Origin of the sequence: Streptomyces sp. NPDC060035 (assembly GCF_042736635.1) — a bacterium.
Taxonomy (GTDB): domain Bacteria; phylum Actinomycetota; class Actinomycetes; order Streptomycetales; family Streptomycetaceae; genus Streptomyces.
Map to the genome: position 1 here is coordinate 57292 of NZ_JBHWVO010000023.1, position 57671 is coordinate 114962.

39 protein-coding genes and 5 pseudogenes (2 of these 44 only partly in view) are annotated in these 57671 nt (G+C 69.3%); 23 read left to right on the top strand and 21 right to left on the bottom strand.

What is annotated here, in order from left to right:
• The 3 genes from ACFWBQ_RS29505 to ACFWBQ_RS29515 all read right to left on the bottom strand — a co-directional run.
• A protein-coding gene (locus ACFWBQ_RS29505; RefSeq protein WP_385502220.1) for a carbohydrate ABC transporter permease crosses the window boundary here: on the bottom strand, positions 1 to 384 show its 5' end (the start). Its footprint begins 597 nt before the window's first position; 384 of the gene's 981 nt are visible here — the first part of the coding sequence; its start codon is at positions 382 to 384; the stop codon falls past the left edge of the window.
• Positions 385 to 437: 53 nt separating this feature from the next.
• Positions 438 to 1694, bottom strand: a complete 1257-nt coding sequence (locus tag ACFWBQ_RS29510; RefSeq protein ID WP_385502221.1) for an extracellular solute-binding protein — start codon at positions 1692 to 1694, stop codon at positions 438 to 440.
• An 85-nt stretch (positions 1695 to 1779) separates the two neighbouring features.
• Positions 1780 to 3789: a glycoside hydrolase family 127 protein gene (locus tag ACFWBQ_RS29515; RefSeq protein WP_385502222.1), complete on the bottom strand. Its 2010-nt coding sequence runs from the start codon at positions 3787 to 3789 to the stop codon at positions 1780 to 1782.
• 309 nt (positions 3790 to 4098) lie between these two features.
• Between ACFWBQ_RS29515 and ACFWBQ_RS29520 the strand changes: the two genes are divergently transcribed.
• Both ACFWBQ_RS29520 and ACFWBQ_RS29525 read left to right on the top strand, forming a co-directional pair.
• On the top strand, positions 4099 to 5115 hold the full coding sequence (locus ACFWBQ_RS29520) for a LacI family DNA-binding transcriptional regulator (RefSeq protein ID WP_385502223.1): 1017 nt from the start codon (positions 4099 to 4101) through the stop codon (positions 5113 to 5115).
• 389 nt (positions 5116 to 5504) lie between these two features.
• Positions 5505 to 6293 (top strand): hypothetical protein, encoded by a 789-nt coding sequence (locus ACFWBQ_RS29525; protein ID WP_385502224.1) that lies wholly within the window; start codon positions 5505 to 5507, stop codon positions 6291 to 6293.
• A 244-nt stretch (positions 6294 to 6537) separates the two neighbouring features.
• On the opposite strand, the gene ACFWBQ_RS29530 is transcribed toward ACFWBQ_RS29525, so the two are convergent.
• Positions 6538 to 8352, bottom strand: coding sequence for an ABC transporter ATP-binding protein (locus ACFWBQ_RS29530; RefSeq protein WP_385502225.1), 1815 nt, complete (start codon positions 8350 to 8352; stop codon positions 6538 to 6540).
• 547 nt (positions 8353 to 8899) lie between these two features.
• Between ACFWBQ_RS29530 and ACFWBQ_RS29535 the strand changes: the two genes are divergently transcribed.
• The 3 genes from ACFWBQ_RS29535 to ACFWBQ_RS29545 all read left to right on the top strand — a co-directional run bounded on the left by ACFWBQ_RS29535 (position 8900) and on the right by ACFWBQ_RS29545 (position 12544).
• Positions 8900 to 9694 (top strand): VOC family protein, encoded by a 795-nt coding sequence (locus ACFWBQ_RS29535; protein WP_385502226.1) that lies wholly within the window; start codon positions 8900 to 8902, stop codon positions 9692 to 9694.
• 166 nt (positions 9695 to 9860) lie between these two features.
• The gene (locus tag ACFWBQ_RS29540; protein WP_385502227.1) at positions 9861 to 10043 is read left to right on the top strand and encodes a hypothetical protein; all 183 of its coding nucleotides are present in this window, start codon (positions 9861 to 9863) and stop codon (positions 10041 to 10043) included.
• Positions 10044 to 10141: 98 nt separating this feature from the next.
• Positions 10142 to 12544 carry a SpoIIE family protein phosphatase gene (locus ACFWBQ_RS29545; protein WP_385502228.1) on the top strand — a complete coding sequence of 801 codons (2403 nt, stop codon included), beginning with the start codon at positions 10142 to 10144 and terminating at the stop codon, positions 12542 to 12544.
• A gap of 1098 nt (positions 12545 to 13642) precedes the next feature.
• Here ACFWBQ_RS29545 and ACFWBQ_RS29550 read toward each other — a convergent pair.
• Positions 13643 to 14260 (bottom strand): TOPRIM nucleotidyl transferase/hydrolase domain-containing protein, encoded by a 618-nt coding sequence (locus ACFWBQ_RS29550; RefSeq protein ID WP_385502229.1) that lies wholly within the window; start codon positions 14258 to 14260, stop codon positions 13643 to 13645.
• A 289-nt stretch (positions 14261 to 14549) separates the two neighbouring features.
• Here ACFWBQ_RS29550 and ACFWBQ_RS29555 point away from each other — a divergent pair, with 289 nt between their 5' ends.
• Together ACFWBQ_RS29555 and ACFWBQ_RS29560 are read left to right on the top strand one after the other, a co-directional pair.
• Positions 14550 to 15098, top strand: coding sequence for a hypothetical protein (locus ACFWBQ_RS29555; RefSeq protein WP_385502230.1), 549 nt, complete (start codon positions 14550 to 14552; stop codon positions 15096 to 15098).
• A 423-nt stretch (positions 15099 to 15521) separates the two neighbouring features.
• Positions 15522 to 18506, top strand: a complete 2985-nt coding sequence (locus tag ACFWBQ_RS29560; protein WP_385502231.1) for an ABC transporter substrate-binding protein — start codon at positions 15522 to 15524, stop codon at positions 18504 to 18506.
• Positions 18507 to 18756: 250 nt separating this feature from the next.
• Here the strand turns inward: ACFWBQ_RS29560 and ACFWBQ_RS29565 are convergent, their stop codons facing one another.
• On the bottom strand, positions 18757 to 20763 hold the full coding sequence (locus ACFWBQ_RS29565) for a GxGYxYP domain-containing protein (protein ID WP_385502233.1): 2007 nt from the start codon (positions 20761 to 20763) through the stop codon (positions 18757 to 18759).
• Between the two features lie 258 nt (positions 20764 to 21021).
• Complete coding sequence (locus tag ACFWBQ_RS29570) at positions 21022 to 22194, bottom strand: ROK family transcriptional regulator (RefSeq protein ID WP_385502234.1); 1173 nt, start codon at positions 22192 to 22194, stop codon at positions 21022 to 21024.
• 104 nt (positions 22195 to 22298) lie between these two features.
• On the opposite strand from ACFWBQ_RS29570, the gene ACFWBQ_RS29575 reads away from it, so the two are divergent.
• From ACFWBQ_RS29575 to ACFWBQ_RS29595, 5 genes are read left to right on the top strand one after another with little or no spacing between them, the layout of a single operon-like run.
• Entirely contained in the window at positions 22299 to 23660 is a 1362-nt protein-coding gene (locus ACFWBQ_RS29575; RefSeq protein ID WP_385502237.1) for an extracellular solute-binding protein, read from the top strand.
• A complete protein-coding gene (locus tag ACFWBQ_RS29580; RefSeq protein WP_385502239.1) occupies positions 23657 to 24577 on the top strand; it encodes a carbohydrate ABC transporter permease in 921 nt (306 codons plus the stop codon). The genes ACFWBQ_RS29575 and ACFWBQ_RS29580 overlap by 4 nt, the downstream gene beginning before the upstream one ends.
• Positions 24577 to 25398 carry a carbohydrate ABC transporter permease gene (locus ACFWBQ_RS29585; protein ID WP_385502241.1) on the top strand — a complete coding sequence of 274 codons (822 nt, stop codon included), beginning with the start codon at positions 24577 to 24579 and terminating at the stop codon, positions 25396 to 25398. Before ACFWBQ_RS29580 ends, ACFWBQ_RS29585 begins: the two co-directional genes overlap by 1 nt.
• A 4-nt stretch (positions 25399 to 25402) precedes the next feature.
• On the top strand, positions 25403 to 29470 hold the full coding sequence (locus ACFWBQ_RS29590; RefSeq protein ID WP_385502243.1) for an NEW3 domain-containing protein: 4068 nt from the start codon (positions 25403 to 25405) through the stop codon (positions 29468 to 29470).
• Positions 29467 to 30036, top strand: coding sequence for a hypothetical protein (locus ACFWBQ_RS29595; protein WP_385502244.1), 570 nt, complete (start codon positions 29467 to 29469; stop codon positions 30034 to 30036). The genes ACFWBQ_RS29590 and ACFWBQ_RS29595 overlap by 4 nt, the downstream gene beginning before the upstream one ends.
• 154 nt (positions 30037 to 30190) lie before the next feature.
• Here ACFWBQ_RS29595 and ACFWBQ_RS29600 read toward each other — a convergent pair whose 3' ends face one another.
• Positions 30191 to 30859 carry an alpha/beta hydrolase gene (locus ACFWBQ_RS29600; RefSeq protein ID WP_385502246.1) on the bottom strand — a complete coding sequence of 223 codons (669 nt, stop codon included), beginning with the start codon at positions 30857 to 30859 and terminating at the stop codon, positions 30191 to 30193.
• Between the two features lie 13 nt (positions 30860 to 30872).
• Positions 30873 to 31535: an NADPH-dependent F420 reductase gene (locus tag ACFWBQ_RS29605; RefSeq protein ID WP_385502298.1), complete on the bottom strand. Its 663-nt coding sequence runs from the start codon at positions 31533 to 31535 to the stop codon at positions 30873 to 30875.
• Positions 31536 to 31591: 56 nt separating this feature from the next.
• Here ACFWBQ_RS29605 and ACFWBQ_RS29610 point away from each other — a divergent pair, with 56 nt between their 5' ends.
• Positions 31592 to 32050: a MarR family winged helix-turn-helix transcriptional regulator gene (locus tag ACFWBQ_RS29610; protein ID WP_385502249.1), complete on the top strand. Its 459-nt coding sequence runs from the start codon at positions 31592 to 31594 to the stop codon at positions 32048 to 32050.
• A 311-nt stretch (positions 32051 to 32361) separates the two neighbouring features.
• Here the strand turns inward: ACFWBQ_RS29610 and ACFWBQ_RS29615 are convergent, their stop codons facing one another.
• A complete protein-coding gene (locus tag ACFWBQ_RS29615) occupies positions 32362 to 33342 on the bottom strand; it encodes an NADPH:quinone reductase (RefSeq protein WP_385502250.1) in 981 nt (326 codons plus the stop codon).
• Between the two features lie 515 nt (positions 33343 to 33857).
• Positions 33858 to 34118, bottom strand: a complete 261-nt coding sequence (locus ACFWBQ_RS29620) for a hypothetical protein (protein ID WP_385502251.1) — start codon at positions 34116 to 34118, stop codon at positions 33858 to 33860.
• 427 nt (positions 34119 to 34545) lie between these two features.
• Between ACFWBQ_RS29620 and ACFWBQ_RS29625 the strand changes: the two genes are divergently transcribed.
• Positions 34546 to 35379, top strand: coding sequence for a phosphotransferase family protein (locus ACFWBQ_RS29625; protein WP_385502253.1), 834 nt, complete (start codon positions 34546 to 34548; stop codon positions 35377 to 35379).
• A 172-nt stretch (positions 35380 to 35551) separates the two neighbouring features.
• On the opposite strand, the pseudogene ACFWBQ_RS29630 reads toward ACFWBQ_RS29625, so the two are convergent.
• A pseudogene (locus ACFWBQ_RS29630) lies at positions 35552 to 35701 on the bottom strand (IS5/IS1182 family transposase); the annotation flags it as partial.
• Positions 35702 to 36160: 459 nt separating this feature from the next.
• The gene (locus tag ACFWBQ_RS29635; protein ID WP_385502254.1) at positions 36161 to 36460 is read right to left on the bottom strand and encodes a hypothetical protein; all 300 of its coding nucleotides are present in this window, start codon (positions 36458 to 36460) and stop codon (positions 36161 to 36163) included.
• 30 nt (positions 36461 to 36490) lie between these two features.
• Between ACFWBQ_RS29635 and ACFWBQ_RS29640 the strand changes: the two genes are divergently transcribed.
• A complete protein-coding gene (locus ACFWBQ_RS29640) occupies positions 36491 to 37147 on the top strand; it encodes a TetR/AcrR family transcriptional regulator (RefSeq protein ID WP_385502256.1) in 657 nt (218 codons plus the stop codon).
• 266 nt (positions 37148 to 37413) lie between these two features.
• On the opposite strand, the gene ACFWBQ_RS29645 is transcribed toward ACFWBQ_RS29640, so the two are convergent.
• From ACFWBQ_RS29645 to ACFWBQ_RS29670, 6 genes are all read right to left on the bottom strand, one after another.
• A complete protein-coding gene (locus ACFWBQ_RS29645) occupies positions 37414 to 37554 on the bottom strand; it encodes a hypothetical protein (protein WP_385502257.1) in 141 nt (46 codons plus the stop codon).
• A gap of 312 nt (positions 37555 to 37866) precedes the next feature.
• Complete coding sequence (locus tag ACFWBQ_RS29650; RefSeq protein WP_385502258.1) at positions 37867 to 39063, bottom strand: RNA polymerase sigma factor; 1197 nt, start codon at positions 39061 to 39063, stop codon at positions 37867 to 37869.
• Positions 39060 to 39467 carry a YciI family protein gene (locus ACFWBQ_RS29655; RefSeq protein WP_385502260.1) on the bottom strand — a complete coding sequence of 136 codons (408 nt, stop codon included), beginning with the start codon at positions 39465 to 39467 and terminating at the stop codon, positions 39060 to 39062. Before ACFWBQ_RS29655 ends, ACFWBQ_RS29650 begins: the two co-directional genes overlap by 4 nt.
• Before the next feature lie 550 nt (positions 39468 to 40017).
• Positions 40018 to 42063: a CocE/NonD family hydrolase gene (locus ACFWBQ_RS29660; protein ID WP_385502261.1), complete on the bottom strand. Its 2046-nt coding sequence runs from the start codon at positions 42061 to 42063 to the stop codon at positions 40018 to 40020.
• 36 nt (positions 42064 to 42099) lie between these two features.
• Entirely contained in the window at positions 42100 to 43416 is a 1317-nt protein-coding gene (locus ACFWBQ_RS29665) for an acetyl-CoA carboxylase biotin carboxylase subunit family protein (protein ID WP_385502262.1), read from the bottom strand.
• 181 nt (positions 43417 to 43597) lie between these two features.
• On the bottom strand, positions 43598 to 44965 hold the full coding sequence (locus tag ACFWBQ_RS29670; protein WP_385502301.1) for a helix-turn-helix domain-containing protein: 1368 nt from the start codon (positions 44963 to 44965) through the stop codon (positions 43598 to 43600).
• Between the two features lie 459 nt (positions 44966 to 45424).
• Between ACFWBQ_RS29670 and ACFWBQ_RS29675 the strand changes: the two genes are divergently transcribed.
• The 3 genes from ACFWBQ_RS29675 (at position 45425) to ACFWBQ_RS29685 (ending at position 48542) form a co-directional block, all read left to right on the top strand.
• Positions 45425 to 45625, top strand: coding sequence for a hypothetical protein (locus tag ACFWBQ_RS29675; RefSeq protein ID WP_385502263.1), 201 nt, complete (start codon positions 45425 to 45427; stop codon positions 45623 to 45625).
• A gap of 58 nt (positions 45626 to 45683) precedes the next feature.
• Positions 45684 to 46985 (top strand): alpha/beta fold hydrolase, encoded by a 1302-nt coding sequence (locus tag ACFWBQ_RS29680; protein WP_385502264.1) that lies wholly within the window; start codon positions 45684 to 45686, stop codon positions 46983 to 46985.
• Between the two features lie 189 nt (positions 46986 to 47174).
• The gene (locus ACFWBQ_RS29685; RefSeq protein WP_385502266.1) at positions 47175 to 48542 is read left to right on the top strand and encodes a M64 family metallopeptidase; all 1368 of its coding nucleotides are present in this window, start codon (positions 47175 to 47177) and stop codon (positions 48540 to 48542) included.
• A 287-nt stretch (positions 48543 to 48829) separates the two neighbouring features.
• Here the strand turns inward: ACFWBQ_RS29685 and ACFWBQ_RS29690 are convergent, their stop codons facing one another.
• On the bottom strand, positions 48830 to 49099 hold the full coding sequence (locus tag ACFWBQ_RS29690; RefSeq protein WP_385502268.1) for a hypothetical protein: 270 nt from the start codon (positions 49097 to 49099) through the stop codon (positions 48830 to 48832).
• A gap of 225 nt (positions 49100 to 49324) precedes the next feature.
• Between ACFWBQ_RS29690 and ACFWBQ_RS29695 the strand changes: the two genes are divergently transcribed.
• The 3 genes and pseudogenes from ACFWBQ_RS29695 to ACFWBQ_RS29705 form a co-directional block, all read left to right on the top strand.
• Positions 49325 to 52411, top strand: a complete 3087-nt coding sequence (locus ACFWBQ_RS29695) for a patatin-like protein (protein ID WP_385502271.1) — start codon at positions 49325 to 49327, stop codon at positions 52409 to 52411.
• A gap of 4 nt (positions 52412 to 52415) precedes the next feature.
• Positions 52416 to 53123, top strand: a pseudogene (locus ACFWBQ_RS29700) (transposase); the annotation flags it as partial.
• 1181 nt (positions 53124 to 54304) lie between these two features.
• Positions 54305 to 54826 (top strand): annotated as a pseudogene (locus tag ACFWBQ_RS29705) (SUKH-4 family immunity protein); the annotation flags it as partial.
• 117 nt (positions 54827 to 54943) lie between these two features.
• Here the strand turns inward: ACFWBQ_RS29705 and ACFWBQ_RS29710 are convergent.
• Positions 54944 to 56151, bottom strand: a pseudogene (locus ACFWBQ_RS29710) (IS701 family transposase).
• A gap of 379 nt (positions 56152 to 56530) precedes the next feature.
• Here ACFWBQ_RS29710 and ACFWBQ_RS29715 point away from each other — a divergent pair.
• Positions 56531 to 56902: a hypothetical protein gene (locus ACFWBQ_RS29715; protein WP_385502272.1), complete on the top strand. Its 372-nt coding sequence runs from the start codon at positions 56531 to 56533 to the stop codon at positions 56900 to 56902.
• 172 nt (positions 56903 to 57074) lie between these two features.
• Positions 57075 to 57671 (top strand): annotated as a pseudogene (locus ACFWBQ_RS29720) (IS5 family transposase); it runs 403 nt beyond the window's last position.

Below are 57671 nucleotides of genomic sequence, written 5' to 3' on the forward strand. Positions count from 1 at the left end.
GAAGAAGACGGCCAGGGCCAGGCCGATGACGTACTGGGCGGTGATCGAGCACAGCGTGAAGACGAGTGTGTTGCGCAGCGCCGGTGCGAAGGTGGCGTCCTGGAAGACCTCCACATAGTTCTTCAGTCCGACGAACGGCGCGTTGTTCTGCACGAAGGACCGGACGGTGTAGTCCTTCAGGCTCAGTTCGAGATTGCGGTACAGCGGATAGACGTAGAACAGGGCCAGGTAGATCACCAGTGGCGCCAGGAAGGCCCACGCCGTGAGCGAAGGGCGGATGTGCGGCCGGAATGCCCGGCCTCTTCCGGGTGACTGTGGGCGGTCGTGCACGCGGGGCGCCGGACCTGCGGACGCCCGGCGGCTCTGCGTGTTGAGGCTTGCCATCGGGTCTCCTTGCCGCTGCCCCGCAGTCGGCGGGGAAGCGGCGGGTGGCACGGTCAGTGGCCCGTTTTGGACTGGGCGGCGTTCTGGGCGGATGCGAGTGCGGCCTTCGGCGACTGCGCACCCGACAGGCCCGCCTGCACAGCGGTCCACAACTGCTCGGAGACAACCGGGTAGTCGGTGTTCATTCCGCCGCTCGTACGTCCGCGGGCGACGGCGACGGCGTCCACCCAAGGCCCCAGTTCGCTGTTGTCCTCGACCTGTCGGGCCTGCACCTGAGCACTGGGCGCGATGTAGGACAGAGTGGTGTCGGTGGCCAGCAGGTTCGTTTCGCTGATCAGGCAGCTCACGATCTTGGTGGTCACCTCCTCGCGAGCACTGTCGTCCTGTACGGGGAGGGTGACGAACTCACCTCCGGTGGGCACCGGGGCGGCGCCGCCCCGGGCGGAGGGAATGCTGATGACCCCGTAGTCGAAGCCGGCCTTCTCCGCGTTGGCGAGCTGCCAGGTGCCGTTCTCGCCGAAGGCGTAGTCACCGGTGGCGAATTCCTGCCAGCTGGTGGTCTGGGTGTTGTTGATGACCGAGTTGGGTGCGTAGCCGTCCTCGAGCCAGTCCTTCCACAGGGTCAGGGCGGATACGGCGGCGGGCGAGTCGATGTCGGTGAGTTCGGCTCCCGCGCCCCAGAACCAGGGAAGGAACTGGAAGGATCCTTCTTCCGTCTTCGTCGCGGAGAAGGTGATGCCCTTGCTCCCGGCGGCCTTGACCTTGGCCAGGGCAGCCGTCAGGGACTTCCAGTCGGTGACGGAGGCCGGGTCGACCTTCGCCTTCTTCAGGACGTCGGCGTTGTAGTAGAGGGCAAGGGTGTTGGCACCGATGGGCACGCCGTAGAGCTCGCCGTCGATGGTGCCTGCGTCGAGGATGTTCTTCTGCATGCCGTCGGACTTCAGCCCCGTGTCGGAGACCTTGGCCAGGATGCCGGCTTCGGCCAGCGTGGAGACGGCGGGATTGTCGACGAGCATGACGTCGGGCAGGTTGCTCTGCTGCCCGGCAAGCAGGGCCTTGGTGGCGAGGTCGGTGGTGTCCATGGGGGTTCGTTCGATCTTCACTCCGGCGTGCCTGCCGCACTCGGCGACCCGCTTGCCCCAGGGAGAGGCGGCGTCGAACTGCGGGTAGGGGTCCCAGAACGTGTAGGTCCCGGAGTCGGCGGAGGAAGCGCTGCCGGACGCTCCGCCCGAGCAGCCCGCCAATGACGCCAGGAGGGCGGTTGCCAGGGCGGTACCGGCGGCCGCACGGGCCCTGCGCGGTGTGTTCATGATGTCCTCTGTCTTGTTGCGGTGCGGGAGTCGGGGCGGACGTGGTGGTGGCAGGGGTGCGGAAAAGCAGCAGTGGCACGGAGGGTCAGTCGACAGGGATCCAGACACGCATCGACCCGTCCTCGCGATTGGCCCAGGCGTAGTACGGAATGGCTGTGAGCGTCAGGTCTCCGGGCGTCGTGGCCGCCCCTGAAGGGGCAGGCCGGGCGGAGGCGGGGGTGTAGGGCCACCAGCTGTCCCGGGACGGGAAGCCGCGGCGGCCGGCCGCCTGGACGCTGACCACGCCGCCCAGCAGATCGGGGCGGAAAATGCTCCGCAGCTGCCTGCCCGGATCGAGGATCACGTCGTCGAGGCCGCCTCCGGGATGGTCGGCCTGTTCGATGCAGTACACGAGCGGCCCGCGTTCGATGGCGACACTTCCGCGTACGGCGTCGACCCGAGGATCGGCCCGGGTCAGCCTGGCCTCGACGTCCAGTTCGAGAACGACGTGCTGCCCCGGTGACCAGCTGCGGTGCAGGCGCACCCACCCGTCCTCGACGACCGACTCGGCCGGCTCACCGTCCACCAGGACCGCGCACGTGGCGCTCCAGTGCGGTATCCGCAGGGACAGCGTCCACGGGGGCGTGTGCGGTGTGCCGGTCAGGGTCAGCTGGATCCTGCCGTCGACGGGGTAGCCGGTAGCGATGTCCACGGTGACCGGTCCGGCGTCGAGCCTGGCGGAGACGTTGCCGGTGGCGTACTGGTGGATCTGCAGACCGGTGGCGTCGGTGCTGGCACAGTAGGCGGGCAACGAGGCCAGCAGCCGCATCACGTTGGGCGGGCAGCAGGCGCAGCGGAACCACCGGGTACGGCGCGAGGTCTGGTCGGTGCCCTCGTCGGTGTAACCGTCGCGGACCTGGAGCGGGTTGACGTAGAGCCAGCGTTCCCCGTCCAGGGAGACGCCGGCGAGCAGCCCGTTGTACAGGGTGCGTTCGACGAGGTCGGAGTAGCGGGCCTGACCGGTCATCAGGGCCATGCGCCAGCTCCACTGGATGGAGGCGACGGCCGCGCACGTCTCGCAGTACGTACGGTCGCTGGGCAGTTCGAACGGGTCCCCGAAGTCCTCCCATTCGTGCCGGGCGCCGAGTCCTCCGGTCAGGTGGGTCTTGGATGCCGTCATCGCCTCCCAGAGCCGGACGACTGCATCGCGCAGCTCCGGCTCACCGGTCTCGGTGGCCACGTCGGTGGCGCCGGCCAGGAGGTAGAGCTGGCGGACTGCGTGCCCTTCGACGTGTGTGGCCTCTCGCAGCGGGACGCGGTCCTGGCAGTAGGCGGGGCCCGGTGCGATGCCGTGCCGCTCCCCCACGTTGAGCAACCCGTGGCCGTGGCGGTCGATGAAGTATCCGGCCAGGTCGAGATAGCGGCGCTCGCCGGTCTCGCGGTACAGCTCGACCAGCGCGGTCTCGATCTCGGCGTGTCCGCAGATGCCGTCGACGGCCTTGCCGGGACCGAAGGTGGCGTCGATGTGGTCGGCGAACCGTATGGCGATCTTCAGCAGGCCCTTGGTGCCGGTGGTGCGGTGCAGGGCCACCGCGGACTGGATGAGGTGGCCGGCGCAGTAAAGCTCGTGACCCCAGCGCAGGTCGGAGAACCGCTGGTCCGGCTTGACCACCTGGAACCAGGAATTGAGATAGCCGTTGTCCTCCTGAGCAGCGGCGAGAAGAGCCGTGAGGTCCTCGACATGGGAGCGAACCGTCTCGGGATCAGCCCCCGCGGGGCTGCTCGTTCCGGCCCCGGCACCGCTGTCGCAGGCGGCGTCGCCCAGATGCCAGGCCGCGGCCTCCAGCCATTTCGTCACGTCGGAGTCCAGAAAGGGCAGGTCCCCCCGGTACTCACCGGTCGCGGTCCCCGCCGCGAGACCGAGATTGTGGAGGTTTCCCGCCGACTCCAGCAGAACCGGACCCTGAGGTATCGATGCCTGTGCATTGACACGGCGCCGCTCGGCCCAGAACCCCCCGGTGATTCTCGTTGTCGCCTCCGGCCGAAGTTCCGCCGACGCTCCCGGTGTCGGACGCACGGGGCCGCTGTCATATGGCTGGGAAAGGGGGGAAGACATCGGAGATCTCCTCTTGGACCGGGGCGGACCGATCACGCGGCAGAAGGGGCCAGGCAAGGAAAGGGCTGGTCATCTCCGGACCGGACTTCGACCCTCCGCATTCCGCCGATCCGCCGGCCCGGACGGCAGCCGACAGAGCGGGTAAGCGAGGAACGTTTGGGAAACCCTTTTCCTTGCGCTGAACGTAGGGGCACCCCCCTGCCTCGTCAAGGCATCGGACAGGAAACCTGGCACGTTCGGAGGGTCGTGACGAATGCCGCTGGGCGATGGCAGGATGCTCACGACAGACACTTGAGAAAAGGGTTTCCGATGAACGATGCCGACCACCGGACCGCAACGCACCCCACTCTCACGGACGTCGCGGCACTGGCGGGGGTAGCCCCGGGGACCGCCTCGAAGGCCCTCAACGGCCGGGGCCGGCTCCGCCCCGAGACCCGGCAACGCGTCCTGGACGCGGCGGCCCAGCTCGATTTCCGGCCCAACCAGGTCGCGCAGAACCTGCTCAGCGGCCGGACGTGGACGGTGGGCCTCATCACCACCGACGGCATCGGACGCTTCGCCACACCCGTCCTGCTGGGAGCCGAGGACGCGCTGGGCACCGGCGAGATCTCCGTGCTTCTGTGCGACACCCGCGGCGACGCGATCCGTGAACAGCACTACCTGCGCACCCTGACCGCCCGACGGATCGACGGCATCATCGTCACCGGCCGTCGCACCGATCCACGCCCGCCACTGGTCGGCTCGACCGGTGTACCGACCGTCTACGCCTTCGCCCCCTCCACCGATCCGGCCGCCATCAGCGTGGTCTCCGACGACCGCCAGGGCACACAGCTCGCCGTGGAGCACCTGGCAGGTCTGGGCCGTCGGCGCATCGCGCATGTGACCGGCCCCGCACACCACGCCGCCGCCACCGACCGCGCCGCTCACACCGGTCACTGGCTCCAGGAGGCGGGCCTGCCGCTGGCCACCGGCCGTGTCCACCACGGCGAGTGGAGCGAAGCCTGGGGCAGGCAGGCCGCCCGCGCCATCGTGGGAACCGCACCCGACACGGACGCGATCTTCTGCGGCAACGACCAGATCGCCCGGGGGGTCACCGACGGCCTGCGCGAGAGCGGCCGCCGGGTACCCGACGACCTTGCGGTGGTGGGCTACGACAACTGGGACACCATGGCACTCGCCGCCCGCCCGCCCCTCACCAGCGTCGATATGAACCTCACCGAAATCGGCCGGCTGGCCGCGCTCAAGCTTCTCGAGGCGATCGACGGCCGGCCCGACTTCGGCATCCACCGCACTCCCTGCCGCCTTGTCGTCCGCGACTCGACCTGAGATCACCGCGCCGACGTCCGCCTGTGGCACCGGCGAACCCGTGCGCGGGTTCGCCGGCACGGAAGACACCACCCCGACCGGATGGTGGACCGAGCGTCGGCGGTCCTGCCTGTCGCCTGCCTACTTCGTGCCGAGGTGGTAGCTGACCTGCGGCGGCCGGTTGTCCGGCCGGCGCCGGTTGACCCCGAGAGGGCCTGCTCGCGCACATGGACGCCCTCTTCGCCCCCGGCTCGTACGGACACGGGGCGATCCGGAACAGCCCTGGGCGCGGCGACAACCGGTCGTGTCGTGGAGACTTGAGAAGCTGGACTGCGGCCGCTCCCAGCTGAAAGCCTCACAGCCGAGGCACGGAGAGAGCGCGACGAAAGAGCCACGTCCTGCTGAAGCACTTGCGGAAGCACCAGACCACGGCCGACGAGGAGGACACGATCAACACCCCCGAGATGCTCCGGCACCAGCTGGACTCCGCCAGCGTCATGAACGCGAAGAAGACCCTCCTTGAACTCCTGGGCCGCTCGGGAGTCTTCCGGGGCGAAGCCGAAAGGCTGATCGCGCTCGTCGAGGCCGGCGCGCTCGCAGACGCGCACAGCGAGGTCGGGAAGGCGGAGGGCGTCCCGGACGAGAAGGGGGAGCCGTACGGCATCGGCTGGCACGACGGCGCCCGGGCCGTCAGTGACGCACTCGTCCGCATCACCGAGCGAGCCCTTGAGCGTGCCATCGGCCCGGCGACGTCCGACTCGGTGGCGGACGCCGCGCAAGGCCATCACCCTGTCGGGAGGGTGGACGTAGAACGTGCGAAGGTCGCCGTGACGCCCCTCAGCCTCTCATTCGGTGACGCCTCGGACCTCGACCCCGAGGTGTCGGACGAGGTCCTCACCGCGGTACTCGGCACGATGGGCGTCGTGGGACGGGTCGGCTACGCGGGCCAACTGGAGCGGTTCACCGAGTCCCATCGAGAGCGGCTGGCTGAGTTGTACGCGCAGTACGGACCCCGTAGCCGCATCGCCGTCCATGGCCGCTACTCCCTCCTCCACTCCCCCACGAGCATCGCCGTACTCGAACGCCTCACCGCCGCACCATCAGCGCTCCGGGCGGAATGGGAGTACGCGGAACTGCCCCCGGCATGGCTGGAAGGACTCGCGACCGCCTGGCGCGCGTCGCAGGCTCCGCCGGGGTGACGCCCGTCCCGGCCTGGGCCCGAGGACCGTGGTTGCCGCTTCAGGGGGTGGTCACGTTGCGCCACACCGTGAGGTCCACACTGACGAATTGGCTCGGGGACTCCTTCGACGCGAAACCCTGCACAGCGACCAGGCCGTAGTGGCCCGAGCCGGTCCTCGCTCAGATCCCCCGGGACGTCGCTCGTATGCCGGTGTCCGCGAACATGTGCCTGCGCCACGGCTCATTGCCCTCGGCCCACACGGCTCAGGTCAGGTCGACCTGCGCGGGGGCGTCGTCCAGGAAGCCTCCTGACTGGTGCTGCCACAGCTTCGCGTAGGTGCCGTCCGATGCGAGCAACTGCTGGTGCGTCCCCTGCTCGACGATCCGCCCGCGGTCCAGGACGACGAGCCGGTCCATCGTGGCGACCGTGCTGAGCCGGTGCGCCACCACCAGTGCTGTCCGCCCCTCCATGAGGTGCCACAACGCCTTCTGGACGAGGACTTCGCTCTCGGAGTCCAGGGCGCTGGTCGCCTCGTCGAGCAGCAGGATCGGCGCGTCGCGCAGAATCGCCCTGGCGAGGGCGACCCGCTGACGCTGTCCGCCGGACAGCTTGACGCCCCGCTCGCCCACCATGGTGTCGAAGCCTTCCGCCAGCGCGTCGGCGAATTCCGTGACGTGCGCCGCCTCGGCCGCGCGGCGGATCTCGGCCTCGGTGGCGTCCGGCCGGGCGAACGCGATGTTGTCCCGCAGCGTGCGGTGGAACATGGCCGGGTCCTGCGGCACGTAAGCGATCAGGCTGCGCAGATCGGCCTGGCGCAGCTTGCTGATGTCCTGCCCGCCGATCAGGATCCGGCCGGCGTCGATGTCCGTCATACGCAGCAGCAGTCGGCTGAGGGTGGTCTTGCCACCGCCGGACCGGCCGACGAGCCCGATCTTCGCGCCACTGCTCACATCAAGGTCGAGGCGCTCGAAGAGCGGCTTCGCACCCGCGTGGGCGAAGGTCACGCGTTCGAAGCGGACGTCGGCGGCCTTGGACAGCAGCGGCTCCGGCGACGTCGGATCGAGCACGATCGGCTGTGTCAGCAGGAGTTCGGTGAACTGCCCGGCCTCCGTCATCGAACTTTCCAGGCGGCGGTAGATCTGGTTGAACTCGAACATGATCCGCGTCGCATTGGTGTAGTACGTGAAGGCGACGACGACCGCCTCCACGCCGTGCCCGCCCCCGCCGAGCGTGACCGCGAGCAGCAGGCCCATGGCGTTGGTCAGCACGGACATCGGAGCGACCAGCGTGTCGATACGCAGGTTGCCGTAGTCCCAGGACCGCAACGTGAGCCGGCGCGACTCCGCGACGCGGGACCGGTGCTCGGCAGCCTCGCGTTCCTCGGCGCCGAAAGCCCGGACCGTGTCCATGTTCATCAGGCTGTCGGCCACGTGACCCGACACCTGGGCAATCGCCTCCTCACGCTGGTCGACGAGCGCCTGGCGGCGGCGAATGAGGGGCATCACACACAGCGCGGTCAGCACGATCATCGTCAGGAGACCTACGACGAGCAGCGGTTCGTAACTCCACAGCACCACCGACCCGAACAGCAGCGGCACGAAGCTGCCCACGACCGAGAAGGTCAGGGTGTCGACACACTCCTCGAAGCGGGAAGCGAAACTCAGGACCCGCTTGGTCAACGACCCGGCGAAGTTGTCGTGGAAGAACGTGGCGTCCTTGGCGAACAGCTCGTCCATGCCGATCACGTACAGGTGCTCGATACCCCGGGCGTCCAGGCGGTTCAGGAAGTGCAGGCCGATGCGCCAGAACACCTCCGCGAGCAACAGAACGCCTGCGAAGCCGAGGACGTAGGGGACCATCGATCCGAGGGTGGTACCGCCGCCGTCGGCGATGTGGCCGACGAGCTTCGCGACGATCAGCGGCGCGATGTAGTTGATGCCGATGTTGCCCAGTGCCGGCGACAGCATCGCGGGTGCCGTCAGCCACCGGAGCCGGGCCAACTCCCTTCCGTAGTAACGCAGTGCCAGGAGCACCGACCCCTTGCCCGGCGATTCCTCACGTACTTCAGACAATCCCATTCCCACCCTGTGCGGTCGTGCGGCGAGCCCGCTCCATGCGTCTTCGGGGAGGCGCCTTTGCGGTACTGGCCGCGGGCGATTCGGTCCGGCTGCATGCCCTCTGCCGGGTCGTCTTCCGACAGGCTGGACACGACGGCGGAGCCCCCGCGCGGCTCGCGGCGAGGTGTCTGCGCGAGTACGGGAGGCCGGAAATCACAGTGTCCCGCGACGGCGTCCGGGCGGTCCACGCGTTTTTCTCGGCCAACGGCAACGCCGCAAACGCGTCAGCCCTGCTCCTGCCGACGTGCTCATTCACGCCCGGGCGATGGTGCGAGGTGTTCCAGGTCCCTTCTGATCGAACGACACCGAGGTGGGTCGGCACCGGGCAACGGCGCGGGGGTCAGCACCGGGATGCGTAGCCGTCGGACTCGGGAGACGGGGCGCACCGGGGTACACCGGTTCGCCATGTCCGGGGAGCGCGCACCCGTGCCCGGTGGCACGCTGCTTGTGTACGAGGTGCGTGACCTCCCCTGACCGTCCGTGCTGACCCGCGACCCAAGGAACCACCGTGATCACTACTGACTTCGTTCCCGGCTCCCCGTGCTGGCTCGATCTCGGCGCGCCCGATGTAGCGGCGGCGGCAGCCTTCTACGGCGCCGTGTTCGACTGGGAGTTCCAGAAGTTCGGTCCCGACACGGAGGAGTACGGCTCCTTCAAGCTGGACGGCAAGGCCGTCGGTGGCCTGGGCAAGCTCACCGAGGAGGGAGCCCGTTCGGCGTGGATGATCTACTTCCACACGCCCGACGCCACGGCGACGACCGAGACCGTACGGCGCCTCGGCGGCACCGTGCGGATCGAGCCGATGGACGCCGACGGCGCGGGCCGGATGGCCCAGTACACCGACCCGCACGGCGCCCAGTTCGCTGTCTGGCAGCCGGGGAAGATGAACGGGATGGAGGTCGCGGACCAGCCGGGATCCCTGTGCTGGACCGAGCTGTACACGACGGACGCGGCCGGCGCCAAGGACTTCTACGGCAACCTGTTCGGCTGGACGACCGAGGACATGCCCCTTCCGGGCGGCGGCGGAACGTACTCGATGATCACCCCGTCCGGCCGGCCACCGGAGCGTATGCACGGTGGCCTGATGGAGATGCCCGCAGACCAACTCGTCACGACCGGCGGGCTGGCCTACTGGCACCCGGTGTTCGCCTCCGCGGACTGCGACGCCACGGTCGACCGGGTCAGGACCAACGGCGGCTCAGTGCTGATGGGCCCCGAGGATGCAGAGGGAGTCGGGCGGTTGTCGCTCTGCGCCGACCCGGCGGGCGCGGACTTCGTGGTGCTCACCCCGGCCCCGATGTAGGTCCTGTCCCTCCTCGCGCCCTGCCCGCACCCGTCCCGGCGCCCAGGGCTTCTCGAGAGGGCGTGCGGATGCCAGTCGTTGCAGGGTGCAGGCATATGCGACGGGGACGGGGGATCTCCTCCGGCGTCCCGACCACGACAGCCTCCACCTGATCGACACTGATGGTGTGCGGCCGTCCCTGCCGCGGCTCGTCCACCAGCCCGTCCAGCCGGCCGGCCACCGCCTGCGTGCGTCGGCCTCGCCGTCCTGGCGCACGGCCGCGCCACCCTCGCGCAGGACGGAGTTCCGGGCGGACGGCGCTCGCACAGAGCTGCCCGCGCGGCGGCTGCCGGTGGGCCGCACCGGCTGAGAATGCCCCGTGGCTTCCCGCCGGCCGGACGTACCGCGGTTGTGCCTGCCCCGAGGACGGCGGATTCTGTAGGGGATGAACGGGGCTGGTGTGGCGCCATGACTGCATGGAACGCAGAGCAGAGTGCCGACTTTCGTGGTCCCCTCGACGTCACCAGGGCGGCCACAGTGGTGGTCGACGCCCAGGACACGGTCATCGGATGGAGCCCCGCTTCTGAGCGGCTCCTCGGTTACCACCCGCACGAAATCGTCGGCCGGCCTCTGGCCACGTTCCTGTCACCCGGCCCGACGCCCCCTGTTCTCCCCATACCTCCCCAGTTCCGGGGCAACGAGATCCGCGTCGCCCGGCACCGGGACGGTCGTGAGCTGATCGTCGCCACCGCGGTGTGTCCCCTGCCGGGCGCCGGCACGGCGGGGCGCGTCCTCGTCGCGACGGAGCTGAAGGATCTCCGGCTGTGGGAAACCCGGCTGGCCCTGTTGCATGGACTGGCCACCCAGTCACCCCTCGGCCTGGCCATCTACGACACCGAACTGCGCCTGACCTGGTGCAACGCAGCGTACGAACAGGAGATCGGACGACCGTTCGCCGAGTTCCGCGGCTTGCGGGCCGATGAGTTGTACTCCGAGGGAAAGTTCGTGACCAAGGGGCATCCGCCCACGCTCGAAGCGGTCATGCGTCATGTACTGGACACCGGAGAACCATTTCTGGACCTGCACTTCCAGGGCCGGCCGCCCAGCGACCCGGAAACGGACCACCTCTGGTCCTGCGCCTACTACCGGCTCCAGGACGCCGACGGACACGTATTCGGAGTGTGTGAGGACGCCTTCGACATCTCCGATCGCTACAGGGCACAGCGGCGGTTGGCCCTGCTCGTCGAGGCAGGCCGCGGAATCGGCACCGCCCTCGATGTCATGGTCACTGCCGAGAAGATCACCGAGGTGGCGGTGCCGGAGTTCGCCGCCACGGTCTCGGTCGACCTTTCGAAGGCGGTACTGGAAGGCGAGGTGCCGGCCACCGGCCGCTCGGCGGCGATGGCTCTGGTACGGGTCGCCCGCCGCTCCGCCGAGCAAGCCGGCCAGGAGAAGCCGGGACAGCAGCCTCCTCCCCCTCCCCTCGTCAACCACTCCCCTGTGGAGTACCCGCCCGGTTCGACGCAGGACCGCAGCCTGTCCTCGGGCGGGCTCGTGCTCGACGACACGACCCTGGTCGTGCCGCTGCGGGCCGGGAACAGCACGCTGGGACTCGTCACCTTCATCCGCAGCACCGGTTCGGCCACCTTCGACAGCGGCGAAGTGGCGCTGGCCGACGAACTCGTCGCCCGTACGGCGGTGTCCATCGACAACGCCCGACGCTTCACCCGTGAACGCACCGCCTCCCTGGCCCTCCAGCGCCAGCTCCTGCCGCAATACGTACCGCAGCAGTCAGCTGTCGACCTGGCCTACCGCTACCTGCCCACGGACGACGTGACAGGGGTCGGCGGTGACTGGTTCGACGTCATCCCGCTGTCCGGAACCCGGGTCGGACTCGTGGTCGGGGACGTGGTCGGCCACGGCCTGGAGGCAGCGGCAACCATGGGGCGGCTGCGTACGACCGTACGCGCGTTCGCTCAGATGGACATCGATCCCGACGAGCTGCTGTCGCGGCTCGACGATCTGGTGGGTCAGTCGGCGGAGGGGCAGTGGGCCGAGCTGGGCACGCCCGACGGCACCTACACCGATGTGACCATGGGGGTGACCTGTCTCTACGCGGTCTACGACCCGGTCTCGCGGCGCTGCGTCATGGCCAGGGCCGGGCACCTGCCGCCGGCGGTCGTCGGCCCGGACGGCCGCCCGTCCTTCCCTGACCTGCCCGCCGGTCCGCCCCTGGGCCTCGGCGGCCTGCCGTTCGAGTCCATGGAGATCGAGCTGCCGGTGGGCAGCCTGCTGGCTCTCTTCACCGACGGCCTGGTCGAGTCCCGCGATCGCGACATCGATCAAGGACTCGACACCCTGGGACGTGTGCTCAGCGACCGGCACGCGTCGCTCGAAGAACTGTGCGACCGGGCGGTGGCCGAACTCCTGCCGGGCGGCACAACGGCCGACGACACCGCCCTGCTGCTCGTCCGCACCCGCGAACTCGACACTTCACAGGTCGCGGAATGGGAGTTGCCCGCAGAACCGGTCGCCGTGGGCCATGCCCGGGATCTGGCCAACGAACAGCTGAGCGGCTGGGGTCTGGAAGAGCTGTCGTTCGCGACCGAGCTCGTCGTCAGCGAGCTGGTGACCAACGCGGTCAGGCACGCAGAAGGACCGCTCCACGTACGCCTCATCCGTGACCGCACCCTCCTGTGCGAGGTCGCGGACACGGGCCACACCTCACCGCACCTGCGCCACAGCGGCGAGGACGACGAGGGCGGGCGCGGCCTGTTCATCGTCGCGCAACTCGTCCAGAGGTGGGGAACGCGCTACACCCGCTCCGGTAAAACCATTTGGACCGAACAGGCCTTCCCTTCAACAGGATGAGCTTTCGGCGTCGACCGCCACCACGCAGTCGAAGGGCAGTTGCACGTGCTCCGGGGGCAGCGGCTCATGGAACAGCACCACGGCGACTCAGGGCAGGTTCCAGCGCCGGGCCTGGGACAGAGCCTGCCGCCCGGGATGAGCAAAAATCAAACAAGTGCTCTAATTGGAGAATCGATTCCGATTCGATCCCAGGCCGTCCGGATCAGCACGAGGGACGTATCTTGATGCCGTGAAGAGACGGCGCCGGTGGTCGGCGATCAGCTTGTGGGTTATGTGGTGGGCGGCTGTCACCACGACCTTTTGGTTCCTGGCCGAAATTCTCGATCAGCCGACGGAACTCGCGGGGTGTGCGGCGAGTGCTGCGCTGGTGATTGCCGTAGGCGAAGTCGGTGACCGACTGCGGCGGCGTTTCTTCCCTCGCCGGGAGACGAGCTGACAGTTCGGCTGGTCAGAGCCCGTACTTCCTCGTCCATCCGCTTCGGGTGAGACGCACGGACATGAGGGTGATGGCTGAACTGCGCCCTTGGCGGCGAACCGAAGCTCACCGCAGACGCTCGAACATCTCGCTGCGCAGTCGGGAATGCAGACGAGCAACAACCCACCGGGAGCCGGCGCCAAGGACTGGATCACCGAACACGGGAGGCGCCGTCCGTCACGGCATCGGGTCACGCACGTCCGGCCGGTTCCTGGGCAGCGCAATGCCCGCCATCTCCCTTTCCTCGTAGGACAAGAAGCCCGGACTCCGGTAAAATACGCGGTTTCGCTTGCCCTTGGATGACAATGCGTGGTCCGTGGGCAGGAGGAAGAAGCGGCAGTGCGAGCAGCGCGCATGAAGGGCTCGAGCACGGCCCGGGCGACGCCCTGCCTGTGGCACTCGAGGTTGACCACGACGTCCTGGGCGTAACAGATGCGCTCGTCGTCAGAGAGGGTCCGGGCCAGTCCGAGGAGCGTTCCTGAACCGTCTCGTGCTGTGATGCCGAGGTGCCGGTTCAGTAGGCCACGGCAGAGCCTGTCGACCTCACTGGTGCAGCCCTCCCAGCCGACTGAATCGTAGAGGTTCAGTATTTCCTGGGGATCGAAGCATTGCTGGACGGACCCTCACAAGCTGGCGAAGAGGTCGTCCAGCGGGGCGGGCACCTGGTCGGGGGCGAGGGCCTCGACCAGGAGGCGGCCATAGCGGATCTTGCGGCCCTTCTTCGTACCGATGAAGCGCCGCAGTTGGTGGTGCCGGGGCCGGCCCTGCTGGGCGGGCTGCTGTACGAAGGTCTGCCAGGGGCGCAGCTCGTCCTCGGCCTGGACGATCTGCTCGACCCGCGCCGGGCCCAGCGCACGGATGAGCTCGTCCTCCAGGTCCGCCGTGCAGACGAAGACGCCCGGGCGCGGCGCCCAGGCCGGGTTGAGGCCCCGGTCGAAGAAGGGTTTCTCGCGCTCGTCGCACAGACCGATCAGGCGCAGGCCGAGACCGGACGGCCCGAGGAGCCCTGCGTAGCGGCCGACGCTCATCGCCCCGCCCATCGGCACCACACACACCCCCTCGGCCGCCAGGTCACGGCTCCGCCCCGCGGCCAGCGCCTCGACGGCAGCGAGGTCGCTCAGACCTTCCAGCAGGACCGCCGTGTGCACCCCCAGGAACTCCGCCAGCTCCTTCGCCGGCCCGCCGGAGCCACCGCCCGCCCAGCCTGTGACCTCGTCCCGGAACATGCGCATGTCGACCATGCCGGTGAGTCTGCTACGTCCACCGACGGCAGTGCACGCGATATTCGGCTGCGCGACCGCGCAGGCTCCGCCGGGCGCACCCGCCTGGAGAACCTCGAGGACCGGCTCGCCGAGGCCATCCGGCAGCGCGCCGTGCGGGCCATGACACCGGCCGACCACGGGATCACCTGACGAAGCCCCTGGGAGCGGGCGAGGCCTCGCCACCGCCCACCTCGTCGGTACCGCAGATCGGCACGGACTGCGAGCCGGGCAGTCTATGATCTTCGACCTGATCGAGGAGGGGGGCCATATGGCGTTTCGGGAACACATGGAACGGGTCGCCGGCGAGGTCGTCGGAGGGTTTCCGGCGGACGGCGGGATCTACGCGGTGACGTTCCGGATCGACAGCGTCGATCAGGATCCGCGGTTTCCATACGTGGCGATCGGCTACACGACCGAGGCCGACGCGGCGGAAGCAACGGAGAAGGCGTCGGACTCCTGGGAGGCGCGCTGGAGTTACGCGTTCTTCCCGGAGACGGGGCTCGAAGGGGTGAGGGTCGTCGGGCGTGATCCGGACGGTGCGGAGTCTCACCGGCGGGAGGCGGAGTCCCGGGGGATCTGGTACGAGGACGACGATGAGCCGCACGATCGCGACGAGCGGCTGGTCGAATGGTTCTACGAGGTGTGCGTCGAGACGGCTCGGCACCTCCACGAGAGCGGCCGGATCGTGCAAGTGCTGGGACGGCCGGTCCCGGTGATCCTGTACGACATGTTCGACCCGGACGCGATGTTCAGGCTGACCTCGGACGCCAACCCGGCTGCGCTGGTTACGGAGTTCATGACCGAGGACCCGGGCTAAGGGCTGTCCCGTAATCCCTGGTGGATCAGCGCACGGCGTCAGATGCGGTGCATCGCAAGGCGGAGGGACATCCGCATACTGGATGTATTCGGGCGTTCCGACAACGCGGCGAGGTGCCGTAGCTGTCGTCGTGCGCCCGCCAGGGATTACGGGACAGCCCTTAGAGCACGTCCCGATGGCGCTCAACAGGTGGATGTCCCTCTACGGGCCCGCCGGATCGCTCTCCCCTCGTGAAGGAGCAGGCGGACAACGGGCGCCTGTGGTGGCTCACCATGCAGTCCTGCAACGGTTGCGTGTACGGCTGGGTCCGGGGCCACAAGGGAGTCACCCAGATCTGATGTAATCGTCTCCGACGATCCCCCGGGGTGGGGTCAGAGGCTGGGGGCGGCGTTGCAAGAGCTGGATGGGGCAGATCCGCGGCAGGTGGGGCGGTATCGGATCCACGCGCGCCTGGGAGCGGGCGGGATGGGCCGCGTGTACCTGGGGAGCTCCACCAGTGGCCGGATGGTCGCGGTGAAGGTGGTGCGCGCGGAACTGGCGGAGGACCCGGACTTCCAGCGCCGTTTCGCCCGCGAGGTGGAGGCCGCCCGGCGCGTCACGGGATTCTTCACCGCAGCCGTGGTCGATGCCGATCCCGCGGGATCGCCCGCCTGGCTCGCCACCGCCTACGTTCCGGGACTGCCGCTCGACGCAGCGGTGCGCACCCACGGGGCGTGGCCCCGGCGCTCGTTGCTCGTCCTGGGGGCCGGGTTGGTCGAGGCCCTGGAGGCCATTCACGGCACGGGACTGATCCATCGGGATCTGAAGCCGTCGAACGTGCTGATCGCCGGCGACGGACCCCGGGTCATCGATTTCGGTATCTCGATCGCCTCCGAGGCGAGTGTGCTGACCCAGACGGGATTGGTGATCGGAAGCCCCGGCTTCATGTCGCCCGAGCAGGTGACGGGGAAGTCGGTCGGCCCCGCCAGCGACGTGTTCTCCCTGGGGGCGGTACTGGCCTTCGCGGCCACCGGGGACGGCCCGTTCGGGACAGGTTCCCCGCATTCGGTGAACTTCCGCGCCGTCTACGAGGAACCCGACCTGCGCGGGCTGCCCCCGGGGACGGAGTTCGTCGGCCGGTGTCTCGACAAGGACCCCGCCCGGCGGCCCACCGTGCCGGAACTGCTGGCGCAGTTCGCGCAGATGCTCGGCGAGTCGGGCGGGCAGACATACGCGGGCAGGCTGCCGAACGAGACCGACTGGCTCCCGGAAGCGATCGCGTCGGCCCTCGCCGGCCGGAGTGCCGCCCCCACCCCCGCGCCGCCCGCGGAGGACCCAGGACCGTTGCAGAACGGGGCCACCCCTGCCGGCCCGGACGGCCGTGACGAGTCGGGCTCCGGGGACACGCAGGGCGCCGTGCCCCGTGCCGACACCCTGCCCACGCCCGATCCACGGGTTCAGCTCGGCAAGTGGCCCGAGGCGCCGCCCGCACCGCCCCTGCCCGCGAGCGGGCCACCGGCAGTACGCGACGAGCAACCCGTGCCACCCACCGGCGAGCCGCCCCTCGTCGCCGACCGGACGCCGGCCTCGCCCCCCACATCGCCCGGACGCCTCCCTGCACACGGGCCCGGCCGCGCCCGGCGCCGCCGTCTCGCGGCGATCGCTCTCACGGTCGCCCTCGTCACCGGCGGCGGCATCACCGCCCTGCTTGCCGACCAGGGCAAGGACAAGGACACGTCCGAGGGGACCGGGGGCAGCCCGAGCTCCTCCACCCGTGCCACGGGCTTCAACGCCGCAGTCGGCGGAGTGGTCAACGCGTCCGGCAGGAAGGGCGGCACCCTCCGTCTGGTGAGCTCCGATGACGCCGACTCGTGGGACCCGGCCCGCTCCTACTACGGGTGGGTCTGGAACATGCAGCGCCTCTACGCCCGCACACTGCTGACGTACGACACCGAGCCGGGCAAGCAGGGCCTGGGCCTCGTTCCGGACCTGGCCGCGGCCCAGCCGGTGGTCTCGCCCGACGGCAGGGCCTACACCGTCAAGCTGAAGCCCGGTCTGAAGTTCGAGGACGGCACACCGATCACCGCCCAGGACGTCAAGTACGGCATCGAGCGGGTCTTCGCCCAGGACGTCATCAAGGGCGGCCCCACCTACTTGATCGAGTCACTGGACCGGAGCCAGAGCTACAAGGGCCCGTACAGGGATGAGGACCCCGGGAAGCTCGGCCTGAAATCGATCGAGTCGCCGGACGAACTGACCCTCATTTTCCGGCTGGCCAAGGCCGACTCCCGCTTCCCGTACCTGCTGGCCATGGGTGCCACTTCCCCCGTGCCGCAGCAGAAGGACACCGGCGCCGGATACGGTGCGCGCCCCGTCTCCTCCGGCCCGTACCGGTTCGCGTCGTACAAGCCCGGGAATTCGTTGGTCCTCGTCCGCAACGAGCAATGGGACCGGGCCACCGACCCGTTGCGCAAGGCGCTGCCGGAGAGGATCGAGCTGACCGTCTCCACCGGCCCCGAGAACGTGGCCTCACGGCTCCTCGCGGGCACCGCCGACCTCGATGTCCAGCAGGCCGGCCTGCCGCAGCCTGCCGCGCTCACGGTGTTGAACGACCCGAAACGGTCGGCCAACGCGGACGACCCGCACAGCGGCTCCATCCGTTTCGTCTCGCTCGTCTCGAAGATCGCGCCGTTCGACAATGTGCACTGCCGCAAAGCCGTGCTGTACGCGGCCGACACCACAGCCCTGCAGAGCACCCGCGGCGGTCCGACGGCCGGTTCGAGGCACGGCAACATGCTGCCCCCGACGGTCTTCGGCTCCGACGACTACGACCCGTTCGGTCTGACCGCCGGCAAGCCCCGGATCGAGAAGGCCAAGGACGAGCTGAGGGCGTGCGACAAGCCCGCCGGCTTCGCCACCAAGATCGCCGTACGCAGCGACAACACCAAGGACCTCCAGTCCGCCGAAGCTCTGCAGAACTCCCTCAAGGCCGTCGGCATCACCGCCGAGATCGACCGCCGCGACGGCCCCCAGTTCTTCACGGACATCGGATCTCCCAGCACGGTCAAGGACAGGGGTTACGGCTTGGTCCTGCTGGGGTGGGCCGGCGACTACCCGACCGGTTCCGGCTTCCTCCAGCCCCTGGCCGACGGGCGCCTCATCCCGGCGAGCGGCAACACCAACTACGCCCAGATCGACGACCCCGCGATCAACAGCCTCTTCGACCAGGCCTCCGCCGAGAAGGACACCGCCCAGGCCGCCAAGGTCCACCGCCGGATCAACCATGCGGTCACCGACGGCGCGTACTACCTGCCGATCGTCGCCACCAAGGTCCTGAACTACCGCAACCCGCGACTGACCAACGTCTACGTCCACGAGGCTTTCGGCATGGTCGACTTCCAGGCCCTCGGCACCAGCGACGGCAGATGACGATCCGCCGCCCGCCGGTGAACCCGCGTCGGTCGTGGACCAGCTCGAACCCTTCTCTGTTGCGGTGCACGCGCGAGGGCGTCCGCCGTTCGCCTCGTTCATCCCATCCGCGGTCCCACGCCGCGTGTTCCTCCAGGTCACAACCGTTGCGTCGGAGTGTGCGCACGGCACGCGCGAGCCAAGCGGATGGTGATGCTCCGCACGACCGCCACGTGCCACCCTCGGCATGCGCACCACACGGTTCGCTCCCCTACCGGCTGGCCCGGTCCAGCAGATCGAAGAAGGTGTCACCCCTCACCACTTCGAACGGGTCGGTGAGCAGCTCGCCGAGTTCGGCGATATCGCTCGGCGTCCAGTTCCACGCGTTGACCGCTCCGGCGATGAACAGCGGGCCCTTCCCGTCCCAGCCCTCGATGTGCTTCACCAGGCCGTCCCGGTACTCGGCCGCTTTGCCCTGTGGCCAGTAGTTGCCGATCACCGGGAGACCGGCGGGGCGGATCTGGAGGTCGCCGGTCTCCCAGGACTGGATGATCCCGCGCAGTGGGGTGTTGTCCCGGTAGGAGCGGACGATGCGCTCGTCGAAGGGGACCCAGCCGTTGCCCTCCTGGAGCCGTTGGTTGTAGGCGTAGACCAGGTCCATGCCGGTGCGGCGCAGGAAGCTCCCGGTGAGCCGGGTGTATGCGTCCAGCGCCTTCTGCGGCCAGGAGCCGGGGTAGGTGTATCCGGCTCCGGACGGGCCGCTGATCAGCAGGTCGTTGGCGGTGGCGGTGCGCTGGTAGTGGGCCAGCAGCGCGGGGCCGATGTCGGCCAGAAGCGGGCTGACCGTCCAGTTGACAGGCACCTGCCCGCGCGCGGGGTTGTCCCACAGGTCGCGCATGCGGCGCTGGCAGTACTGGATGTTGTCGCCCTCGCCGACCGTGAGCGTGAGGTACACCCGATTGCGCAGCGTCGCCGGCGGGCGCGGGCGAACCCGGTCGGACACCTTCGCCCGGGTTCCGGCGTGCACCGTGCCGTTCATGTAGAAGTCGGTGGGCACCACTTCCACCCCGTGCTGTGAGGCCCGGTCGACGCCGCCCCACTCCCCCGCCACATCATTGGAGAACCAGCCGCAGTACGGGGTGGTCGGCTCGACCCGGCTGAACACCTCGTCGAGCAGGACGCCGGTGGCCCCCGAGGGCGGCAGCCACACCACCATGGCCCGGGAGGCGACCGCGTAGTCGCGGAAGTACGGGAAGGGCTCGACGCGGGTGGGCGCGGTGGTCGTGCAGGTGACGAGGTACTGGTTCCACAGGTCGGCATCGACGGTCAGCCGAGTGGTCCCGGCCGGCGCGGTGAACCGGTAGACGAAGTAACCGCCCCCGTCGCAGAAGCGGTTGGCGTCGCTGCCGACGGAGGAGTTGAGGCCGTCGAAGAGGTACGGGGCCTCGGCGTCCGTACCCGGCGTGAAGGACGCCAGCTCCTGGCCGTCGGCCCGTACGGTGATCCGTCCCACCGAAGCACCCCAGCCGTCGTCCCCCAGTGAGTCCTGGAAACGGAGGAAAGCACCGTCGGGTCCGGCGAGTTCGGGGCTGAGGTCGAAGGTGCGTACCGCCCTGTTGGAGGAGTCGCGAATACGGCTCGGCTCGCGGGCGATCTCCCGCCACTGGACACCGTCCACCTTCACGGTCCTGGTGGGCGGTAGTCCGGCCAGCAGGGTGTGGGCGCAGCGGGGGAAGAGGTGGTCCAACTGCCAGCGGTAGACCGCCTGCGGGTCGTCGGCGAAACGGCCCCGCAGATCGGCGACGACCTTCAGACCGTACCGAGCCGCCTGTTCGGCGGTAGCCGCGACGGCGTTCTCCAGGCCGGCCAGGGTGGTGGCGACGTTCACCGAGTCGGGGACCTCGGGGTCGTGCAGGACGGCGCCGCGGACCTCGCCGCGGTAGCCGCCGATCAGGTCGAGGGCGTTGTCGTGGCGGGTGATGTCGGCACCGGTGCCGGTCAGCCAGCGCAGGTCGACGCCGCTGGAGTCGTAGGCGAAGTAGAGGCGGGGGCGGCGTCGGTTGACGATTCCCTGGAGGGTGGTCAGCAGCAGCTGATCGTCACCGTGGAGCGTGCTCACGTCGGCGACGTCGAGCGTGGTGGCGCGGCCGAAGGACGGCAGCAGGCGGGTGAGGCTGCCGCTTTCGGCGGCGGCGGCCCGACCGGTGAGGCCGAAGCCCAGTCCGGCTGCCGCCAGGATCGTTCCGTTGGTCATCAGGAAGTCTCTTCGGGACACCATGGACGATCACGCTCCTCGGGTGCGGAATTGACATCGTTGTCATCAGCCAGTGAAGGTAGCGACGCATGGGGCACGTGTAAAGGGTGCGGACATCAAGGCGCACCAGGGGCCCCTCGTTTGAGGTCCGACCGGATCATGGGAGGCCGCCGCGCAGCGGCTGATCTCGCAGCGGTGCGCGCCCCTGCGAGGCGGAGGATCGAGACAGCTGGGGAGCGCGTGCCGGGGAACGTGAGCCCGGCATGATGCACACGAAGGACCCTAGGTCGGCAGCGTGGGCGCGTAGGTCGAGTGGAAGACCAGAGAGGCCGCGCCGATCGCCGCCGCGTCGGCTCCCATCGGCGCGATCTCCACCCGCACGTCGTGCAGACGGCGGTTGAACGAGCGGGTGTTCACCGCTTCGGCCATGGCATCGCGGAAGGCATCCGCGGTCTCGCGCAGCGCCGGGCCGCCGATCAGGAGGAGGTCGACGTCGAGCAGGTTGACGATGCTCACGGCGGCATCGGCCAGCCGTTCGGCGACGGGGCGTATCGTCTCCCTCGCTTCGGCGTCCCCGGCCCGGAAGGCCGCGCAGATCCTGGCATGGGTGAGCCGGTGGCCGGTACGTGCGGCGTGTGCGGCCTCGATCGCGGCCGGGCGGCACTCGGCCTCCAGGCAGCCCCGGTTGCCGCAGTAGCACTCGGCCCCGCCGGGGACGACGGTGAGGTGACCGAACTCGGCCGCGCTGAAGGACCGTCCCCGGTAGATCTGGTGGTCGAGGATGAGACCTCCGCCGATTCCCGTACCGAAGTACAGGTAGGCGTAGCTGGGCACGGACCGGCCCGCGCCGGCCCAGCGTTCGCCGATCGCGGCGGCGGTGGCGTCGTTGTCGAAGCCGACGGCGAAGCCGGTGGCCTCCTCCAGGAGCGCCCGGAGGGGGATCCGGTCCCAGTCGCTCAGCTGGGGCGGTGAGTACATCGTGCCGTCCGCGTCCAGCGGGCCGGGGCACGCGAGTCCGACACCGAGGATCCGGGCGTCGGGGACCTGGGCGGCGTCCAGCAGGGACCGTGCGGCCCGCGCCATGACGGCGATGACTGCCGCGGGCCGGATTCCGGGGGCCAGGGCACGGCGGCAGGTCCGTACCGGAATCCCGGCCAGGTTGGCGAGGACAACGGTGATCTCGGCGGGGTCGAAGTGGATCCCGATCGCGTATCCGGCGTCGGGATTGATCCGCAGGATCGTGCGCGGTTTGCCGCCGGTCGACGGGAGCGTCCCGCCCTCGCGTACCAGGCCTTCGCCGAGGAGCCGTCGCACGATCACGGAAACGGTCTGCGCGGTGAGGCCCGTACGGTCGGCGATCTGTACCCGGCTGATGCCGTCCGAGGTCTGGATCGCCTCCAGCACGACGGCTTGGTTGTAACTCCCCATCCCGGGGTGGTTCGTTCCCATCGCCATGCGAGGCAATATCACACAGCGTATTGACTTAGTAAATCAGACTGACTTACGTTTCCCGGCACTTGAGGCACGACAGCGCACAACACCGTCACCAGGAGGACGAGTTGAAGAGGCGCACTCTGCTGGCCGGGGCACTCGCGACGACAGCCGCCGGTGCGACCGCCGTCACCGGTTGTTCGAGTGGTTCCGGGAAGAAGTCGAACGAGATCGAGGTCCTCTACCGTGTGGAGCCGACCTGGCCCCACCTGGAGAAGTCCCTCAAGGGAGCCAAGACCGAGTACGAGGCCGCCCACACGGATGTCAAGATCAAACTGACCGCCGTCCAGGGCACCAACGAGGACTACTACACCAAGCTCGCCCTGCTGAACCGGTCCGCCGACTCCGCGCCCGACGTCTACCTCCACGACACCTTCCAGGTGAACGCCGATGTCGCCGCAGGGAAGCTGGCCCCGCTGGACGACTTCCTCGCCAAGTGGCCCGACTGGACGGAGCAGTTTCCCGAGCCGGTCCAGAAGGCGGCGCAGGGTCTCGACGGGAAGACGTACGGGGTGCCGATCTCGACCGACACCCGCGGTCTCTGGTACCACAAGGACGTCTTCGAGTCCGCCGGCCTGCCCGTCCCCTGGGCTCCGAAGACCTGGGACGACGTGCTGGAGGCGGCGCGTACCGTCAAGCGCAAGGTGCGCGGGGTCACCCCGTTCTCCATGTACTCGACGAAGATCCTCGGCGAGGCCGCGACCATGCAGGGCTTCGAGATGCTGCTGTACGGGACACCCGGCGGGACCCTCTTCCAGAACGAGAAGTGGGTGACGGCCGGCAAGGGCATCACCGATTCGCTGAAGTTCGTCGACACGGTCTACCGGGAGGACCTCGGCCCGAAGAAGGCCGACGCCCTCAACGCCAAGCTCGGCGACAAAGTGCTCCTGGAGTGGTTCCCCAAGGGCAAGCTCGGCATCGCGCTGGACGGCGCATGGGCCTCGGGCGCCTGGAAGCCGACGAGCCCCACCCCGTGGGCCGACTGGACGAAGAAGATGGGCTGGGCCCCCATGCCCACCCAGAACGGTGAGGCGCCGGGCGCGGTGAGCATGTCGGGCGGCTGGGTGATGGCGGTGAGTTCGTACAGCAAGCGCAAGCAGCAGGGGTTCGACTTCATCACGTTCGCGATGAACAAGAAGCACGCGATGGAGTACTCGCTGGGCACCGGTGACCTCGCAGTCCGCAAGGACGTGGCGGCCGACCCGGAATACCTCGCGGAGAACCCGTCGGTGGAGTTCTGGACCGATCTCGCGAAGGTGTCGCACTACCGGCCGGCGTACGAGGCGTACCCGAAGGTCTCCACGCAGATCCAGGAGGCGATGGAAGCGGTCACGCTCGGGTCGAAGTCGCCCGAGGAGGCGGCCGAACAGTTCGCCAAGGGTGTGGAGCGGGCTGTAGGTGCCGACAACGTTGTCGGCAAGGCGTCGTGACACTCACCACCGCGACCGGACCGAAACGGGCGCCGGCAGCGAACACGCTGCCGTCGCCCGTGCGGCGCGGGAGGACCCTGCGCTGGCTGCTCCCCCTGACCCCCACGCTCGTACTGCTGGCGATCTTCCTGGTGGGCCCGGTCGGGTGGAGCGTGTACGTCGCGTTCACCAACGAGACGCTCACCGGCTCGGCGTCCGTCAACGCCCGCTTCATCGGACTCGACAACTTCACCCGGCTCTTCGACGACGAGGCGTTCGTCAGCTCGCTGATCCGCACCCTCGTCTTCGTCCTCGGCTCGGCCGTCATCGGGCAGAACATCCTCGGCATGCTCATCGCGCTGCTCCAGCGCGGCAAGAGCCGCATGGCGCGCGGCGTGGTGAACGGGGTGGTGATCGCCGCGTGGGTGATGCCCGAAGTGGTCGCCGCCGCCTGCTGGTTCTCGTTCCTCGGCGACGAGGGCACCGTGAACTCGGTGTTCGGGATCCACCAGGAGTGGCTGGTCACCTCACCGCTCTTCGCGGTGATCCTCGCCAACGTCTGGCGCGGCACCGCGTTCTCGATGCTCGTGTATTCGGCGGCACTCTCCGAGGTCCCGCGCGACCTCCTGGAGGCCGCGAAGGTCGACGGCGCCTCCACCCTCCGGACGTTCTTCAGTGTCACGCTGCCCCTGATCCGCCGCTCGGTCCTGTCCAACCTGATGCTGACGACCCTCCAGACGCTGGCAAGTTTCGGCCTGATCTACGCCCTGACCGGCGGCGGACCGGGCGAGGCCAGCCAGACCACCCCGCTGTACATGTACGAGCAGGCGTTCCGGTACTTCGAGATCGGCTACGGCAGTGCCATGGCGCTGGTGATGCTGGTCATCGGCGCCCTCTTCTCGCTGGTCTACCTGCGACTGATCAAGGTGGAGTCCTGATGACCCGCTGGGGCGCGCGCTGGTCGGCCCACGCCGTACTCGCGCTGATCACCCTGTCCTTCCTCGGCCCCTTCCTCTGGGTGCTGCTCTCCTCCGTCCAGCCCGGTTCCTCCCCCGCGGCCAAACCCGCCTTCTCCTTCTCGCTCGACAACTTCCGCGCCGTCCTCACCTACGACACCGTGTACGGTCCGCTGCTCAACTCCGTGGTCATCTCCGGAGGAACCGCCGTCCTCACCGTCGTCGTGGCGGGTCTCGCCGCCTACCCGCTCTCCCGCTACCAACTGCGCTTCAAGCGCCACTTCATGCTCACCCTGCTCTTCTCCACCGGCCTCCCGCTGACCGCGATCATGGTCCCGGTCTATGCGATGTTCTTCCGCTTCAGCCTGTACGGCTCGGTACCCGCGATGGTCCTCTTCCTGACGGCGAGCTCGCTGCCGTTCTCCATATGGATGATGAAGAACTTCATGGACGGGGTTCCGATCAACCTCGAGGAAGCCGCCTGGGTGGACGGAGCCGGCTGGCTGAAGTCGCTGCGGTTCGTCGTCGCCCCGCTGATGGCCCCGGGCATCGCGGTCGTCGCGATCTTCGTGTTCGTCGGCCAGTGGGGCAACTTCTTCGTCCCGTTCGTGCTGCTCGACTCCCCCGAGAAGCAGCCCGCCGCCGTCACCATCTACACGTTCTTCTCCCAGTACGGGCGGGTCGCCTACGGCCAGTTGGCCGCGTTCTCCGTCATTTACACCACCCCCGCGGTCCTGCTCTACGTCGCGGTCAGCAAATACCTCTCCGGCTCGTTCAACATGGCCGGCTCGGTGAAGGGATAGCACGATGCGCATCGTCGAGGTCGAGTCGACCGACCTGTTCGTCGGATCCGCGGACGATCCGCTGCAGGTCGTACGGGTCACGCTGAGCGAACCGGCACGGGTCGTCATCACCGGCCCCGGTGTGTACGGGGAGGGGCCGGCCGGCGAGATCGGCGTACGGTGCGGGGCCGCCGTACCCGGCACCGTCGTGCCCATCACCGTCCGGGCCGGCGACGCGCAGGTGGAGACGGAACTCACCGTGGCCGAACCGGGGTGGACGGTGTGGATGGTGCCGCACTTCCACTACGACCCGGTCTGGTGGAACACCCAGGCCGCCTACACCACGACCTGGGACGCGGCCGGCGACACCGCCCAGCAGTTCCGGATCGACTTCCAGCAGACCGGCTTCGAGCTGATGCGACTGCATCTGCGGACCGCCCGCCGCGACCCCGACTACCGCTTCGTCCTGGCAGAGATCGACTATCTCAAACCGTACTGGGACGCCCATCCAGGCGACCGCGCCCTGCTGCGCCGGCTGCTCGCCGAGGGCCGGATCGAGCTGATGGGCGGCACGTACAACGAACCGAACACCAACCTCACCTCCGCCGAGTCCACCGCCCGCAACCTGGTCTACGGCATCGGCTTCCAGCGCGGTGTGATGGGCGGTGACCCGCAGACCGCCTGGCAGTTGGACGTCTTCGGCCACGACCCGCAGTTCCCGGGTCTGGTCGCCGACGCAGGACTGACCTCCTCGTCGTGGGCGCGGGGCCCGTACCACCAGTGGGGTCCGATGCTCACCGACCGCGACCGCGAGCAGGACGGCTGGGGTGACCCGTCGGGGATGCAGTTCCCGGCCGAGTTCGAGTGGCTGTCACCGAGCGGGCGCGGAGTGCTCACCCACTACATGCCGGCGCACTACAGCGCGGGCTGGTGGATGGACAGCGCGACAACCCTCGGCGAGGCGGAGGAGGCGGTCCTCGATCTGTACCGGCTGATGCGCACGGTGTCCGCGACCCGCAACATCCTGTTGCCGGTGGGTACCGACTACACGCCGCCCAACCGCTGGGTCACCGAGATCCACCGCGACTTCGCCGCCCGCTACACCTGGCCGCGCCTGGTGTGCGCGCTGCCCCGCGACTTCTTCGCGGCGGTCCGCGCCGAACTGCCCGCGCCCTCGCCGCAGACCCGGGACATGAACCCCGTGTACACCGGCAAGGATGTGTCGTTCATCGACACCAAGCAGGCCCAGCGCGCCGCCGAGAACCTGCTCATCGACGCGGAGAAGTTCGCCACCCTCGACGCGGTGGAGACCGGGGCGGCCTACCCGCACGCCCGTATCGACAAGGCGTGGCGCCAGCTCGCTTACGGCGCGCATCACGACGCGATCACCGGCTCGGAGTCCGACCAGGTCTATCTCGACCTGCTGACGAGTTGGCGGGAGGCGTACGACACGGGGCGCGATGTGCTGGCCGCGTCGCTGCGGAGCTTGGGGGCCGACGGTGCGTTCAGCGTGTTCAACCCGTCTGCCTGGCCGCGCACCGACCTTGTCCGCATACGTCTGACGCTACCTCAGTCGGGTTTCCAAGGATGGGAGTTCGAGGACGGCACACCGACCCTCGTGGAGAACACCGTCCACCACGAGGACGGCTCGCTCGCGGAGGCGGATCTCGTCCTCCTCGCCCGCGATGTGCCCTCGCTCGGCTACCGCCGCTACCGACCGCGCCCTTCACGCACGGGCTCCGCCTGGACGCCGTCCGAAGGCCACCGGATCGCGAACTCCACCCACACCCTGGAGGTCGACCCCCGGCGCGGCGGCTGCGTCTCCCGGCTGGCCGTCGAGGGCCGTGAACTACTCCAGCCGGGGCGGGTCGGCAACGAGCTGCTGGTGTACGAGGAGTACCCGGCGCATCCGCGGTACCACGAGGGCCCCTGGCATCTGGTCCCCAGCGGCCCGGTGACCGGCTCGGCGTCCCTCCCCGCCGAGTCGGTGACGGTCGAGACGAGCCCGCTGGGCGAGCGGATCACCGTCACGGGCACGGTCGGCCCGGTCTCGTACACCCAGAGGCTCACCCTGTGGCACGGGCTGGACCGGCTCGACGGAGTCACCCACATCGACGCCTTCGACGGGGCCGACCAGCTGCTACGGCTGCGCTGGCCGGTGCACGTACCGGGTGCGCTGCCGGTGAGCGAGGTCGCCGACGCGGTGATCGGTCGCGGGTTCGGGCTCATCGATGTCGACTCCGAGGAGCACCCCTGGACCCTGGACAATCCGGCAGGCAACTGGTTCGCGCTGTCGTCGACGGCCCGGGTCCAACTGCCGGCCGGGGCCCGGGCGATCGGCATCGCCGAGATCGTCACGCCGGACGGAAGCGGGGCACGCGACCTGGCGGTGGCCCTGGTCAAGTCGGGTGTGACCAGTACCTGTTCGGCCGCTCCGGGCGCCCGGTACGGGGATCTGGCCATCGACTCCAACCTGCCCGATGTGCGCATCACGATCGGCGGCCCCGAGGAGAACCCGTTCACCGCGGAGGTGTTGAGCGGTGTGTACGCCGATACGTTCGCGGAGCAGCTGGCCGCCACCGGACAGGTGCGGTTGTGGATTCCGGCCGACAGCCCGCTGGAGAAGGTGTGGGTGCCCGGCGCCGATCTGCGCGGCGCCCGCACGCTGCCGGTGCTGGTGATCGCCGGCGAGGGCGCGGTGGACGCTCTCGTGGCGGACCTCGACGACGCCGTGATCGAGGTCGCAGCGGCCGGCTCGCTCACCGAGCCGCCGCTCGACGACTACACGGTCGCCCTCGTCAACCAGGGCATGCCGGGCTTCGCCGTGGACTCCGGCGGCGCGCTGCACCTGTCGTTGATGCGCTCCTGCACCGGCTGGCCGTCGGGCATCTGGATCGACCCGCCGCACCGCACCACCCCCGACGGGTCCGCTTTCCAGCAGCAGCACTGGACCCACTCCTTCGACTACACGCTCCTCGCGGGCGCCGGGGACTGGCGCGCCCGGGGCGTCGTACCGCTCGCACACGACATCAACCATCCGCTGCGCGCGGCACACGGCGAGCGCCACGACCAGCCTGAGCGGCGCTCGTACCTGTCGGTGGAACCGGCCGGACAGGTCGTCCTCACCGCCCTCAAGCCCACCGGCAACCCCCTGTCGGACGGCCGTCTCGCCGGCCCGGTCGAGAGCATCACGATGCGCTGGCACGAGGCGGCCGGCCGGGACGTACGGGCCGCCATCACCACTGATCTTCCGGTTGCCGAGGCCCACCGCGCAGACCTGCTGGAACACCCCGGTACCACGCTCCCCGGCCTCGCCCTGGATCTCGGAGGTATGGACATCGCCACGGTGGTCGCCCCCCTCACCACCCCGGGCGGCGCCCCCGCCCCAGGGAAGGAGCCGCACCAGCCGGTCTTCACCCGCTACTGGCTCCACAACACGGGCCCCGCACCGATCGGAAACATGCCGCTCGCACTCCACCTCGAACCGCCTGTCCTGCGGGAAGGCGACGGCGAGATCACGGTGACGGTCGCTTCGACCCTCGCCGACCGCCGAGCCGCAGGGAACGTCGAGTTCATCCTCCCCGAGGCCTGGCGGACCGCGACCGGCCTGCTCGCGTACGACCTCGAGCCGGGTGGTCATACCTCCCGGACGGTCCGGATCACTCCGCCCGCCGCGGCCGAGGCGGGCACGTACTGGGTGCGGGCGCGGACGGCTCACGACGGCCAGGTCGTCGAGGACGTGACACGGGTGCTGATCGGTAACGCTCCGGCCGCCGAGCCGGTGGCGACGCTGGGGACGACCGGGGTGCGGCTGGCGCCGGGCGAGTCCGGCACCGTGGAGGTCACGCTCACCTCCCAGGTCCGCACCTCCGTCTCCGTGCAGGCGCAACTGATCAGCCCCTGGGGGACGTTCGAGTTCTTCCCCGAGTGGGACAAGGGCACCGAGATGCCCGCGCTCGGTGCGGCCGCGGTGCGCTTCCCCGTCACCGTCCCGGCCGGGACCCGCCCCGGCCGCTGGTGGGCCGTGGTCAAGCTGGCGGCGGCAGGCTGGCTGCACTACACCGAGGCGGTAGAGATCGAGGTAACCCCGTGACCGGGCCGCGGGTGGCCGCGCACGTCGGGGCGCGCACCGTCACCGAGAATGCGGTGGAGGCACGGGTCACGGCACTGCGCGGGGGTCCGCTGGCCGCCCGGCTGCCCCGCCCCGGTACGGCGGACGCCCGCAATCTGCGCCGCTGGGTGGTCCAGCTACTGACGTACGAAGCGGTGATCGAAGACGCGGCGGCGGCCATGGGCGTGACCGCTGAACAGGCGCACCGGCGAGGGGAGTTCAGCCTGTCCGCCGCGCTCGGCACCGGCGGTGTCACCGCAGCCGTCCTCTCCGCGCTCCCGGTCGCCACGGCCGTGTACGACCGCATCACCGCCCACATCACCGTTCCCCCGTCCCAGGTACGCGCCTACTACGACCGCAACCGCGACCAGCACCCCGCCCCGTACGACGAGTCCCGCCCAGCCATCGCACGCGACCTGCGCCGAGCGGCAGCGGACCGCCACTTCACCCTCTGGCTCGAACGCCGCCACGCGACGATGGTCACCCTGCACCCCGGCTTCGAGCACCCCGCTGATCCCCGCCACGCCGATGCCACCCACCGGCACTGACGCGGCAGGGCGACCCACCCGATCGCTGGGCGACGCACTCGGGCACGTGCACGCTACGGGGACGGAGTCGGCGTGACCGGCCGGGCCCGTGCGGCAGAGGCAGCGTCGGTCCGGGAGTCGAGCCGCTCCTGGGCGACAGCCGGGTTGCTCGTCGTCATCCGTCGAGCCAGGACGCGAGGGCGGTCAGGGCGTCGGGGGCGATGCCGTGGCCGACCGGGTCGAGACGCGCGCTGGTGGATGCACCCGACTCGGTGGTCAGGTAGTGCCAGGTCCTGTCGAGCAGCTCACGGGGGATGACACGGTCGTGTTCGCCGTGGGCGACGAAGACCGGTACGCCGGCCAGCTGTGCGGCGCCGGTCGGCACCCCCGCGTCGAAAGGCAGTGTGCCGTAGAGGATGGCCGCGCCGGAGTACCGCGCCGGATCGTCCAGCAGCAGACCGCCGGCGAAGGCGGCTCCGCCACTGAACCCGACGAGGAACACCGGGCGGCCGGGCGGAGCCACATCGTCCAGCCACTGCTTGAACCAGTCCATGGTGGCGCGGAGCGACTGCGGAACCGGGCGCCCGATCCCTCGGTTGGCGAACCAGGCGTACCCGCCGTTCTCGGCGATCGGTGCCCGGACCGCCGCATAGGACAGCGAGCCGGGCAGAGCGTCCGCCAGCCCGATGATCTCGCCTTCGTGCGAACCGCGGCCGTGGAGCAGCACGACCAGCGGGCTTTCCGCGTCTCCCCGAGTCACCACTACGGGGGTTCCGAAAGCAGTCACGCGGCCGGCCCCTCCTGTGGTGATGTCGGGGACGGGTATCGGGACGATGTTGTTCATGGTTCCGGTTCCTTCAGGAGGTCGGGCCGAGCAGCGCCCAGCCCGTCTGCCAGGCCCAGCCGTTGCCGGCGTTGAGCGAGATGTTGAGGAAGGCCATCTCCTCGAGCGCCCTGGCCATACGCAGCCCGCCGGCATCCACGGGCCGGAAGCCGAGGGAGGTGAGGAGCTCGGCGACGACCTTCTTGGCCTCGGCGTCGTCACCGGCGAAGAAGCCGGTGAGACGCAGCCCCCCTTCGACGGGAGTACCGAGTCGGCCGGCGAAGACCGTGTTGAACGCCTTGACCACCGGCACGCCGGGGAGCCTGCGCTGCAGGCTCTGCACTGCGGCCGTCTCCTCGATGTCGAGGTCGGTGTAGGTGTCGTTCAGCGGGTTGGTGGCGTCGATGACGACCTTGCCGGCCAGCGCGGGAGCGAGCTCTTGCGCCACGGCGTTCACGGCGTTGCCCGGCACCGCCAGGACCACGGCCTCCGCCTCGGCGACGGCGTCGGCGTTGTCCCGTGCCGCGTGGGCGCCGGTCGCCGCGGCGACTTTCGACGCCTTGTCGGGGCTGGACGCGCTGACCGACACGCTGTGTCCCGCCTTGACGGCAGCGGTGCTCAGGGCGGATCCGACGTTTCCGGCTCCGATGATCGCGATACGCATGACTTCCACCTCGATAGTTGACGAGTCAGATATTTCAACCGTACCAAAATTACCTGACTAGTCAGCTATTCAGGCTTTACCATGAAGCCATGCCCCCCTCCTCTCCGATCGACGACCCGCTGATCACGACGTTCGGCCGCCTGCTGGAGGCGTCCAGCAGGCTGGAGCGGCGGCTCGGTGCGTCCCTGCAGACCGAGACCGGGCTACCGCACGTCTGGTTCGAGGTACTGATACGTCTCGCACGCTCCGACGGGGGCCGGCTGACCATGGGTGCCCTGGCCGAGGACATCGCCCTCACGACCGGTGGCGTCACCCGGCTGATCGACCGAATACGGGCAGCAGGCTACGTCGAGCGCCACCCATGCCCCACCGACCGGCGCGTCGCTCACGCGGTCATCACCGACAAGGGCCGGGACATCCTGGACCGTGCCGCGGTCATCCACGCGGCCAACCTGCGCGAGGTGTTCTCCGGCTTCGACGATGCGACTCTGTCATCCCTGGACACTCTCCTCGACCGACTGCGCGAGGCCGCATCACAGCCTGGCTGAGGCGAGAGCCGGGCACCCGAGGGAAACATCTGCGGCCGGGGGCAGTGGTCAGGGCCGACTTCGCTCTGCTCGTGCCCGACGACCCGGCCACCTCTCGTACGTAACACCGAGCCGGCACGCGCACCCGGCCCCCCCTTCCGCCCAGCGAACTCCGTCTCGCTTCAAGGAGCGCTCCCACCAGCAAGAGCCGGGGAAGTGGACAGGAACTCGCCGTCCCGGCACTCGAACGGCACTGCGGCCGGCCCTCCCCGGAGAGAGAGGGCCGGCCATTCGAGCCCGACTCACCGAAGTCCGGCGAGCTGGTGCTGCCGTCAGTCGGGGATGGAGACCAGAACGCGCCCCCGGCCTCCGGCGTCGACCCGGTCGTGGGCACGAGCGATGTCCCGCAACGGGTAACGGTCGCCGACGTCGACGGTGAGGGCACCGACGGCCGCCGCCGAAGTCAGGTCGCGGGCAGCCTGCCGCTTCGCCTCGACGGGGAAGTCGTCGCTGCCCAGGAGCCGCAGGGTGACGTTGTTGAACAGCATCGGCCAGAACGGGATCTCGGTCCGGTCGGCACGGGTGGCGTAGGCGGCGACGACCGCGCCGACGGCGGCCACCGCGTTGTCCAGGTCGGCATTGTCGGACAGGGAGACCTCGACGATACGGTCGACCCCTCGCGGCGCGTAGGCGCGGATTTCCGGGGCCGGATCCTCGCCGTCGAGGGCGACGGCGTGGGAGACGACGGTCGGGTCGACGCGTTCAAGGTCTGCAGTGCGGCGCACCGTGGCCAGGACGGTGGCACCGCCCCAGCGGGCGAGCTGCGCGGCCATGGAGCCGACGCCGCCGAGAACACCGTGCACCAGGACGACCCTGCCGTCGACCGGGCCGTCGGCGAACACGGCCCGATGGGCGGTGATCCCCGGGATGCCCAGACTCGCCCCGAGCTCGTCGCCGACATGCCCGGGGAGCGGAACGGCAAGATCCGCAGGCACCACGGTGTACTGGGCAGCCGTCCCGAACGGCCTGTAGGACTGGGCACCGAAGACCCACACCCGCTGCCCTGCACGGCGCGCGGAGACGTCGTCGCCGACCGCGTCGACGACACCGGCTGCATCACTGTGCGGGACCACTCGTGGGTAGGGCATCGAAGATCCGAGCCAGCCGAGCCGCTTCTTGGTGTCCCCTGGGTTGACGCCCGACACCGCGACGCGCACGCGCACCTCACCGGGGCCCGGTTGCGGATCGGGCAGTTCACCGACGTGCAGCACATCGGCAGCGGGGCCCTGTCCGTCGTACCAGGACGCAATCATGGATACCTCCGTAGCCGGTCAGCTCGCGGGTTCTTCGAGGGTAGGACGGGGATCCGGGCTCTGCGCGGCATCGTCATCGCCGAGGACATTCCGCAACCAGGCCCGTTCCGCACGGCTGGTGGCACGGGCGGTGAGCATCACGCCCCGCCGACGCCCTGGAGCCCTGCTCGGCGACAGGAGCTAGGACTCCGACGGGCCTTCGCTCTGTTCCCCACTTCGAACGCCTCGCGTCCGGTGGGAACGTCGCACCGAACTCCACGACGCCTTCACCTCCCTGGCCTGCAGCCGCATCTGCTGGTGCCGCCTCAAGAAGGCCCGCCCATGATCGTGTTACGAGCTCTCTCGTCCGCCCGCTGATCCGCCGAATGAGAGCCCTTCCAAGAGGTGAGTTCGGGGCGTGACCCTCCAGTAGCAGCGTCTTGCTCGTCGAGAACCCCCTGGCTGAGGGCTCAGCGGGGTGGCCGCCCGCGCATGCCCGCCTTGCGAAGCGGGCAGTCGCGCACGCAAGCCACGAGTCACCCCGTCGACTCGTCCGGGACGGGGTGTTCCGGGTGGACTGCGGCATTGCGGGCGGCGTTGCGGCCCGAGCCGGCCTCGTCGGGATCGGGCTTGTCGGCGTCCGATTCCCCTTCGGGGCGTTCGGTATCCGGCGGGAGGATCACGTCGAGGGCGTCCTCGCCGTCCTGGACCTGCTGGTCGGGCATGTCGGCGGGTATCGGCGGCGGGCTGCCCTTCGCCCCGGTGTAGGCGGTTCCCTCGGGCCTGCGGTCGGTCATGTCGTTGCTCCCGTCGGTGCGCGCACATTCTGGTGCGGGGCGGGCCGGTGTCGCACCTCGCGTACCCCCTGTGCCCCGGACGACGCACGGCCGCCCGCCCATGGCTCACACCCTCACATGCGGTGGGCGGACTGGCACATCACTCCGGGGCTCCTCGGGCAGCTCCCGACCGAGACCGTTCTGCTGTTGCGCTCGCAGCGGACCACCAACCACCTCGCCTGGCACTGCAGGGCAGCGGAACCTTCGACGACGGGTGCTTGCTTGCGGTGATCGATAGGTTGTCCGCGTGGACGAACATGTTGCCTCCGTCGAGACCATCGTGGACGACCGAGGGTGGTCCCGTACGCGCACGTGGGTAGAGGAGCAGGTGGGCGGCGGTAGTCCTGTCGATGCTGTCGAGCGGCTCCGGGGTGGATGGACTTCTGAGATGCGCCGCCTGCGCGTCGGTGGAGCGGACGCCCCTCAATGGTTCGTGTTGCGGTCGTTCGTCAAGCCCTTCTTTGTTCGCCATGCGGAGGGGCTCCTCACGCGGGAGGCGAACATCTTGCGTCTCCTCACGGATACCGACGTGCCCGTGGCCGGATTCGAGGCTGTTGATGCGACCGCGCAGTATTGCGACCACCCGTCGTTGCTGATGTCGCTGCTGCCCGGCACTGTGCGCCTCGGCGACGAGGATGCGGGGCTGAGGACTGGGCTTCTGGCCCGCCAGCTCGTCGACATCCACCAGGTGCGTGTCCCGGCCGAAGCCCGGCCGCGCGTCTACCAGGCGTGGACCGCGCCCGACCGGGTGAACCTGCCCGAAACCGCCGAGCGGATGGACCTGTGGCAGCGCGCCGTGGACGTCATCCGCCGTGATCCCCCCGTCTATCAGCCCTGCTTCCTGCACCGCGATTTCCACCCCGGCAACGTGCTCTTCAGCGGACATGGCGCCGATACGAGGGTCACCGGAGTTGTCGACTGGGTCGAAACGTCCTGGGGGCCGGCCGACCTCGACGTGGCGCACTGCTCCACGGCCCTGGCTCTCCTGCACGGAACCGGGGAAGCAATGCGGCTGGCCGACCACTACGTATCCGCCGGGGGCGTCTTGAGCAGTGATCCTTCGGCTCACCTGTACTGGCGGCTCCTGGATGCCCTCGCCTTCGCCGATGTCGAGAAGGTAGCGCTGCCCTGGCAGGAGCTAGGACGCACCGACCTGACGTCAGCCCTGCTCACGAGCAGGTTGGAGGACTACCTCCACGAACTCTTTCGCCGATTCGGCTGACCCTCCCCGGCCGCCTGCTGTCACAGACTCCTGCGGCGGAGTGACGACACCGCCTCGTTGAGCGAGGTTCGTGCTGCCCGCCCCGCGGTGCGGATGAGCCGCCAGGTCAACAGGGTGATTCCTTGGGCCGACTCACTGTCTTGATCCTGAGGTTGAGGTGGTGTTCTGCTCAGGTCACGAGCTTGCCCGCGTAGGCGGAGAAGGCCCGGACGTCGTTGATCTCGGGGTGGGCGAGGCGGAGGCGGGTTTCCTTGGCCACGTCGCGTCACTGAGGGAGGGCGGGGGTGACGATCACCAGCAAGGGCAGGCGGCGGACGCACACCCTGGAGAACCCGCCGCCGGTCTCCGGACCGGTGTACGACGTCGCCACCGAACGTACGTGGAAGGCTTTCTCATGACCGGCACCACCCCGCCACGTCCCCTCGACAAGCAGCGGCCCTCCCTGCCCTTGCCGTCCACCGGGACGACAGATCTGGCATGCGCTACATCGGCTACGGCTACCGACACATCGTCGACGACGAGGCCCAGGGCCTCAGCCCGGCGCCCTGGAAGTCGCTCCGTGCCATGGCCTCCCGCACCTCCCAACGACATGGTGCGCACCAGCGGGTCTGCGACCTGCAGATCGCCCTCAACTCCCTCGGCGTCGACATCCGCGGGCGCTCTTCACGCTTGACGCTGAGCCGGCGCACCACCAAGGAGATCCCCGCCGACGCCCTACGAGTCGTCGAACCGAGGGAGTCCAGCCAGAGGATCAGCACCTCCGGCCATCCATGTCATGGGGTCATGCACCGAGCCAGGCGTCGACCATCTCCAGGCGCTGAACCGACGGCTCGGGCGGACGAAAGCCCAGCGCCGCAGTGACCACCCGGTCCACGACCGGGTGCAGACGCTCCTCGGCAAACCTCTTCCAGTCGGCCTCCGACTCCCAGACATCGGTGTACCGCAGTCCGCCGGATGTGCGCTGGACGAGGTGAACCACCAGCCCCGGGGGCTTCTCCGACCCCAGCCCCTCCTTGATGCGTGCGTAGATGGCCGAGTCGATCGGCACCTCGAAGGTGAACGCGTATGTCACAGGGACCACATCCCTCATATTCAACCGAAGCCATTTCGGATGAATACGACTAGCATCGACCGCGTGGACGGACAGGTCAAGAGGCAGTACGACACGAGCCGCCGCCGGGCGGCCGCGCAGGCGACCCGGCAGGCGATCCTGGACGCGGCGACACGGCTGTTCGCCGAACGCGGTTACGCAGCAACCACGATGGCGCAGCTCGCCGAGTGCGCGGGCGTAGCGGTCGACACCGTCTACACGGTGGCGGGCCGCAAACCGGCGCTGTTCCTGCAGCTGGTGGAGTCCGCCATCTCGGGCACCGGCGACGCCGTTCCGGCGGCCGAGCGGGATTACGTACGCGAGATGCGCGCCGAGCCGGACGCGGCACGCAAGCTGCGCCGTTACGCACGGGCTGTCAGAGAGATGCACGTCCGGCTGGCACCGCTGCTGCGCGTCGCCCGCGCGGGGCCGCCGGAGGTCGCGGAGGTCTGGCGGGGCATCGCCCGGCGCCGTGCGGCCAACATGCGGCTGCTCGCCCAGGACCTGGCCGCGACGGGGCAGCTGCGCCACGGGCTGGACCTGGAGGAAGTGGCCGACGTCATCTGGGCCACCAACTCGCCCGAGTTCTATTGCCTGCTGGTCGAGGACCGCGGCTGGCCGCCCGAGCGGTTCGAGCGGTGGCTCGCTGACGGTTGGTGCCGGCTGCTGCTCACCTGATCCCGGCCGCCGGGTTCACCGCAGGACCGCTCCCGGCGCCACATGAAGCGACATGGAGAGCACCCGTACGGTGCGTTCAGGGCCGCGCCCGGTTGGCGCGCACCCTTGCACGCCAGGCTCGACCGACTGACAGGAACCACATCAACCGTGGACATCCGTGTGTCCTCCCCCTAAGCGTCTCCAGCCGCCGTCCCCCGAGGGCCCGGGCGATGCTGCCGCGTCAGGCTGCGGTCCGCGCGGCAGGCCGCCGCGAGCCCGGGGCCGGGTCATCCGACACCGGCGCACAGGGCACGGTCCACGAGCCCGCGGACGGCCCGTTCGGCCGCGAGCAGTTGCTCGTAGCCGCCGGTGCCGTTGGCGACGACGACAACCGAACGGCGCCCGTCTGCGGTGAAGCCGGTGCGCACCGTGCTCCCCTCCAGGTCCCCTCCGTGGCCCCAGGTATGGCCGCCACAAGCCGGCGGTTGCCGCATCGGTCCCAGGCCGTACCGCAGGCCGGGGAACCCACTTCGAAGTTTTCGCCGACGGACACGGTCCTGCGCATCTCCGCGAGCTGGGCGGCAGGCAGCAGACGCCCGCCGAGCAGGGCGGTGAAGAAGAAGCGGTCCACGTCGCGCTCGGTGCCGACGAGGTGGTCGTGACCCGCCCGCTCAGGGTGAGGCGACCGCTCCGGCCACGGGGGCGCGCCCGGTGCCGCGGGAACATCCGAGCGCGACCCGTCAGCGACATCGGCGGGCGTTGAGCCGGGCGGCCTGGCGTGTCAGGTGGTCGCGCTCGGCGAGGTTGGGTGCCTTGTGGGCCGCCTCGGCGTACAGCCGTGCCGCCGTCGCCAGGTCGCCGTCGCGCTCGTGGAGGTACGCCGCCACGGCGGCGTGGCGGGGCAGTGAGGCGTCCAGCGCCGTGAGCGCCGCCAGGCCGGCGCGCGGTCCGTCGGATTCCCCGACGGCGACCGCGCGGTTGAGCCGGACGACCGGGCTGTCGGTCAGGCGCGTGAGCTCGTCGTACCACTCGACGATCTGCACCCAGTCGGTCTCCTCGGCGGTGGGCGCGTCGGCGTGGAGTGCCGCGATGGCGGCCTGGGCCTGGAACTCGCCCAGCCGGTCGCGGGCGAGGGCCGCCTGGAGGATCCCGACGCCCTCGGCGATCAACGCAGTGTCCCACCGGCCGCGGTCCTGCTCGGCGAGCGGCACCAGGCTGCCGTCGGATGCGGTCCGGGCAGTACGCCGGGCGTGGTGGAGCAGCATGAGGGCGAGCAGCCCGGCCACTTCGGGGTGGTCGATGCGGGCCGCGAGCTGCCGGGCGAGCCGGATGGCCTCGGCGGCGAGGTCGACGTCGCCGGAGTAGCCCTCGTTGAAGACGAGGTAGAGGACACGCAGCACGGTGGCGACGTCGCCGGGCCGGTCGAAGCGCACGCCGGAGACGGTGCGCTTGGCCCGGCTGATGCGCTGCGCCATGGTCGCCTCGGGCACCAGGTAGGCCTCGGCGATCTGGCGGGTGGTCAGCCCGCCGACGGCACGCAGCGTGAGCGCGACCGCCGATGCCGGGGTCAGCGACGGGTGGGCGCACAGGAAGTAGAGCTGGAGCGTGTCGTCCACCGCGGGCGCCGGCCCGGGCGCCGGCTCCTCCTCGACGCGGTACTCACGCCTGCGGCGGGCCGCGTCGGCGCGCGTCGCGTCGAGGAACTTGCGCCAGGCCACGGTGACCAGCCAGCCCTTGGCATCCCGAATGGGGTCTCCCCTGCTCGAGCGCAGCCGAGAGCTTGGGGAAGAGTCGGCCTCCCGGACCCGGAGCGCCTCGACCAGAGCGTCCTGCACGGCGTCCTCGGCCGCCGCGAAGTCGGCTCCGCGGCGGACGAGGACGGTGAGCACGCTCGGCGTGAGGCTCCTGAGCAGGACCTCGTCCGTCGGTGACGTCACTCCGTGATGGTCGGCGGCGCGGTCAGGAACGGGCGCACCTCCAGCCACTCGTGGATCGGCTTGCCGCCCGCCCCAGGGGCGGCCGACAGCTCCCCGGCCAGCTCGACGGCGCGCTCGTAGCTGTCGACGTCGATGATCATCCAGCCGGCGATGAGGTCCTTGGTCTCCGCGAACGGTCCGTCGGTGACCGGCGGACGCCCCTCACCGTCGTAGCGGACCCACGCTCCCTCGGGGGCGAGCGCCTGACCGTCGACGAACTCGCCTGTCTTCTCCAGCCGGGCCGCGAAGTCGTTCATGTACTGCATATGCGCCGAGATCTCGTCCGGGCTCCACTGGTCCATCGGCACGTCGTTGACCGCAGCCGGGGCGCCGCGGTAATGCTTCAGCAGCAGGTACTTGGCCATCGTGTTTCTCCTCGGTGCTCGTGCGACCCATTGTGGTCGCGTTCACCCCGGGGACGGAGCCGGACGCGGGTTCTCGACATCGCCGTCCGATTTTTTTTGGGTTTTCTTGGATGAGCCTGAGTGAGCCGTCTCGCGGTGTCCGGGTCCACAGCGTGGCGCGAGGGCGAGAGCTTCGAAGATCGGCACCGACGGACGACCGGCGCACCACCCGGAAGACCACCGTTTCCGAGCTCGGCCTTCCCGCTGTCCGACCACCGCATGACCGCGACGTCCCCATCGCGTCGACCCAGCGACGGCTGACAGGCGTCGATCCCTGCAGCTCACTGGGCGCGCACGCAAAGTCGAGGAGCTCTGGGCGGTCGTCTCGTTCACTGTCCTCGCCTCCGTTCTGCTGCACGGCGCCTCGGCCACCCCCGTGATCAAGCGACTGGACCGGCGGCGATCCGACGCGTAGCCGTCCGGGCGAACGCCCGGGCAGAAGAACCATGTGCCCGTTACCACCACGAACGCCCCGGCGCGTGCCGGGGCGTTCGTGTGCGCGGTTGCGCGGTCAGGCGCTCTCGCGGGGGACGGTCTCGTTCCACGTACGGGAGAAGACCCGGCGGCCGTCCTCATAACCGTCGAGGGTGGCGTCGACCATGAACGCGTCCTCGTTCGACGTCAGTACGGTGCACGTCTCCACCCGTACGTCCCAGTCGTCCCTCCGGAACCGCATCGTCCAGGCGGACCGGCCGCTCAGCGAGCCGAAGTCGTCGGCCACTGACGTGTACTTCTCGCACGCCCGCAGGCCGACCTCGATCCCGTTCTCCTCGAACCTCTGCAGGCCTCGGTCCTTCACGATGTCCAGAGCGGAGTGGTAGTCGACCAGGCTCCTGGTCACGGTCCAGCTCTCCTCCGGCTCGGCCAGGGTGGCGACGTGCGGGGGCGCGCAGCCCTCCGGCTCCAGGAACGGGGACCTGGGCACGTCGTCCGGCTCCTCGGCGGGGCGGACCGGGAGGGTGAGGGAGCTCCCGGACTCGTGCACGGTGAGCAGGACCGGCTTCGGGGCCGGCCAGACCAGCGGCCAGTAGGAGGTGGAGAGCGAGAGCCGGACGCGGTGCCCGGCCGGGAAGGCCTGGGCGACGCCGTTGAGCGGGAGGCGGACACGGTAGCGGCGGCCGGGCTCCAGCTCTTCGGGCTTCTCGTCCGAGGAGCGGTGGGTGAGGTTGAGCACGCCGTACGTCACCCGAGTGGCACGTCCGTCGGGTGCGACGTCCGACAAGCGGGCCGTGACCTGACCGACCGGCTCCGAGGACTCCACCTCCAGTGCGACGGTGGGCGATCCGAGGATCTCCAGCGTGTGCGGCAGCGGCTCGGAGGTGAAGACGAGCGAGCCGCCGTCCTCCTCGCGCTGGTCGTACGGCAGGTCGGGCGGGGCGTTGTAGGAGGCCCACTTCCCGGCGAACTGCCCCACGGACAGGGGGGACTGAACGGTGTGCGTCAGCCCGGCCGGGTCCCTCGACGGATCGTCCGCCGCGTCGTCGCACATGAGGATGGCCCGGTCGCGCAGCGGATGGGTCTCCTCGCGGATGTGCGGCGAGGGCCAGCTCGGCTCCCCGACCCAGCGGCCGGGACGTTCCTCGTAGGACGTGGACGGCGGCACGCTCTCCTGCATCCATGCCTGGAGCATGGGGCCTTCCATCACCCCGTTGTCGACTCCCTTGAGCCAGTGGTCCCACCAGCGCACCACTTCCTGCAGGTACCCGATGGCCGGGCCCGGTTCGCCGAGGTGCGGCAGCTTGTGGGACCAGGGTCCGATCAGCCCCTTGCGCGGCACATCGACCCGGCTCAGCAGCCGGGTGACGGCATTGGAGTAGCCGTCCGCCCAACCGCTGGAGGCGAGCACGGGACAGCGCAGCGCTGTGTAGTCCTCGCTGAGCGAGGCGTGCTGCCAGTAGGCGTCGCGGCTCTGGTGGCGCAGCCACTCCAGGACCCAGGGGCGGGCGGAGTCCAGGCGCTCGTGCCACATCCCGCGCCACCGTTCGCCCACGACCCGGGGGTCGGGCGGGCAGGTGGCATAGGCGAACATCGTCCCCGCCTCGGCCAGGTTGTCGGAAAGCATGGCTCCGCCGAGGTAGTGCATGTCGTCGGCGTACCGCTCGTCGGTGAAGGACGCGATGACGACGGCCCCCAGACTCGGCGGCCTGCGGGCGGCGACCTGGAGCGCGGCGAAGGCTCCCCAGGAGATCCCCATCATCCCGGTTGTCCCGTCGCACCACGGCTGCTGGGCCAGCCAGGCCAGCACTTCTTCCGCGTCCTGCTGCTCCTGCTCCAGGTACTCGTCCAGGAGGACGCCTTCGGACTCTCCGGTGCCCCGCAGGTCGACCCGGACGCAGGCGTATCCGTGCCCCGCGATGTAGGGGTGGTGGATCGCGTCGCGGGTGGAGGTCAGGTCGTTCTTGCGGTACGGGATGTACTCCAGGATCGCCGGCACGGGTTCCTGGTCCGACGAGACCGGCCGCCAGACGCGGGCGGAGAGCTGCACGCCGTCCGGCATGGGGATGGTGACGTGGTTCTCTTCCTCGGTCTCGCAGGGAAGCTGGTCCACATGGCGCATGAGGGATGCTCCTTTCCTCTGCCCGTGGGAGGGGGGTCAGACGGACTTGTGGTCGCGTCCGCCCGGCGCTGTTTCGTCGAAGGTGAGGCCGAGCGCCGCGACGCAGCGGTCGAACTTGCGACGCAGGTCGTCCTCGTCGTCGCCGCCGGTGAAGATGTGGGCGACCTCGTAGCTGTAGCTGTCCTGCTGCGGGACGGAGGAGAGCCGCTGTCCCTCATGGGGCACCACGTCGATCCGTACGCCCGGGATCTCCTTCTCGATCCGGGCTATCTCCTCGGCGCCGGGCACCTCGTGCACGCGGCCCTCGCCGAACCAACGGTAGTACCACTTTGCCGCGAGCCGGTACGGTCCGCGGGCGGCGGGGAGGGCGGGGTCGCGGCCCAGCGCGAGGCTGAGCATCCGGTGGTGGTTGGGGGCGCCGTCCACGTAGTCGAACAGCTCCGCGTGCGACTGGGAGTGCCTCGGATTGATCTCCAGAAGGCTGATGTCGCCCGTCCGGGGGTCGTAGAAGTATTCGATGCTGAAGGTGGCCCAGTCCATGCCGATCTGTTCCATGGTCCGTCGGCTGACGTCGTGCATCCGGCTGATCACGTCATCAGGGAGAGCGCTCGGATACTGATGGCGGAGAAAGGAGGAAGAACCGGAATAGTTGATGGAGTCCAGGGCCCCGTAGATCGTGACCTCGCCGTCGTGCACATAGCCTTCGACGGCGGCTTGGAGTCCGGTCATGGACTCCTCCGCCAGACAGACCTGTCCCCCTACATCGCGCATTTCCGGGGGGAGTTCCAGAAGATCCAGGACGTGCTCGAAGGGCCTGCCGACCCGCGCTATCCCGCCACGTATCTCCTTGACTGCCGCACGGAATTCGTCCATGTCAGAAACGCCGTAGGCGAGTTCCGAGGAGTAGGAAAGCGCGGGCTTGAGCCACATGGGGAAGCTCACATCGGCCGGGGGCTGCGGGTCGTCGCTGTCGAGGTCCACGCGGCCGAAGCGCGGATATTCCTCAATGACCTTCTGCTGCTCCAGCCGGCTCCAGTACTTGTGCTCGCACTTGACGACGGATTCCAGGCTCGTCGTGCGGGTGCCGTATTCCTTTCCGAGCATCGGTACGAGGGTGCTGACCGGAAAGTCCCAGTAGCCGACGATCGCGTCGATGGGGCCTTCGAAGGCGTCGAGGATCCGCCGGGCACTGTCGAGCAGTTCGGGTACGGATACCTCACCCTCCTGCAGTTCCTCGACGGTCAACAGGGGATGGAATGCATAGATGTCCGCCTCAGGGACGGCATTGAGCGTCGGAAGGTTCGACGGATCCAGACCGATGACGAATATATTGTGATGTCGCTGTTCTGACATGCCGTACGCCTTTCGGCTCGGTGACGGGATCACCGGCGCGTACCCGCATGTCGTGTTCCGAATCTTCGGGCGGCCGATCCGCGGCGGCGTCCGACATGTGCTGGGGCCCCGGCGGTGCCGCCCCGAAAGGCCCTCGGCACTGTCGGTCTTGGCGGACACCCGCGCACAGGGGCCTGCGGCGTCAGGTCCAGGGGGCGAACGGCGGCCGGGCGGGAGCGGGGCCGAGCGTGGTGGTGCCCGGTTCGGCGCGGTGCCCGAGCCCGATCCGGTAGGCGTTCAGCGCTGCTTCCGTCCGGCCCTCGCTGCGCATCAGGTCTCCGAGCAGCCGGCAGATGTCCGCGACGTCTCCGGCAGCTCCCGTCTGCTCGAGCAGGGAGAGCGCCGTGGCATAGTGCCGCTCAGCGGCCTCGACGTCTCCGGCCTCCTCGGCGATCAGCCCGAGAAGTCGGTGGGCGCCGCCGGCGTGCAGCGCACCACGACCGGGCTGGAGTCCGACCAGCAGGCTTTCCAGTAGCTCCGCAGCCTCCGTCGGCTTCCCTCTCCTGCGCAGGACGTCGGCGAGTTCGACCTCCACCTGTGAGACGTACAGGGCTGCCCGCTTGGACACCAGCATCGAGTGCGCGGTGCGCAGTTCCGTCTCCGCCTGCACGAGGTCGTCGTGCTGGGCGCAGACATAGCCCCGCATCCAGTGGCAGTGGGCGAGTTCGGTACGGATCTGCAGCTGCTGGTAGAGCTCGGTGGCCCGCGCCAACGACGCTTGGGCGGCGTCGACCTTGCCTTCCGCGATCAGTGTGCGGGCCACCGTTCGGTGCATGGTGGCGACCAGGGCGGGGTCGGACACCTGGGGCACCAGTGCGAGTGCGAGTTCAGCGGCCTGCGCGGCGCGGGCATGGGCGCCCATGTCCATGTACGGGGCGATCGAGGCCGTGTAGAGCTGGAGCAGCGCGCCCGGATCGTGCAGCCCGGACGTGTTCAGCTCGTCGATCGCGCTTTCCAGCAGGTAGCACGAGTAGCGCAGTTCACCGGCGAGGTAGTGGGCGACCGATCTGCCCCGGACCGCCCGCGCCCGGGCGGGGAGTGGTTCGTCGGCCAGCGCATGTTCAGCCGCCTCGAACCGGGCCAGGGCATCGGCCAGTTCGCCCGTTTCCAGCGCGCATTCCCCCAGACCCACGAGCGCGGCCGCCCGTTCCTGGGTGAGCCCGTACTCGTCGGCCTGCCCGAGGATCTGCTCGTAGGCCGCCCGCGCGTCGGCGGCGTCCTCGATGGCCAGTACCCGCTGGGCGTCGGCCAGCCGCATCCGCAGGGCTGTGACGATGTGGGTGGGCTTGCCGGTGGCGAGTTCCTCATGGTCGACGCCGAGCCGTTCGGCGATGTGCCGGAGGGCCGCTTCGGAGGGCCGCACCTTGCCGGCTTCCAGGGTGGAGACATAAGCGGCGGTGTACACGGGCTCGGCAAGCTGTCGCTGAGTCAGTTCGCGTTCCTTGCGGAGCCGCTTCACCCGGCGGCCGATCGCGGCCGGCGCGTCCTGTTCCTCCCCCTGTTCCCGGATCGGCCGGTCGGGAGCCTCGTCCCCGGTCGTCCGCTCCGGTTCGCCGGTCGTCGTCGCCCTGCTGGTTCCCGCCACGGCAGCCCCCCTCGTCCTGTGTCTGCCGGTGACCACCGGCCGCTTCATGCATCTGCGACTACTGAGCGGACGGACTGCCGGTCATCGCCGCAGCCGTTGCCGGGAAGCGGGTGGAGCCGATGCCCGGCACTCCCTTGTTCCCGTGTGCCGGCCTTCCGGCCGGGCCTGGGTGCGGTGCCCGTCACGCACCGCGTTTGCCGACTCGCATGGTCCCATATGCCCCGGCACTGCCCCGAACCCTGTCGTGATGCCCGCATTTATCCACTTACGAAAAGCTCAGTTACCCAAAAGCAACATCATTTCCTGCCCTCTCACCCGTTGTGCGCTTCCTCGACGCAGCCTAAGTTAAACGGCAACTCAAACGCACTCAACTGAGGAATTAACATGTCGCAGGTGTTGGAGGGCGTCGCCCTCCCGGCCATCGACGGGCCCGGCGACCAGGAGCTCGACAGCTCCCCTCCGGCCCTCGGCCGCATCGTCGAGACAGGCACCCGCGAGCAGATCTTCGACGCTCCCCGGCACCGGCACACCCGCACCCCGCTGGAGTCCGTTCCCCGCTTCCGCCCCGGCGCCGCTGCGTCCTGAACGCCCTTGCCGAATCGGCACGACGGCCGAATCCCCCAACTCCCGCTGGAGCCCCCGTATGTCCACCGTCCGCCAGCCGGGCCTCGTGCTGACCGACCACCACTTCGAGGTCCCGCTGGACCATCGTGTTCCGGAGGGTGAACACATCACGCTGTACGCGTGCGAAGTCACCGCCACCGGCAAACGCCCCGACAACCTGCCCTGGCTGGTCTACCTGCAAGGCGGACCCGGCTCCGGAAGCCCGAGGCCCGTCGGCCGCGCACACTGGTTGGACCGCGCTCTGGACGAGTACCGCGTGCTCCTCGTGGACCAGCGTGGGACCGGCCGGTCCACCCCCGCCAACCGGCAGACCCTTCCTTTGCGGGGCGGGCCCGAGGCGCAGGCCGCGTACCTCACCCGCTTCAGGGCCGACTCCATCGTCCGCGACTGCGAACTGATCCGCGCCGAGCTGACCGGCGGACGCCCATGGACGGTCCTGGGACAGAGCTTCGGCGGCTTCTGCGCGGTCACCTACCTCTCGCTCGCACCTGATGGGCTGGACACCGTCCTGATCACAGGCGGCCTGCCGGGGCTCGACGCGAGCCCCGAGGACGTCTACCGCGCGGCCTTCCCCCGGATGCGCCGAAAGGCCCTCGCGCACTATGCGCGTTACCCGCAGGACGTCGTCGAGGTCCGGCGGATCGCCGCCCACCTCGTCGAGCACGAGGAGATCCTGCCGGACGGCACGCTGCTCAGCCCGGAGGCCTTCCAGCAGCTCGGCATTCTCCTCGGCCGCGGCGACGGTTCGCACCGCCTGCACCACATGCTCCAGGACGCGCTGCTCACCACGCCCGCAGGACCGAGACTGTCGGACACCTTCGGCGAGCAGGTGGCCGGTGTGCTCAGCCATGCCGCCAACCCGCTGTACGCGCTGCTCCACGAGTCCATCTACGCACAGGACGGCACCCCCACCGGCTGGGCGGCGGATCGCGTCCGGGAGGACCACCCCGAGTTCGACCCGGAGCGCGTCCTCGCGGATGACGAAGCACCGCTCCTGCTCACCGGCGAGTCGGTGCACCCCTGGATGTTCCGGACCCATCCGGCCCTGCGGCCGTTGCGCGACACGGCCCGGCTGCTCGCCGAACACAGCGGCTGGGAACCGCTCTACGACACGGCCCGGTTGGGCCGCAACACCGTGCCGACGGCAGCGGCCGTCTATCACGACGACCTCTTCGTCGACACGGAGCAGTCGCTGCGTGCCGCCCGCTCCATCGGCGGCCTGCGGACGTGGGTGACGGACGAGTTCGAGCACGACGGACTCGCGGCCGGCGGCCGCACCGTCCTGGACCGGCTGCTCCGGCTGGCCCGTGACGAGGCCTGACGGCCCAAGGGCCCGATGGGACCCGCGACGACTGTCGCGGACACCACCGGGCCGGGCTCCCCCGCCCTCCGCCGGAGTCTGACGGATTCCACCAACGGAGAGCTGCCCAGCTGAAGTTGGGCGACATTTTGGACGCCTGCGTAATCGCTTCACTTCCCTTCCGAGCTGGACACCAGTGTGAGGATTGACATGCGCACGAGCAGAACTGCCGCCATATCCGTGAGCGTCGTGATCACGGCGATGATGGGGGCGGCCCTCGCCGCTCCCGCGGTCGCCGTGGACCCGGAACCCACCCAGGAGCCGCGCGTCACCGTCGAGTACTTCCCCGAGCCCGGCGGCGAGGGCCGGCGGACCGAGGTTCCGGTCAACACGGAGGCGGTGACCGGCCGTGCCGCTGCCAGGAGCATGGCGGCCACCGCGGAAACGACGGACGGGGAGGTCGGGGAACTGTCCGTGACCGGCTCTTCGGCCAACCGGCTCGACGTGGTGATCGTCGGCGACGGCTACACCGCCGACCAGCAGGACGCCTTCCACACCGCCGCAGCCACGAAGTGGGCGGACATCACCGGCATCGAGCCCTACTCGAGCTATCAGGGCCTGATGAACGTGTGGACCGTCGACGCGGTGTCCGCCGAATCCGGCATCACCGGTGACCCCACCGCCGACGTCACCAAGGACACTGCGCTCGGCAGCTACTTCTGGTGCGCGGACACCGAGCGCCTGGTCTGCGCCGACATCGACAAGGTCGCCTCCTACGCCGCGAAGGCCCCCGAGGCCGACCTGGTCATCGTTGTCTCCAATTCCACCAAGTACGGCGGCGCCGGCTACTCGGGCCTGGAGGCGGAGGGCTACCCGTTCGACGGCGTCTCGACCCTCTCCTCGGACAACGCGCAGTCGAGTCTGATCGCCGCCCACGAGATCGCTCACTCGGTGGGCCTGCTGGCGGACGAGTACACGTACGACAGTTACGGCACCTGGTCGGAGGGCGAGCCCGCCGACATCAACTCCAGTACCTTCACCACGGAGCAGATGGCCGCCAACCGGACCAAGTGGTTCCGCTGGCTCGGCGAGACCGACCCCACGGGCGGCACCGTCGGCACGTTCGAGGGCAGCAGCTACTACCCCTACGGGATCTACCGCCCGACCTCCAACTCCCTCATGCGTGCCCTGAACATCAGCGACTTCAACCTCCCCGGCCGGGAAGCCATGATCGCCGGCTTCTACCGCGAGGCCAACGCGCTGAGCAGCAAGGTCAGCACGGACAGCCAGGTCCTCAGGACCAGTCGCATCAAGGTCTCCCAGGCCGAGCTCACCGGCCTGGCCGCGCCGGAGCTGCGCTGGTACGTCGACGGCGTCCAGATAGAGCGGGCGCAGGGGCTCACAACCGTCATCCCTGCCGCGCTGGGTATTCCCGCGGACGGCAGGACGCACACCGTCACGGTCAAGTCCGGGGACCGGACCAAGTCGATCCGCGACCCCAAGGTCCTCGCCGAGGCCACCGAGAGCCTGACCTGGACGGTCAAGGCGTCCGGGCGCAAGTCCCAGAAGCACCACTGACGGCCGCCGGTACGACAGCACGCGGCACCGAACACTCCGCCGGGCCGGGACGCATGAACCCGGCCCGCCGGGGTGTTCCCCTTGGTGCTCCCGTCAGAAAGCGCGCGGCACGGGCGTCGTCCGGCAGGCAGCCGACCGCCGAACGGTTCGTACGTGTCGGCGTTCTCCGGAGTGACGTGGGCATCGGCTCGATGGCTTCCGGTCGGCCTTCCTGCCGTCGAGCATTTGGAGCACGGTGGACGCCACATGGACCGCGTCGCAGCAGGGCGACCGGAACAGTGCGGCGGTCATCGTGCCGCTGCCGACCAGCTTCGGGATGCCGCAGGGAGCCCGGATCCGATCAGCGGGACCTTGCCGTCGAGCTTGGCGTCCTGCAGCGTCTGGGCGACACCGGCCGCCGTGATGTCGTCGGCGACGACGATCGCGCCACGGTGGCACGGGCCCGGCGGGTCGAGCGGGCCGAACGGGCCGAACGGGCCGAACGGGCCGAACGGGCCGAACGGGCCGAACGGGCCGAACGGGCCGAACGGGCCGAACGGGCCGAACGGGCCGAGCACACTACGGAAGCCCTGTTGTTCGGTCGGCGTTGCTGCTGCCGTACGGCGGGCGGGGACGTCTGCCCGCCGGCGTTATGCCGAGCCGTCGACAACGATGTGTCTTCCGCGATGCGGGCTTGCCCGCGCTGCAGCCCCCTTCTCCCACGCGCGTGGAGAACGGGTGGTTCCTGCCCACGTGGGCGCGTCCCAGGTGCGACTGTCGCTGGTCAGAGGTCCCATCGGGGCATGAGCAGAGACATGGCGAACAAGCAGGGTGCGATCACTCACGAACGGTCCGAGCTGCGCCTGGCCGCCACGTTCACCGGCGGGGTGAGCCTGGCGGTGTGGATGGGCGGCGTCGCTCGGGAGATGAATCTCCTGGCCGGGGCGTGCAGATCGGAAGTGTCGGCCCCCACCGCACAGGCGGACCAGCAGGTGAGGGCAAAATACCGGCAACTTCTCGACCTCCTGATGCTGGATGTCAGCATCGACGTGCTGTCCGGCACCAGCGCGGGCGGCATCAACGCGGCATTCCTCGGACTGTCGAACGTCCGGAAGCGGGATATGGGCGGGCTGCGCGACCTCTGGCTCAACGAGGGCTCGCTCAGCACGCTGCTGCGCGAGCCTTCCGAACAGGCCCCGCCGTCCCTGCTGCACGGTGACAATGTCCTGCTGAAGGGCCTCAACCGCGCGCTGAAGGGAATCATCAACGGTGCTCCGGCTGCTCCGAGCCCTGAAGGCACCACGGCGGACGACCCCACTCGTGTCTTCATCACCACCACACTCCTCGACGGCGTGGAGAGCACGCACAGGGATGACTACGGCACCGCGATCCGCGACACGACACATCGGGGTCTGTTCACCTTCGACGCCCAGCAGCTCGGCTCCGACGTGGTGGTGGACGCCCTCGCCCTGGCGGCCCGCAGCAGCGCATCCTTCCCCGGCGCCTTCGAGCCGGCGTTCGTGCCCGTCGGCACGGCGGGCAGGGACGGCCATCCGGACATGGCTCCCTACGTGAGCACCGATACCCGGACGCAGTTCTGTGCGGATGGCGGGCTGTTGGCGAACCGTCCGCTGGGTCCGGCACTGCAGGCCGTGTTCGAGCGGCCCGCAGACCGGGAGGTGCGCAGGGTCCTGGCCTACGTGGTGCCGTCCCCTGGTCTGGTAGCCCCCTCGATGGCCCCACCTCCCCGTCAGGACGACATCCCTGCAATGGGCCCCGCACTGCTCGCGGACGTCAACGCCCTCCAGTCACAGTCCATCACCGCCGAACTCAAAGCCCTCGCCGCACACAATGAGCGAGCCCGCACCCGGCAGCGTGCGGAGAGTCGCCTGGCCCTTCTCGCCGGCGAGGACGGAGAGCTGGCCGCAGGGGGGCTCGACGCCGAATACCGCGCCGTCTGCGCCCGACAACTGGCCGGTGCCGCAGCAAACGAAACGCTACGTCAACTGGCCTCGCCCGGCGCCCTCGCGGCGGACGGCCGCCCCGTCGGTTTCGGCGCCGACCTCGATACGCTCGCCGCCGCGGCCGCAACGGCGATCACCGGGAGCCTGCCGAGCGACCTCTCGGGTGACGACCTTTTCAACCTGCTGGCCCGGTTCGGCAGGCCGGCGCTCGACGGGGCCAAGGCCACCGTGCTGAGGCTGGTACGCGGCGGCTTCGCGGCGGACCCCCAGCCTGACGTCCGCGGGTCCTTGGGAGCATTCATCGCGCAGGTACACAACGCGATGCAACCGGTGCACGATGCCATGCCGGCAGGCTCGGCGGCGGCAAGCATGCGCGAAAGGCTCAGCGAGGCGCTCGCCGCCTCCATGACACTGCCGGCAGACGCGACGGTGCCGACCGACGAGATCTCCCAGCTGGCGGCATCCGACGAATGGCGGAATGCCGTCTGCAGCCAGCTGCCCTCTGCGGCCGAACAAGCGGCCCTGGCGGACGCGTGGCGAGCTCTCGCGCGTGTCGTCCTGAATGCGCGTCAACTGCTCCTGCAGCTCCTGCCACCGGAGAGCGCGACCGCCGCAGACATCACTGGGGTCTTGGTCTACCTGACCGGTGCGGCCCCCGAAGCCTCGCTGTCGGACGAGACCGTCACTCGAGTGGCCCGCCGGCTGTTCGATCTTCAGGCGGCGCAGCAAGTCATGTACCCGGACGAGCCGGCTGCCCGGCAAGCAGTGGAGCTCGTCCAGATGAGCGCCGACACCAGGACTCTGCTCGACACGCGAAGCCTGGCCGAGGAGAAGCTCACCGGGCTCCAGCTCCACCACTTCGGTGCCTTCTACAAGAGCTCATGGCGCGCCAACGACTGGATGTGGGGGCGCCTGGACGGAGCCGGCTGGCTCGTTCACGTGCTGCTGTTCCCGCGGCTGCTGGCGCGGCTCGCCAACGACCTCGGAGACACCTTCGGCGCAAAGCTTGAAGAAACGCTGCTGTCCATCGCGGGCAGCGAGCCGCCCCCCGGGGTGTTCGTTCCCTTCCCCGACGGGAAGCCGGCAGAACTGACCTTCCTCACGGCGGCCACCGGAAGCCGCTCGGACCTGCCTGCCAGCCTCCCGGTCACCTCCATGTGGGTGGCGAGCGGATTGCAGCGAATCATCGCCGCGGAGGAACTGAGTTGCGTGGCACGGCAGGCCAAGCTCGACACGAAGAAGGGAACCGCCGACAGCGCCGACGCCTTTCTCGCCGCTTACGAGGAAGCAACCAAAGGCCCGGCGGGCAATGGACCGCTTCCGCCGGACCGCGCCGCCGACCTCCTCGGCGCCTGCCAGATCTCCCGTGAGACGTTCGCCGACGAGCGCGGCACCAAGCTACTCACTCGCACCATCGTGCAGAGCGCCGCGGTGGTCTCGAACGCCATCGAGGCCGGCACCGCCCGGTGGAAGTCGCTCCGGCCGCTGTTCGGAACGGTCAGCAGAACCCTGCGTCTCACCCATCAGGTACTCCGCCCAGAAGCCATCGGCGGCAAGCCGTTGGCCGCCGGAATGCTCCTCATCGGCACCGGCGCGATCGCCGCCACCAGCACCATCACCCTGATCGGCATCCTGGGGCTCGCGGCAGTGCTGGGGGGTGTTGTCCTTCTCTCGCTCACCGCCCCTTCGAAACGCATCAGAACCCTTGTCGCCGGCCTGGCCGTCGCGGCGGTCGCGGTGCTCGCCCTGGCCGGATTCATCCGGCCGGCAGGGGACCATCTCTTCCCATGGCTCGGCGACACGGCCGTCCCGTATCTGAGCGATCACCCCTGGCTGTGGACCGTAGTCGTCGTTCTCCTGCTGCTCCCGCCGGTGTGGATGGTGACCGATTCGCTCCGCGCGGCACGCGCGCGGCGCAACACGTGAGCCGTCGGCGCGCAAGGCCGACGTGCTGCCGCTGCTCCACCTGCACGGCCCGCCATCCGGTGACTTCGTGCCCGCGCCGGAACAGTTCCTCGGCTCCTCGACCTGCCTCTCGCCCACGACGGTGACGCGGCTGGCCGCGCAGTGGCAGGCAGGTCACACCGCTTTCGTGGTCCGTGACGTGTCCGCCACGGACTTGGTGTACGTCTGGGCGGACGGCGTCCACCTGCGCATACGCCTGGAGGAGGCAAATGCCGCGGTGCTGGTGGTGACGGGCGTGCGCGCGGTGCTCGACGCGCTCCCGAAATCCGCCCAGCGCGCGGCCAAGCGCACGATCCAGGAGATCTGGAACGCCGAGGACAAGGAGCACGCGGCCAAGGCCGTCCGCGACTTCGAGCGGGCCTACGGGGCGAAGTCCCCCAAGGTCGTCAAACGGATCACGGACGACGAGGACGATCTACAGGCGTTCTTCGACTTCCCCGCCGAGCATTGGATCCACCTGCGGACCACCAACCCGATCGAGTCGACCTTCTCCACCGTGAGGCTGCGGACCAAGGTCACCAGGGGCGCAAGCTCCCGCGCTTCCGCCCTGGCAATGGTCTTCAAGCTGATCGAGTCCGCCCAGGCCCGCTGGCGCGCCGTGAACCCACCCCGCCTCGTCGGCCTCATCCGCGCCGGAGCACCCTTCGAACGCGGCTGCCTCGTCGAAGCCCCGAGTCCGCAGCGGCGTGACCGGCGGCATGCCAGAAAACCCCTGGGCAGGCCGAAACCCTTACGTCGATACTCGCTACTCATGAGGCGTGATGATCCCCATCGAGATACTCCGGCCAACCCGGCATTACGACGAGTACTGGGACGGCCTGGCGGCCCGGAGCTGTTGGACCTGCTGAGCAACGGTATGTCCGGTGGCGATCTGACCACCCTGCTGCTTGAGGTGTTCCGGCGCCGAGCGGACCGGCTCTCGCCGGCGGAGGTGATGCGGCGCTACCGCAACGATCGGTTCGTAGCACCGGCGCCGACCAGCTTCAGCGCACTACGCCGCACCGAGGACGCCTTGGTATCCGCCTTGCCCGACGACTTCGAGATTCTCGTGCTTGCCCCTGTCCTGCCTCTGGCAGCTCATTCGGCCGTCGCGACCGTCGATCCGCGCAAGGTGATCGCAACGGTTCGCGGCAGCGAGGTTGCCGCTGACCCGACGAACGCATTGGCCCTGGAGGCGTCCCTGCGTCGTTCTCCGGCCCTGGCCGTCGATCCTCGTTCAAAAGTGCCGGTCAAGTTGGCGGCCAGTCAGAGAGTGACTCGGGCACAGCACTTCAGCGATCCCGGGATGCTCGCCCACTTCCAGATATTCGGTCTAGTGACCGCCGGTCGAGATACCGGCAACCGATCCTTCGAACAGCAGCAGTTGGCCGAACACCTGCGGTTCGCTGCCCGGGCGTTGGCCGCCGTCGGGGCGCAGCTCACACAGATCCGGCTCACCTGCCTGGACGATGCGAGCCGCCCGGTCATCGAATGGATACGTGGTGACCTCGCCGCGCTACCAGGCACTGCCGTACTCGAGGACCCCGACCGGACGACCGGACGCGGCTACTACACGGGCATGTGCTTCAAGGTCTACGCCGGTGTCGAAGACCACTACCTGGAAGTTGCCGACGGCGGCTTCGTCGACTGGAGCCAACTCCTCACCGGTAACCGCAAGGAACGCCTTCTGATCAGCGGCTTCGGTGTCGATCGACTCGCTGAAACTCTGACATCGCCGCCCACACGTGACCAGTCCCCACCTCAATGGACGGGCAACCCGAGCCACAATTGGTGACAATTGCTCACAGCCCGACGGTAGAGGACTCTCCGATGGTGACGTACGACGAGCTCGCCGGATGAGCCGGTACCGGACATGTCACGCGCGCTGATCCTGTGGTTGTGTCCGGTTGGCGGATCCCCGAAAGCCCGAAGGTACTGCTGGCCGAGGTCGGCGTTCCCGTGACCCCACGCGTGATCCAGGAAGTCACGTTTCAAGGGGAGCCGGAACCCGTCCTGGAAACGACGTCCGGGTCCGCGTTCTACTGCCTGACACATCACCGCGATCGCGATTTTCCGACCGAGCCGCCGTCATCGTTCGGCGTCGAACCAGGAAGCGGTGTCGTCTACTTCGTCATGCCGACCGGAGAGGCGTGGTTCGCCAACTCGTCCATCGAACTTTGGCTCCGCACGCTGCATTGCTATGGCGGTCACGTCACCGGCTCGCAGCTCCTCCGTGAGCCGGACGGACCAGCCGAGTGCCTGTCCGAGGACGACGAAGAGGAGGCTCTCGCCGAGCTGGCCGGCCTTGCCGGGAAGCTCAAGGACATCGATCCAGCATCTTTCGAGGGCAACCTCGGGTTCATCCGGCCGGAGCTCCTCGACCGCTGGCTCTACTAGTAGGGCTTTGTTAGGTGGTGTCGTAGGTCTGCCATGGGGTGGGTTGTCGGCAGGTGGGGCAGGTGCCGGTCCAGGTGGCTAACAGGTGTTGGAGGAGGTCCAGGGCCTGGTAGAGGGTCAGGCCCTGGCAGGGACTTTTGGGCAGGACCGCTGTTCGGTCAGGAAGAGGTGGGCGGCGGTGACGAGGGTGACGGGCGGTGCCAGCCGGTGAATGAGCGGCCCTCGAAGTGGTCGAGGCCAAGGGTGGTCTTCAGCTCTCGGTAGTCGTGTTCGATGCGCCAGCGCAGTTTCGCGAGGCGGACGAGATCACGGGCGGGAAGGTCGGCGGGCAGGTTGGAGATCCAGTACTTGACCGGCTCGTTCTCGCCTTCGGGCCACTGGGCGATCAGCCACCGAAGACCGATGACACCGTCCGGGGCGGGTTTCGGGCGGCGGCCGGCGAGGCGGACACGCAGGAACACGAAGCGGGCGGACATGGCGGCCTTCGAGCCTTTTCGCCAGGTGACCGCGACCGTCCTGTCGCGTCCTGCGGCCAGGACGTGTTCGCGCAGGCTGACCGGCCGGGTGCGGTAGCGGGGCAGCGGACGCGGCCCGAGCCCGCCGTAGGGCGGCTCGTAGGGTTCGGCTGTCTCGGCGTGGGCGGTCATCTCGCCCTTGACCTGCAGTGCGTAGGCCAGGCCGCGGTCTTCCAGGCCGTGGCGGAAGTCGGCGTTCGCCCCGTAGCCGGTGTCCGCGACCAGCACCGCCGGCCGCAGTCCGACAGCCGCCAGTTCGTCGAGCATGTCCAGCGCGAGTTGCCACTTCGGCCGGTGATGCTCGCCCTCGGGGATCCGGCAGCGGGCCCGCCGGTCGGCAGCCTCGTCCCCGTCCCAGCTGCCGGGCAGGAACAACCGCCAGGACAGCGGGCAGGAAGCGGTGTCGGACGCGGCATGGACGCTGACCCCGATCTGGCAGTTCCCGACCTTTCCCAGGGTGCCGGAGTACTGCCTGGCCACCCCGGGCGAGGACGTGCCGTCCTTCGGGAACCCGGTGTCATCCACCACCCACACCTGCGGCCGCACCACTGCCACCGCCCGGCGGGCGAGCCTGGTGCGGACCGTGTCCACCGGCCAGGTCGACGACGTCATGAACTGCTGCAACTGCTGATGGTCCACACCGAGCCGTCCGGCCATCGGCTGTATCGACTTCCGGCGCCCGTCCAGCAGCAGGCCCCGCAGATACAGCCCGCCCTTCACCCGCTGGTCAGCACGCGCCAACGGCGCGAACACCTCCCCGGCGAACTCCTCCAACCGACCCCGGCACGCGGCGAGTTCATCTGTCCTCATACCAGCAGGAAACCACCAAGACGACCGCTTGCCCAGACACGTAACAAAGCCCTACTAGGGCCTGTATTGAGTTCCCCGCCTGCCTCGCGACGCCTCGCACGGCACCTCGCCGCACGACCGCTTCACCCAAGTACGTTCAGTACGAGGGCGAAACGGCCGCGCAGCGATGCACCGCACAGACGCCGCGAGGCCGCCCTTCGGGCGACGACAGGGAACTCAAACAGGCCCTGGTCAGCGCCACCGGCATCCGGCTTTCGAAAGTGTCGGTCGGCAGGTTCCGCAGCCCTCAGTAGGACGGTTCGGAGCCCGACGTGGGTATTCTGCTGCGGAGTTGTGGGTGACCGGTTCGGGCGCAGTTTCAGCTGGGTGGGAGCAACAGGTGCAATTGATCAGGACGATCGTCCCGGCACTTACTCTGATCGCGGTGACGGCAGGGTGTTCCTCGTCAGACGGCAAGAGCGAACAGCGGCTGACCGAGCAGCGCGAGAGCTACTGCACGGAGCTGGGGGCGTGGCAGAAGACGCGGGACGCCGTGGGCGAGGAGACGGCCGAGTCGGCGGGGTTCGATGAGGTCGGGGCCATCGTCGATGATGCCTTCCTCGCGATGGAACCGCTCCGGGACGAGGCGGTCGGAGGAGGACGAACCCTGGGGGAGGCGACGGTGGCGGCGATGAAGAGCAGTGACGGGGAGGCGCTGGGGCGCGTCGTGAAGTACTGCCAGGACGCTGGCTTCGAGGCGCAGGCCGGCTGACCCGCTGACAACCCGGAGCCAGAAATTCTCCCGCTCCGGTCGCCCCGTCCCCCGCAATGTCTTCCCCCGTAGCCAGCGGTTGAGGGCCATGGTCTCTAGGTCCTGTATCGGAGCGTGATCGATCTACGGGTTTCCTGCTCGCGGCAACCTTCCATCCTGTAGGTCGTCTTGCATGACGCGAGCACAACTGTCGGATCTAGAGTGGAAGTTCATCGAGCCGTACTTGCCGATCGGCGAGTACGGCCCGTACCCGGTGCGGCTGCTGCAGCAGTTCGAGGGCGTGATCTGGAAGTTTCGCTCGGGAGCGCAGTGGCGGGAGATGCCGGCCGAGTTCGGCGCCTGGTCGACCGTCCACAATCGCTTCCGGCAGTGGCGGGACGCCGGTGTCTTCGAGGCCCTGCTGGAAGGGCTGATAGCTCAGGCCGCGAAACGGGGCGAGGTCGACCTGTCGCTAGTCAGCGTGGATTCCACCACTGCCCGTGCCCACCACGATGCCGCCGGGATGTACCTCGATCCCGGCGTGCTCGACGCCATGGGGAAGGCTGCCGCCGAGGAGAAGCCCAGGTCAAAGGGGGCGCTGGTGAAGGACGAAACGGACAGGACGCCGACGACGATCCCGGACGCCAGGCACTTCGGCTGGTGAGGCGCAGACGCAAGCTCCGGTTGAAGGCCGCTCTCCTGGGACGCTCCCGGGGCGGACAGACCAGCAAGGTCCACCTGGCCGTTGACCGCAGGTGTCGGCCGCTGGCTATCGTATTGACCGCTGGGC

Excerpts from the sequence above, each read along its gene's own strand:
- ACFWBQ_RS29600 (WP_385502246.1), bottom strand. The coding sequence starts at position 30,859 with ATGAACAACATCGTCCCGATACCCGTCCCCGACATCACCACAGGAGGG.
- ACFWBQ_RS29620 (WP_385502251.1), bottom strand. The coding sequence starts at position 34,118 with ATGACCGACCGCAGGCCCGAGGGAACCGCCTACACCGGGGCGAAGGGC.
- ACFWBQ_RS29565 (WP_385502233.1), bottom strand. The coding sequence starts at position 20,763 with ATGGTGTCCCGAAGAGACTTCCTGATGACCAACGGAACGATCCTGGCG.
- ACFWBQ_RS29660 (WP_385502261.1), bottom strand. The coding sequence starts at position 42,063 with ATGCGCCATGTGGACCAGCTTCCCTGCGAGACCGAGGAAGAGAACCAC.
- ACFWBQ_RS29625 (WP_385502253.1), top strand. The coding sequence starts at position 34,546 with ATGCGCCGCCTGCGCGTCGGTGGAGCGGACGCCCCTCAATGGTTCGTG.
- ACFWBQ_RS29585 (WP_385502241.1), top strand. The coding sequence starts at position 24,577 with ATGACCCGCTGGGGCGCGCGCTGGTCGGCCCACGCCGTACTCGCGCTG.
- ACFWBQ_RS29675 (WP_385502263.1), top strand. The coding sequence starts at position 45,425 with ATGTCGCAGGTGTTGGAGGGCGTCGCCCTCCCGGCCATCGACGGGCCC.
- ACFWBQ_RS29695 (WP_385502271.1), top strand. The coding sequence starts at position 49,325 with ATGAGCAGAGACATGGCGAACAAGCAGGGTGCGATCACTCACGAACGG.
- ACFWBQ_RS29550 (WP_385502229.1), bottom strand. The coding sequence starts at position 14,260 with ATGGTCGACATGCGCATGTTCCGGGACGAGGTCACAGGCTGGGCGGGC.
- ACFWBQ_RS29615 (WP_385502250.1), bottom strand. The coding sequence starts at position 33,342 with ATGATTGCGTCCTGGTACGACGGACAGGGCCCCGCTGCCGATGTGCTG.
- ACFWBQ_RS29510 (WP_385502221.1), bottom strand. The coding sequence starts at position 1,694 with ATGAACACACCGCGCAGGGCCCGTGCGGCCGCCGGTACCGCCCTGGCA.
- ACFWBQ_RS29610 (WP_385502249.1), top strand. The coding sequence starts at position 31,592 with ATGCCCCCCTCCTCTCCGATCGACGACCCGCTGATCACGACGTTCGGC.
- ACFWBQ_RS29680 (WP_385502264.1), top strand. The coding sequence starts at position 45,684 with ATGTCCACCGTCCGCCAGCCGGGCCTCGTGCTGACCGACCACCACTTC.
- ACFWBQ_RS29665 (WP_385502262.1), bottom strand. The coding sequence starts at position 43,416 with ATGTCAGAACAGCGACATCACAATATATTCGTCATCGGTCTGGATCCG.
- ACFWBQ_RS29655 (WP_385502260.1), bottom strand. The coding sequence starts at position 39,467 with ATGGCCAAGTACCTGCTGCTGAAGCATTACCGCGGCGCCCCGGCTGCG.
- ACFWBQ_RS29520 (WP_385502223.1), top strand. The coding sequence starts at position 4,099 with ATGAACGATGCCGACCACCGGACCGCAACGCACCCCACTCTCACGGAC.
- ACFWBQ_RS29570 (WP_385502234.1), bottom strand. The coding sequence starts at position 22,194 with ATGGCGATGGGAACGAACCACCCCGGGATGGGGAGTTACAACCAAGCC.
- ACFWBQ_RS29545 (WP_385502228.1), top strand. The coding sequence starts at position 10,142 with ATGACTGCATGGAACGCAGAGCAGAGTGCCGACTTTCGTGGTCCCCTC.
- ACFWBQ_RS29555 (WP_385502230.1), top strand. The coding sequence starts at position 14,550 with ATGGCGTTTCGGGAACACATGGAACGGGTCGCCGGCGAGGTCGTCGGA.
- ACFWBQ_RS29515 (WP_385502222.1), bottom strand. The coding sequence starts at position 3,789 with ATGTCTTCCCCCCTTTCCCAGCCATATGACAGCGGCCCCGTGCGTCCG.
- ACFWBQ_RS29590 (WP_385502243.1), top strand. The coding sequence starts at position 25,403 with ATGCGCATCGTCGAGGTCGAGTCGACCGACCTGTTCGTCGGATCCGCG.
- ACFWBQ_RS29530 (WP_385502225.1), bottom strand. The coding sequence starts at position 8,352 with ATGGGATTGTCTGAAGTACGTGAGGAATCGCCGGGCAAGGGGTCGGTG.
- ACFWBQ_RS29685 (WP_385502266.1), top strand. The coding sequence starts at position 47,175 with ATGCGCACGAGCAGAACTGCCGCCATATCCGTGAGCGTCGTGATCACG.
- ACFWBQ_RS29640 (WP_385502256.1), top strand. The coding sequence starts at position 36,491 with ATGAATACGACTAGCATCGACCGCGTGGACGGACAGGTCAAGAGGCAG.